This is a genomic window from Pseudoalteromonas sp. MMG005 (assembly GCF_018101015.1).
GTDB classification, from domain to species: Bacteria; Pseudomonadota; Gammaproteobacteria; order Enterobacterales; family Alteromonadaceae; genus Pseudoalteromonas; species Pseudoalteromonas aurantia.
Genome location: NZ_JAGJEK010000008.1, coordinates 57672 through 115342 on the forward strand (window position 1 = coordinate 57672; position 57671 = coordinate 115342).

The 57671-nt window shown below is 39.5% G+C and carries 45 protein-coding genes and 1 pseudogene (2 of these 46 cut by a window edge); 22 read left to right on the top strand and 24 right to left on the bottom strand.

What is annotated here, in order from left to right; genetic code table 11:
* The 9 genes from J8M01_RS07845 to J8M01_RS07885 all read left to right on the top strand — a co-directional run.
* Positions 1 to 170, top strand: partial view of a gamma-glutamylcyclotransferase family protein gene (locus J8M01_RS07845; RefSeq protein WP_192509816.1) — the end only. It extends 178 nt beyond the left edge of the window; only the last 170 of its 348 coding nucleotides appear in the window; the start codon falls outside the window, past its left edge; its stop codon occupies positions 168 to 170.
* The gene (locus J8M01_RS07850; RefSeq protein ID WP_211057625.1) at positions 163 to 432 is read left to right on the top strand and encodes a hypothetical protein; all 270 of its coding nucleotides are present in this window, start codon (positions 163 to 165) and stop codon (positions 430 to 432) included. The genes J8M01_RS07845 and J8M01_RS07850 overlap by 8 nt, the downstream gene beginning before the upstream one ends.
* A 298-nt stretch (positions 433 to 730) precedes the next feature.
* Positions 731 to 1483: a hypothetical protein gene (locus J8M01_RS07855; protein ID WP_210995251.1), complete on the top strand. Its 753-nt coding sequence runs from the start codon at positions 731 to 733 to the stop codon at positions 1481 to 1483.
* Positions 1484 to 1746: 263 nt separating this feature from the next.
* Positions 1747 to 5670 carry a TOMM system kinase/cyclase fusion protein gene (locus J8M01_RS07860; protein ID WP_211057626.1) on the top strand — a complete coding sequence of 1308 codons (3924 nt, stop codon included), beginning with the start codon at positions 1747 to 1749 and terminating at the stop codon, positions 5668 to 5670.
* Positions 5663 to 6418 (top strand): hypothetical protein, encoded by a 756-nt coding sequence (locus J8M01_RS07865; protein ID WP_192509812.1) that lies wholly within the window; start codon positions 5663 to 5665, stop codon positions 6416 to 6418. The genes J8M01_RS07860 and J8M01_RS07865 overlap by 8 nt, the downstream gene beginning before the upstream one ends.
* A 115-nt stretch (positions 6419 to 6533) precedes the next feature.
* Positions 6534 to 7094 carry a hypothetical protein gene (locus J8M01_RS07870; RefSeq protein WP_192509811.1) on the top strand — a complete coding sequence of 187 codons (561 nt, stop codon included), beginning with the start codon at positions 6534 to 6536 and terminating at the stop codon, positions 7092 to 7094.
* On the top strand, positions 7091 to 8932 hold the full coding sequence (locus J8M01_RS07875; protein WP_211057627.1) for a YcaO-like family protein: 1842 nt from the start codon (positions 7091 to 7093) through the stop codon (positions 8930 to 8932). Before J8M01_RS07870 ends, J8M01_RS07875 begins: the two co-directional genes overlap by 4 nt.
* A 140-nt stretch (positions 8933 to 9072) precedes the next feature.
* Entirely contained in the window at positions 9073 to 10887 is a 1815-nt protein-coding gene (gene asnB / locus J8M01_RS07880) for an asparagine synthase (glutamine-hydrolyzing) (protein WP_211057628.1), read from the top strand.
* A gap of 7 nt (positions 10888 to 10894) precedes the next feature.
* A complete protein-coding gene (locus J8M01_RS07885; protein ID WP_211057629.1) occupies positions 10895 to 12907 on the top strand; it encodes a YcaO-like family protein in 2013 nt (670 codons plus the stop codon).
* Positions 12908 to 13172: 265 nt separating this feature from the next.
* Here J8M01_RS07885 and J8M01_RS07890 read toward each other — a convergent pair whose 3' ends face one another.
* Both J8M01_RS07890 and J8M01_RS07895 read right to left on the bottom strand, forming a co-directional pair.
* Entirely contained in the window at positions 13173 to 14615 is a 1443-nt protein-coding gene (locus J8M01_RS07890; RefSeq protein ID WP_211057630.1) for a hypothetical protein, read from the bottom strand.
* Positions 14599 to 15273 carry a hypothetical protein gene (locus J8M01_RS07895; protein WP_211057631.1) on the bottom strand — a complete coding sequence of 225 codons (675 nt, stop codon included), beginning with the start codon at positions 15271 to 15273 and terminating at the stop codon, positions 14599 to 14601. Before J8M01_RS07895 ends, J8M01_RS07890 begins: the two co-directional genes overlap by 17 nt.
* A gap of 254 nt (positions 15274 to 15527) precedes the next feature.
* Between J8M01_RS07895 and J8M01_RS07900 the strand changes: the two genes are divergently transcribed.
* Entirely contained in the window at positions 15528 to 16121 is a 594-nt protein-coding gene (locus tag J8M01_RS07900; RefSeq protein WP_211057632.1) for a hypothetical protein, read from the top strand.
* A gap of 62 nt (positions 16122 to 16183) precedes the next feature.
* On the opposite strand, the gene J8M01_RS07905 is transcribed toward J8M01_RS07900, so the two are convergent.
* Genes J8M01_RS07905 through J8M01_RS07920 form a run of 4 tightly spaced genes read right to left on the bottom strand, consistent with a single transcriptional unit; the run spans position 16184 to position 17206 of the window.
* A complete protein-coding gene (locus J8M01_RS07905; RefSeq protein WP_211057633.1) occupies positions 16184 to 16390 on the bottom strand; it encodes an EF-hand domain-containing protein in 207 nt (68 codons plus the stop codon).
* 44 nt (positions 16391 to 16434) lie between these two features.
* Complete coding sequence (locus J8M01_RS07910) at positions 16435 to 16641, bottom strand: EF-hand domain-containing protein (RefSeq protein WP_210995243.1); 207 nt, start codon at positions 16639 to 16641, stop codon at positions 16435 to 16437.
* An 8-nt stretch (positions 16642 to 16649) separates the two neighbouring features.
* Positions 16650 to 16871 (bottom strand): EF-hand domain-containing protein, encoded by a 222-nt coding sequence (locus J8M01_RS07915; protein WP_211057634.1) that lies wholly within the window; start codon positions 16869 to 16871, stop codon positions 16650 to 16652.
* 53 nt (positions 16872 to 16924) lie between these two features.
* Entirely contained in the window at positions 16925 to 17206 is a 282-nt protein-coding gene (locus J8M01_RS07920) for an EF-hand domain-containing protein (RefSeq protein WP_247671059.1), read from the bottom strand.
* 201 nt (positions 17207 to 17407) lie between these two features.
* Here J8M01_RS07920 and J8M01_RS07925 point away from each other — a divergent pair, with 201 nt between their 5' ends.
* From J8M01_RS07925 to J8M01_RS07950, 6 genes are all read left to right on the top strand, one after another.
* Entirely contained in the window at positions 17408 to 18841 is a 1434-nt protein-coding gene (locus tag J8M01_RS07925; RefSeq protein WP_211057635.1) for a HAMP domain-containing sensor histidine kinase, read from the top strand.
* Positions 18842 to 18963: 122 nt separating this feature from the next.
* Complete coding sequence (locus J8M01_RS07930; protein ID WP_211057636.1) at positions 18964 to 19350, top strand: hypothetical protein; 387 nt, start codon at positions 18964 to 18966, stop codon at positions 19348 to 19350.
* 4 nt (positions 19351 to 19354) lie between these two features.
* The gene (locus J8M01_RS07935) at positions 19355 to 20665 is read left to right on the top strand and encodes a sigma-54 dependent transcriptional regulator (protein WP_211057637.1); all 1311 of its coding nucleotides are present in this window, start codon (positions 19355 to 19357) and stop codon (positions 20663 to 20665) included.
* A gap of 156 nt (positions 20666 to 20821) precedes the next feature.
* Entirely contained in the window at positions 20822 to 22774 is a 1953-nt protein-coding gene (locus J8M01_RS07940) for a methyl-accepting chemotaxis protein (protein ID WP_211057638.1), read from the top strand.
* A gap of 101 nt (positions 22775 to 22875) precedes the next feature.
* Positions 22876 to 23718, top strand: a complete 843-nt coding sequence (locus J8M01_RS07945) for a transporter substrate-binding domain-containing protein (RefSeq protein ID WP_211057639.1) — start codon at positions 22876 to 22878, stop codon at positions 23716 to 23718.
* Positions 23719 to 23816: 98 nt separating this feature from the next.
* Positions 23817 to 25571: a DUF4153 domain-containing protein gene (locus J8M01_RS07950; RefSeq protein WP_211057640.1), complete on the top strand. Its 1755-nt coding sequence runs from the start codon at positions 23817 to 23819 to the stop codon at positions 25569 to 25571.
* A gap of 70 nt (positions 25572 to 25641) precedes the next feature.
* Here the strand turns inward: J8M01_RS07950 and J8M01_RS24205 are convergent, their stop codons facing one another.
* Positions 25642 to 25773 (bottom strand): hypothetical protein, encoded by a 132-nt coding sequence (locus J8M01_RS24205; RefSeq protein ID WP_282100519.1) that lies wholly within the window; start codon positions 25771 to 25773, stop codon positions 25642 to 25644.
* Between J8M01_RS24205 and J8M01_RS07955 the strand changes: the two genes are divergently transcribed.
* On the top strand, positions 25772 to 26257 hold the full coding sequence (locus tag J8M01_RS07955; RefSeq protein ID WP_210995236.1) for a hypothetical protein: 486 nt from the start codon (positions 25772 to 25774) through the stop codon (positions 26255 to 26257). The two genes, J8M01_RS24205 and J8M01_RS07955, sit on opposite strands and share 2 nt — an antisense overlap.
* Here the strand turns inward: J8M01_RS07955 and J8M01_RS07960 are convergent.
* The 3 genes from J8M01_RS07960 to J8M01_RS07970 are packed head-to-tail and all read right to left on the bottom strand — an operon-like array spanning position 26254 to position 29903.
* A complete protein-coding gene (locus J8M01_RS07960) occupies positions 26254 to 27453 on the bottom strand; it encodes an anhydro-N-acetylmuramic acid kinase (RefSeq protein ID WP_211057641.1) in 1200 nt (399 codons plus the stop codon). The two genes, J8M01_RS07955 and J8M01_RS07960, sit on opposite strands and share 4 nt — an antisense overlap.
* A 7-nt stretch (positions 27454 to 27460) precedes the next feature.
* Positions 27461 to 27931: a hypothetical protein gene (locus J8M01_RS07965; protein ID WP_211057642.1), complete on the bottom strand. Its 471-nt coding sequence runs from the start codon at positions 27929 to 27931 to the stop codon at positions 27461 to 27463.
* 22 nt (positions 27932 to 27953) lie between these two features.
* On the bottom strand, positions 27954 to 29903 hold the full coding sequence (locus tag J8M01_RS07970) for an ATP-dependent DNA helicase RecQ (RefSeq protein WP_247671068.1): 1950 nt from the start codon (positions 29901 to 29903) through the stop codon (positions 27954 to 27956).
* 158 nt (positions 29904 to 30061) lie between these two features.
* On the opposite strand from J8M01_RS07970, the gene J8M01_RS07975 reads away from it, so the two are divergent.
* Positions 30062 to 31579, top strand: a complete 1518-nt coding sequence (locus tag J8M01_RS07975) for a DUF2235 domain-containing protein (RefSeq protein WP_211057643.1) — start codon at positions 30062 to 30064, stop codon at positions 31577 to 31579.
* A 44-nt stretch (positions 31580 to 31623) separates the two neighbouring features.
* On the opposite strand, the gene J8M01_RS07980 is transcribed toward J8M01_RS07975, so the two are convergent.
* From J8M01_RS07980 to J8M01_RS08010, 7 genes and pseudogenes are all read right to left on the bottom strand, one after another.
* Positions 31624 to 32307: a transporter substrate-binding domain-containing protein gene (locus J8M01_RS07980; RefSeq protein WP_348772729.1), complete on the bottom strand. Its 684-nt coding sequence runs from the start codon at positions 32305 to 32307 to the stop codon at positions 31624 to 31626.
* Between the two features lie 252 nt (positions 32308 to 32559).
* Positions 32560 to 35022 carry a glycosyl hydrolase family 18 protein gene (locus tag J8M01_RS07985; protein WP_211057645.1) on the bottom strand — a complete coding sequence of 821 codons (2463 nt, stop codon included), beginning with the start codon at positions 35020 to 35022 and terminating at the stop codon, positions 32560 to 32562.
* 123 nt (positions 35023 to 35145) lie between these two features.
* The gene (locus tag J8M01_RS07990) at positions 35146 to 36582 is read right to left on the bottom strand and encodes a lytic polysaccharide monooxygenase (RefSeq protein WP_211057646.1); all 1437 of its coding nucleotides are present in this window, start codon (positions 36580 to 36582) and stop codon (positions 35146 to 35148) included.
* A 46-nt stretch (positions 36583 to 36628) separates the two neighbouring features.
* Complete coding sequence (locus tag J8M01_RS07995; RefSeq protein WP_211057647.1) at positions 36629 to 39772, bottom strand: glycosyl hydrolase family 18 protein; 3144 nt, start codon at positions 39770 to 39772, stop codon at positions 36629 to 36631.
* Positions 39773 to 40465: 693 nt separating this feature from the next.
* On the bottom strand, positions 40466 to 41437 hold the full coding sequence (locus J8M01_RS08000) for an ATP-binding protein (protein ID WP_211057648.1): 972 nt from the start codon (positions 41435 to 41437) through the stop codon (positions 40466 to 40468).
* Positions 41434 to 41986: pseudogene (locus J8M01_RS08005) on the bottom strand (heme NO-binding domain-containing protein). The gene J8M01_RS08000 and the pseudogene J8M01_RS08005 overlap by 4 nt, the downstream one beginning before the upstream one ends.
* Complete coding sequence (locus J8M01_RS08010; protein ID WP_211057649.1) at positions 41983 to 43119, bottom strand: HDOD domain-containing protein; 1137 nt, start codon at positions 43117 to 43119, stop codon at positions 41983 to 41985. The pseudogene J8M01_RS08005 and the gene J8M01_RS08010 overlap by 4 nt, the downstream one beginning before the upstream one ends.
* A 92-nt stretch (positions 43120 to 43211) precedes the next feature.
* Between J8M01_RS08010 and J8M01_RS08015 the strand changes: the two genes are divergently transcribed.
* Positions 43212 to 44534, top strand: a complete 1323-nt coding sequence (locus J8M01_RS08015) for an HD domain-containing phosphohydrolase (RefSeq protein WP_211057650.1) — start codon at positions 43212 to 43214, stop codon at positions 44532 to 44534.
* Here the strand turns inward: J8M01_RS08015 and J8M01_RS08020 are convergent.
* Positions 44531 to 46081: a PAS domain-containing methyl-accepting chemotaxis protein gene (locus J8M01_RS08020; protein ID WP_211057651.1), complete on the bottom strand. Its 1551-nt coding sequence runs from the start codon at positions 46079 to 46081 to the stop codon at positions 44531 to 44533. The genes J8M01_RS08015 and J8M01_RS08020 overlap by 4 nt on opposite strands.
* Before the next feature lie 334 nt (positions 46082 to 46415).
* Between J8M01_RS08020 and hemH the strand changes: the two genes are divergently transcribed.
* Positions 46416 to 47435 (top strand): ferrochelatase, encoded by a 1020-nt coding sequence (hemH, locus tag J8M01_RS08025; protein WP_210995223.1) that lies wholly within the window; start codon positions 46416 to 46418, stop codon positions 47433 to 47435.
* Between the two features lie 48 nt (positions 47436 to 47483).
* Here hemH and J8M01_RS08030 read toward each other — a convergent pair whose 3' ends face one another.
* Together J8M01_RS08030 and J8M01_RS08035 are read right to left on the bottom strand one after the other, a co-directional pair.
* Positions 47484 to 50033 (bottom strand): GGDEF domain-containing phosphodiesterase, encoded by a 2550-nt coding sequence (locus tag J8M01_RS08030; protein WP_247671061.1) that lies wholly within the window; start codon positions 50031 to 50033, stop codon positions 47484 to 47486.
* Positions 50034 to 50207: 174 nt separating this feature from the next.
* Positions 50208 to 51617, bottom strand: a complete 1410-nt coding sequence (locus J8M01_RS08035) for a TIGR00366 family protein (RefSeq protein WP_211057652.1) — start codon at positions 51615 to 51617, stop codon at positions 50208 to 50210.
* A 230-nt stretch (positions 51618 to 51847) separates the two neighbouring features.
* Here J8M01_RS08035 and J8M01_RS08040 point away from each other — a divergent pair, with 230 nt between their 5' ends.
* Complete coding sequence (locus J8M01_RS08040) at positions 51848 to 52261, top strand: hypothetical protein (RefSeq protein ID WP_192509778.1); 414 nt, start codon at positions 51848 to 51850, stop codon at positions 52259 to 52261.
* Positions 52262 to 52284: 23 nt separating this feature from the next.
* On the opposite strand, the gene J8M01_RS08045 is transcribed toward J8M01_RS08040, so the two are convergent.
* Positions 52285 to 53886: a sensor domain-containing diguanylate cyclase gene (locus tag J8M01_RS08045; protein ID WP_211057653.1), complete on the bottom strand. Its 1602-nt coding sequence runs from the start codon at positions 53884 to 53886 to the stop codon at positions 52285 to 52287.
* Positions 53887 to 54133: 247 nt separating this feature from the next.
* Here J8M01_RS08045 and J8M01_RS08050 point away from each other — a divergent pair, with 247 nt between their 5' ends.
* Positions 54134 to 54316 (top strand): hypothetical protein, encoded by a 183-nt coding sequence (locus tag J8M01_RS08050; RefSeq protein WP_192509776.1) that lies wholly within the window; start codon positions 54134 to 54136, stop codon positions 54314 to 54316.
* 1 nt (position 54317) lies between these two features.
* Here J8M01_RS08050 and J8M01_RS08055 read toward each other — a convergent pair whose 3' ends face one another.
* The 3 genes from J8M01_RS08055 to J8M01_RS08065 form a co-directional block, all read right to left on the bottom strand.
* On the bottom strand, positions 54318 to 55478 hold the full coding sequence (locus J8M01_RS08055) for an ectonucleotide pyrophosphatase/phosphodiesterase (RefSeq protein ID WP_247671062.1): 1161 nt from the start codon (positions 55476 to 55478) through the stop codon (positions 54318 to 54320).
* Positions 55479 to 55616: 138 nt separating this feature from the next.
* A complete protein-coding gene (locus tag J8M01_RS08060; protein WP_192509774.1) occupies positions 55617 to 56132 on the bottom strand; it encodes a hypothetical protein in 516 nt (171 codons plus the stop codon).
* 340 nt (positions 56133 to 56472) lie between these two features.
* Positions 56473 to 57671: the 3' portion of a S9 family peptidase gene (locus tag J8M01_RS08065; RefSeq protein WP_211057655.1), read on the bottom strand. The gene runs 973 nt beyond the window's last position; only the last 1199 of its 2172 coding nucleotides appear in the window; the start codon falls outside the window, past its right edge — the gene reads right to left on this strand; the stop codon is at positions 56473 to 56475.

Consider the following 57671-nt stretch of genomic DNA (forward strand, 5'->3'; position numbering starts at 1 on the left):
ATACAGGGGATCACGATGACATAGTGCGTGGTACTGTATTTTCAATAACAGATGCTGAATTAGCGCAAGCCGATGAATACGAGGTAGATGCGTATCAGCGAGTTAGTGCCCCTCTTCAATCAGGAAACACCTGCTGGATTTATGCTGCCGCTGAGAGCTCTCATGACTAAAACGCAAAAGAAGCTTGAGCAACAACTCATTCAATTACTCACCAATGCCTGCGAAGAACTAAAAGCTCAGCTTCCGGAGTTTGAATACCTCACTCATTATGGGCAAATGAGTAAACTCAAGCACACGTTAAAAGTTGAGCTTTTCTGTACCAATACACTCAGTGGCAAGCAGCTATCCCAATCATTGGGCGTTATTAATGATGAGATAAAACCTATGGGATTGACATTAAAAGCCCATGATTTACTTATGACCGTTCAATAAAGTATTGCTCCAATATGGTAGAGCAAGCTATAAAACGCCCACTTTTATAGCTTGCTTGGCGGGTGAATGACCATATACCAGCCTTACAACATCAATCGCCTTTAATATCGAGTCAATTTTACAGGTTAAAACGCTGCCTCATCGTGTCTGTTAGTATTCTCGTTACAAAGCTCACAGCACAACTTGTGAATAATTATATTAAATTGTATTTTTGTGTAAAAACACTTTAATTAACATTCTATTCGGTTGTAATATAAGGTACGAATAATCTATAAACCTGCCTTTTACAAGGACGACCATGCATCACTTAAAATATTCATCACTGGCTATTGCAATCGCGCTACTGAGTGCCTGCTCTTCAGAAACAACAGAGTCAAATAATGTTAAAACCGAGGCTATTTGGTCTGACATCTACGTGACTTCGAATGGCCAAGATAGCCGCGTTATCGCAGAGTTAAATGTCTCAAGTCGAAATGGAAATAACTTAAAATTAACCAATGGCGATAAATTACAAGCGACTGTCGGCACAACAGTCAAAACATTAGAAGAAGACGATGGCTTTTTCGATATAGATTACCGCGCTGTTTTTGACGTGGCGGTAGGCGACACTAAATTTGTGGTGCAGCTTAACCGCGCATCAGAAAATAAAACTCTGACCAACACGATAACACTACCACCGCAATATCAGATCCTCGCTCCACAAACAGGTCAATTGTATGATAAAGACGATTCAATCGAGATTGAATGGACAAAAAGCGGCGCAGGTGATCAATTTAGCATTGTTTTCAATACAGAGTGCACTAAAAAAGACGGTGATAAATTAACCGGCTCTGAAGTATATAATAATGTGTCAGACGATGGTGATTTCACTATTAACTTGTCTAATGTTGAATTTTTCAACGACGCACTGATTAACACTCAGCACGATTGCACTGGGTCATTAACATTCGAACGCAGACGCCATGGGCAAATTGACCCTGCTTATGTGAGTGGCAGTCGTACGTATGCAGCACAGCAACGCTCACTAGACAATATTATTATATCACTTTAATAACCCCCGTCTTTATAATGGGTGCGTGTAATATATTTGACATACTTACCGTACCCAATTATGAATTCATAAAAAATTCCTCTATTTTTCATGAATTAAAGTTTCCTAACCTCCTACCGATAAGCTAATCTATACAAGTAATTTTATGTAACAACAGCAAGGATGAGCGAAATAGCTTTGTTACTACAAATAAAAACTAATAACGTAACCGGGACGTTGTACAAAGGATATGGTTACAATAATACTATTGGAAAATATAGCTTATGTCGCTCACACAGTTTTCAGATCAGTTTATAACTGATAGCTTTGATAGTGCTCACTATGAACTTATTCATAAAATTGGTGAAGGCGGGTTTGGTAAGGTATTTAAAGCCAGGCATAAAAATACCAATCAATTCGTTGCCATCAAATTTCTCGCTTTAGAACCTCATTTAGAAGAACAAAAAAAGCGCCGTTATATAGAACGGTTTAAGCGTGAAACACAATTAAGTAGCCAGCTACAGCACCCTCATATTGTCCGGTTATTAGATAAAGGACAAGTCGACGATCATCTCCTTTACGGAGTATTTGAATACGTTGACGGCATTTCACTGCGTCAGCACCTCACACAAGAAGGTGCACTGAATGCGGTTGATGCAACAGATGTGATGTTACAAGTATTAGATGCACTGATACATGCCCATAGCCGAGGCATAATACACCGAGACATAAAGCCCGCTAACATTATGTTGGCGAAATCAGGGGCAAAAACTTACGCAAAAATACTCGACTTTGGTATTGGCACCTTGGTTTCAGAACACCGTCAGCCAGACTTTAATACCCTTACGCTCACGCAAGAAACCCTAGGTACCCCCTCATACAGTGCCCCCGAGCAGTTACGTGGCGAACCTGCCACAACAAAAACCGACTTGTATGTTTGGGGCCTTGTGTATCTAGAGTGTTTAACAGGCTTGCCCGCGGTAACTGGTTCAAGCATCGCCTCGATTTATCATAAGCAATTGAGCGATATAAACGTCCCGCTGCCAGCCCCTTTATTGGGTCACCCTTTGGCATCATTACTAAGAAGAGTGCTTAAGAAGAACGCCATAGATCGCGTGATCACCTCACAAGAAAGCTTCAATGAGCTCAATAGCATCAATGTTGCAAATCTGGTTGGCATTCTAACCAAGGGTGAAGCCCAGCATGGTTTTGATGACGACACCGTTATCTTACGTAAAGATGCTGAAGGCGACCAAGGAAATCACCACACCCTACTCACTGAGCGCAAACAAATTACAGTTTTAGCACTCAAAATTAGTATTTCTGAAATTAGCGATAACACGAAAGACTTAGACGTTATAGATGCATTAACCAAGGCACAATTAAACCAATGTATTGATATTGCGACGCGTTTTAATGCTTACCATGTCGGTACGCTTGGGGATATGCTGCTATTTTATTTCGGCTTTCCCATTGCCAGCGATAATGATACTCGCCTATCTGCGCGCACCGCACTTGAGATCATGAGCGAAATGTCAAAAAGAGATGCCTTAATGCAAGATGTGCATGGCATTTCTTTTAATATACATATAGGTTTACACACGGGTGTATTCGTCACCTATGCCAATGCTATCCCTGAGGGACATATTACCAATACAGCGATGGAGCTCGCACGCTGCGCTAAACCAAAACAAATACTCTGTAGTGGCGATTCTCGTGCTATTTTAGAACCTTACAGTGAGTTTGAAGGCACTGAGTTACCAAATTTACAACAACCCGGTTCACCAGCAACGGTCTATAGCTTAAAAGGCGAAAGGCAAGTTGAAGCGTTTGGCTTCATGCGAGGCACACGTAATAATCATGAATTAATTGGCCGAGAAAAAGAGCTAGATAAAACCCTTTCTGTTATTAAGGGCAAAAATACCCAAAGCCATTTAACCCACATTCATGGTGAGGCAGGCATTGGTAAATCTCGTTTACTACAAGAAATACGCAGTCACGCAGGTCAATACCAGCATTTAGTGGCACAATGCTTACCCGAACACCAAAACAATGCGCTTTATCCTGTGCTAACACTTATTCGATATTTGTTTAATACTGCACACCTCGATGTGCAAAGTGCTATAACCTTATTCAGTGACATAATACAAAAGCAAGATCAAAGCGTTACCGCCACGCAGGCGATGCCAATATTGCTGATTTGGTTAAACATCGAATTACCTGAAGACATGCAAGCGTCTACCTTAGCACCAGACCAGCAAAAAATAATACTGTTCAATAGCTTAACTGCCCTCTTACTGAATCAGCAATACAGTTTAAGCGAAAATAAGCTGTATATTATCGAAGACATACACTGGGCTGACACCACCACGATTGAGTTTCTTCAGCACTTCGCGGGTCAACTAGATACAGGTAATGTGTTGATCAGCACGTCTCGACAGCAAGTTCCCACATCGCTAAAAGATCTCACGTTATTGGAAATCAATCTCAATAAATTAACGGCACAAGCCACAGAAGACTTTATCATTAAGCTATTTGATAACCAGCCAGTTTCACGTAATGTACTCGATATATTAGTCAGTAGAACTGATGGTATTCCATTATTTATCGAAGAACTTGTTGGTATGTTAAAGCAAAAAACCTTGGTCGGTCTCGTTGAAGGTGAAATTAATTTTGTAAGCCCAGACAAACTAGATCAAGTTCCCAGCAGTTTACGTGAATCACTCCAGCAAAAACTCGATAGCCTCATTCATGCCAAAGAAACCGCCCAGCTTGCGGCGACAATCGGACGTGAGTTCGAATATGAGTTGCTTATTAGTGCGTCATCATTAAGTGAAAATCAAATTCAGAATGATCTGAATGAGCTGATAGCCAATGATTTAATTATACAAAAGCGAAGTATAAATAACGAAACCTACATATTTAAACATGCTTTAGTGAGAGATGCAGCGTATGACAGCATGTCATTTGACTCTATATCTGAACAACATAACCTGATAGCGAACACCATGCTCCACTCTAAAGTATGGTATTCAGGTGAAAAGCTAATCCTTATTGCACAACATTTTTTAAAAGCAAAAAATATCCCTAAATTCATAGAAATATCAATAAAATCAATAAAATACAACTATCGAATAAATAACTATGTAACCGCAATTTCTGTTTATAATAATTGTAAAGCTGGATTAATGAAAAACCCGGCTTCTCTAATCAGTAGCCGAGTAGAACTGTTAGAGTCTATATTTCCATGTATTGTGTCGCATGAGGGAATGGGTTCAGAACAAGTTTATAACATTGGTTTAGAGCTATCAAAGTTAGAGAGTGAGCTTCCTGAAGGAAAAACACTAAGTGATAAGTCTAAATTTATTATCATGTGGATAAATTACCAAGATCTACATTTTCGCTCGCTCATTCAAGAGGCAGATATCCAAGGTAGAAAGCTATTAAAAGTACTTTCAAAATCAAATGAACGTCAATTCTATATTACAGTGCTAGCACAATTCGTTCAAACTCAAGCCTGTATCGGAGAGCCCGAGAAAGGTAAGGAATATGCTACTGAAGTTATTCGCTCTTACAATGATGATAAAGACAAAAATCTATATAGAACTTTTGGTTGGGATCCTAAGTGTGTAGCCTACAATCAGCTTTCATTAATTCAATCTTCTCTAGGAGAGTTTGACAACGCAAAGATTAGTATAAAACTTGCTTATGAGCATGCAAATAAAATAGAGAGTGAAATCGACCACGATATAACATGGGCATTTGAAATACTTTATATTTATTTAAAACGTGATCGTGAGGAAATGAAGAATAGAACAAATTGCTTAAGTGATGAGCGCGATTGGACTGCTGACAACTGGTTCAGGTTATTTGTCCAACTAGGGAAAGATTGGGCGAATACTAATACAAGTATCTCGAAAGAGTTTTGTTCTAACATTCTAGAGCAAAAAAGAGGAGGACCATTTTTTTACTGGTTACCTATGTATTTAGAGTCAGCTTTAAAAAACAATGATGAAATTTCAACATTGCAAGAAATAATAGAAACCTGCTTTAACAATAAAATTATAGGCCCTAGCCTTATACTCATTAAATTAGCAGAAAAACACAACATAACTCTAAATAAAAATACGAGTTATTTAAAAAAATATTTTGATAACCCGCAGTTAAAAACAACCCTACAATTATTAAAGGACGAAAGTAATGTCTAATTCAAATTCTACACGATTTGGTAGCTCCGCATTTGGCTCGTTTTCTCATACTTTACAAGTACTATTTGACGAAGCCCTTTTGGATGGAACTGCTGCTCACGAATCATGGAGCCATGCTTGGGGAAGAGCTGTCGCTTATGCATGGGAATCTCAGGAAAACAAATCCCTATTACTAGAGAAACCACTGGACGTACTTGCTAAATTTAATTATGTTCCACCAGCAGGCGTCGATATAAGAGTTATCGATGCAAATCGAGACGATGATATTTCATTTACTATTGAAAAAAATGAGAAAAAGGTTTCTTATAGTAAAAGTAATCTTGCTTCTGGACGTTTTAAAGCATACTTAGTAGATGCTAAAACAGTTATCGCAGACACCGAGAATGATGGTTTTGTATCTTTTAGTCTGGTATCCGAGTGTAATGACTTATATAAAAATGAGACTAAAGTCTGGAATGATATTCCAGTAAATGGTTGGGTATCTGTCCCCAGTACTGGGTTAGTCGTAAAACACCCATCAGGAAATTTATGGTTTGTCACTACCGAAGAAATAGCAACACCAAAATCTATTGATGAAGCAAAGTCAATCGTTTCTCAAACAATGGATGAATATATTAGTTCTAACCCGGCTTATCTAAATTTATCTTCAACTATCATAATGAAATTACCACCAGCTCCAGAAAAAAGCTCAAATATGGCACTAATGGATTATGATGCGCTTGGAAAAATTTATCCGTTTACGACCTGAATAGGAGGGGGAGTTCTGCTCCCCAACTAAAATGAATTATACGATATGTAAAAACTTTATTAATTTGAAATGGATAGATAACAACATTGCAGATTATTACTTAAATAAGCAATTTATGGAATATGGGACTCCATTAAGACTATGGTGGTTTGATAGTATTAAAGATAGGGTTGCAAAAGCGGATCAAATACACCATACATGCCCTATTTCTTATAAAATAATAAAAAGTATAAAAAAGCCTGATATACCAAAAATATTTCAATGTAATACACTACAAATTTGGGCTTCTTCTATAATAACTATCCCCTCTTCAAAAAAAGAAATGTCTGAAATAACTTTATATAAAGATAGCGACCATGTGAATTTTATTAATGGATCTCATTATTCCGTTTTTATTGCAATTACAGATATCATTATTAACATTAACGTCAAAAAAAAACCTCACCCAGTATTAGATGATGAATATAATAATGAATTTTTAGAAGTATTTTTAGCAGCTGGTGACGCGGTATTCATGGACCCTGAAGTACTCAGAGGTACCAAAGAAAATAACACTGGCTCACATCAAATTCTACTAAATGTATTTATTAGAAAAGAGAATAGCAGCCTAAATAACGAGCCTGACTACGGGTTAACAAAAGAAATTTCTAACTTCCAGAAATCCCCAATCATATGAAATACTACGTTAAAAAAGATTCATTTGCATTTAAAATAAAAAACAAACTAATAATAATTAAAAAAAACAAGGAGTTTATAATCCCATTCCATGATGGGAATTTAGACATAAAAAAAGAAACCAATGAATTAACCTGTGACAACATAGAAATAACAAACCTATTAATGGAAGGTGGGGTTTTATCAAAAACCCCACCTTCCCAAAGTTCTACAATAGACATCCAAAAAGAAGTTATAATTACTAAAGACTTTTTATCTCCTGAAGTCATGAAAGAGTTAATTAAGTCACCAAATTCGATTATACTCTACCCAACTAAGTTAAACCCTCAATTTATTTATCCAACAAAGAATGAAAGCTCTTTAGATATATATAAAAGAGCTCATTTAAAGACTTTAAAAAACAACCCCGTCAGAAAATACTTACACGATAAAGGAGTATTAATAAGTATTGAGAATGAAATTTGTAACTTATCTTTATCACTCCTAAAAAGAAGAGGGAATTATGGGTGGGGTTACATTAACACCCTAAAAGAAGAAAAAAATGAAAAAAAACAAATAAGAAAAACTTTACCAAGTGATAAGATAATAAACTTCAACTCCGGTTCTAGAATAAGGACTATAGATGAGACTCTAGATCAAATAAACAGCATATTAGACCCCATTTTTGGCTTCGTTAAATTCCATGATAAATATAAGAATGAGACAGGTAATAACAAAACCTACTTTACTACATTCTCGGAAAACCCTATAGAGCCATCAAGTTTTGCGTTAGAAAACTTCTATTATACTGCTATGGGAAAAGGCATTAGTGATAAACAGTCAAAGCTAAGCTCTCTATGTGAAGCTATCGAACGGTATTCATCTTTATTTGTTGAAGGAGATTTTTACACCTTTAAAAAAGGTACAGAACTAGACGGTAAAGTGATACTACCTTCTAAGTTAACTCCGTATAGTATAAAGCAGTATATAAAGTTCAAAAGTAGGATGTCTAACTACAATCAATCAATATATGAAACTTTAGAATATGATAACCAAAAGATCGCCTGGACTAAATGTAAAGATATAAATCACAATGAGTATTGGATACCTTTGGAGTTCATCTATAAAAATACACCTTTTGATTCAAAATATGTTAAATACTTTCATAACGGGGGTGCCTGTGGCAACAGTCTAGATGAAGCCCTTCTTCAAGCCTTATTAGAGTTAATTGAGAGAGATGCTGTGGCTATATGGTGGTATAATAAGTTAAATATGCCAAAATCTTCCACTTCTGATGTTTGTAAAAAACTGCTGTCTCAAGTTAACACTCAAATATCTGGGTCTTTCGACTATTGGCTCATCGATATAACAAATGATATAAATATCCCAGTTATCGCCGCCGTTGCAATGAGTAAAATAAAAAAAGAAGTAGTTCTTTCATTTGGTTGTCATTTAAATATATCAACTGCCAAGGAAAGGGCTTTAACAGAGCTAATTCAAGTAATCGAGATTAAAGACATTAATACATCACCATTTTCTTTCAGCAATATACCGATTGAAAGCTTTTTATTTGGTTCAAAACCAAGCTATAAAACAACAGAGATACATAATTACATTTATTTATCTAAAGCATTAAATATAGTACACGACAAATTAAAAACATGTGAAATAAACTTTTATTATGTTGATCAAACTAGAGAGGAGCTTCCTTTACATGCTGTCAAAGCTGTCGCACCTGGACTTTGTCATTTATTCCCATACTTTTCAGCTGAAAGGTTATATAAAGTCCCAGTAAAAATTGGATTTTTGAATAAAGAAAAAGAAGAAAATGACTTTAATAAAGTGGAACTCCTTATTTAAATTCAGTGTAAAAAGAAAAAACCACCCAGAGCGCATTAATTAAAAATATATTTAATAAATAAAATCAACACGATATTAAAGCCCTATGAACTAACTTAATATTCATATGGCTCTGAATAACAAAAGGCTAATTCATAGTTATGTGTGGAATATTAGTATCCCAGCTAAGTAAAGTTGACTCATTCGACCTTATTAATGGTTTATCTTCAATAAAACATAGAGGCCCAGATCAATCTAACACATATATTGATACTGATAGTCAAACCTATATTGGGCACAATCGACTCGCTATAAATGGTGGATTAGATGCTGTTCAGCCCATGCTGTCAGAGTGTACACCATGGGTGATTGGAGTTAATGGCGAGATTTACAACGATAAAAGTGAATTGGATGTCGTAAAAACAAAATTTAGAACAAAATCGGATACTGAGTTTGCACTTCGTGGAATAGAGCAATTTGGAGTAAACTTTATATCTGAACTAGACGGCGAGTTTTCCCTTTGTCTTTATAATAGAAAAACTAAAAGCCTTTATCTTGCGAGGGATCGTAACGGTAGCAAACCACTTTACTACTACCAAAGTAATGAAAAATTCATCGCTGCATCTGAAATAAAAGCCCTTTTAGCTACAGGTGTGCCTGCTGTTTGGAACAAAAACTATTTAATGGCAAAAGAAAGGTTTCTAGTTGGAGCAGAGCAAACCTTCGTCAAAAATATCTATAGTCTTCCCCCTGGGCACATATTAGAATGCAAAAATAATGAAGTTCAAATCTACTCTTATTGCAAAGTCCTACCTTCTTATCCTGATACATTTGAAAAATTAAACATCAATTACGAGTCCGCGATTAACCAATTTGATACTTTACTTAAAAGCGCCGTGAGTAAAAGGCTCCCTAATGAAAATTTTGCGTGTTACTTGAGCTCAGGAATTGACTCGTCTTATATCTGTGCAATGGCAAGTAAGCTAACTAAAAATACATCATCAATAAGTATTGGCTTTACAAACAGCCCCCTAGATGAAAGCACCAAAGCAGAAAAGTTCGCCAAACAGTTAGGCATACAACATCATACCTTATCTTTGAGTCAATCAGATCTTATCAACACTTTTGAAAGTGCTGTATATCATGCTGAATCTATTGTCCCAAATATGAACGTCGCGGCAAAGTTTTTACTCAGTAACCAGACAAAAAAGTTGGGTTTCAGAATTGCCTTAACTGGTGAAGGTGCGGATGAATCGCTATTGGGATATAATTTTTTTCAACATGATATTGCTACTCCACAAAAGTATCAGCACAATCAAGTTGAACTTTTCAAAGGGCAAGCTAAGTTAGAAAAGAGGCTAAACTTTACGCCAAGCGCAGCTTCTAGTACTTTCTCCATTTCAAGTACTCTAAACTCCCTAAGATTAGATGAATATTACTATACAAACTATCAATCACACCTAATTGCACCTGATGATGAACTAATAACATCACCTCTAGGTTACAGCCAATGGCTTCATTATAATACTGTATTTCAAGATTATAATTTGCAGGCTCTCGGGGACAAAACAGAATTAGCACATTCAATTGAAGGACGACAACCATTCTTAGACAACAAGGTAGTTGGGTTTCTTCATTCCCTACCTACAAACTTCAAATATCACAACGGTATTAATAAGCGAATCCTCCGAGATGTATATTCTAAAAACTTTCCTGATTTTCAAGTTGAGAAACAAAAAATACCATTTCTAGCGCCTCCTAATTTAGCGCAAGACGCAATGTATCGCCTACTCAATGAACTTCATGCCGTAGCCAGTAATAACGTAACGCTTGGCGTATATGATATTAATAAAGTCATTAACTACGTCACGTTTTTGATAAAAAATAAAACAACTCTCGCCTTTTCAGAAGATATCATTGTTTGCCACATACTCAGTATTTTATATCTTCAAAAACACTTTCATTTAAAAATATAGGTTTATTATGAAATTACGGTTTAACCCATGTTTTCAATTTTATTCTGATAGCCAACATAATGTATTGCTTAATAGCCAATCAAATGAAGTTGTTCTTGATGTAAAAAGTTACCCTTTATTCTCATACCTTTGTGATGTCACCAGCCTTACAGACCTAAACGATGTTATTAAATACGCATCACCTAACGAGCTTGCACTATTTTATTATCAAGTCGAAAATTTAAAAAAGTGTGAGTGGCTTAGTACAGCAGAGTCTAATGACGATGATTATCAATATATCGGCAACATGATCGGTTCCCCCTCATTTAACAAACATTACAGCACACCTTGGCACTCAACCATATCTAGCCTCGAAACTCCGTGTACATTAGTAGAGAGGGTAAACGCATTAAAAAATAATATCCTCACACTTCCAACCAGAGTTATAGAAATTTATAAACAGTGCGTTTATGTATCGCCTTTGATTGCCTCCAATGAGGAATTACTTTTATATCAGAATTTACTTAACAGAAATCGTCCTGTCGATGTCTTTATGAACGACTATGGAATTGGTAAAAGTCGACTACTTACTTACCCGAGTTTGCCTTCAAAGTTAGCGAAGTCTATTAATAAACTATCAGAAGTAGAAGCTTTAGTTATTGAATTACACTCGAAGAAAAGCTCAACCTGTTCACTTTCCGCTCTACTCCTCCTCCCTGAAGAAGTAAATAATAAGCCTTCAAAAATAGCACTGAGGAACATAAAAATTACTTATAGCAATGACGGTGGCTCAAGAACATGCCTTGCTCAGCAAACCATAAATAAACTGAAGCCTTTTATTCACCAACAGTTTGGTTACGTGCTGCCATTAAAAGAAATATCTGAGCCTTACTCTAATGTTAAAATATTCAGTTCTGGTTATCATAAATCTCCAAAAAAAGTACCAACTAAAATATCAGGGTCTGACTTCATACAAAAATCACTCGGTAAAGGTGTTACTGAAGAGCAATCTAAAGCCAGTGCCCTATGTGAAGCGATTGAACGCAAGAATGCGCAGTATTGTGGCAATGAACAATACGTTACTAAACAGGCGAAAGACTTACCTCATCGATATATCAGCTTTGACGATATCAGCCCGTATAGCGACACGCAATATCAGCACTTCTCGAATGAGTCTCATAGTGAATCGCGAAGAAAACAAGCATCAATACCGTATTCCCATAACGAAGCAATAAATTGGCAACTCGTTTGGTCGTTGACATCTGATGAAGCGGTCTATGTACCTTCTGTTTTATGCTTTGCCAATACGCCTTTTCACGATGATATATACGGTAAATGGAACTCCAATGGCTGCGCTGCCGGAAATAACCTTGAGGAAGCAATTCTACAAGCACTGTTTGAGCTAATCGAACGTGATGCCACTGCAATTTGGTGGTACAACCGGCTTATAAAACCCAGTTTCGACCTCTCGCGTTTAAATCCAGATTACTTAGCCCCTCTTGATCAAACACTCCGTGAACATCATGACTATTGGGTATTAGACTTAACTATAGACACTGGGGTCGCTGTAATGGCTGCCATTGGAAAGCACAAAACAACCCAAGGTTGGATCTTCGGTTTTGGCTGTCATTTAAAACCAGAAATGGCAGCGCAACGTGCGCTCACGGAGCTGTGCCAATTAATACCTATTAGAGACCAAAACGGTGCGCCGTTTGACTTCGATGCCATCTCTGATGACGACTTTTTGAATCCCCACGATGCTGCTGCTCATGGAGCATATACGTTAACTCAGTCTGGCGATCTTAAAGACGATATCATTGCCATAACAGAGCAATTAGGACTATTAGGACTAGAAACATTGGTTCTGGATTACACTAGACAGCCTCTGCCCATACATACTGCTAAGGTATTCGTTCCCGGCTTATGTCATATCTGGCCACAACTAGGTAACACGCGCCTTTACCAAACACCTGTTAAATTAGGCTGGCTGGAGGAACCTCTCAATGAGCAAACCATCAATCAACAAGGGTTATACATATAACCCTCTATTTATTGTATTTTCGAATGTTATCAGAGCAGTGTACATTCGCTGCTCTGATTTAACCATTAGAATACAATTCTATTACTACGATAACCCTCTCACTTATGAACCTAAGTGATAATTTTATAATGCTATTAATATTATAATCACCATAGAATAGTTTATGTACCCTTTTATATACATAGCTCTTTCAGCTGGCTTTTTCCTTTAAGATCTAATCTCTTGTTTAGGTTATGGAAACACCTATATTGACGTAACTAACTACTTACCCTTTTACAAAAGCAAACATAAAATCACCTTTTTGAGCTCTAACATGGCATGCTACGCAGTTTGACTTAAGCGAATATGGTTCTAAGGCTGTATTTCTTAACAATGACTCTTTTTTATTACTAACAATAGGCCTTATTACACCTCTTGAATCAACCCATTGTACATCTCCTAAGACATAATTACTTAAAATATTTAAATGACGAAAGTTGTCTTTTCTAGCATCTAAAACTGGCTTACAAGCTGTATTATCAAGATAATCACAAGAATCTACATACTTACCATTCTCTAACTTAGTGCATTTTTCACATGCTTGTAATGACACATTTTCTATATTTAAAACTCGGTTTTCTTGATTCAGCCGTATAATTGCTGTCTTATTTCTCAGAGGTTTATTCAAAAGGCATGCCGTTTGTGTCAATTTCATTAAATCAACTTTATTATTTTCACCAAAGCATTCTTTTTTAATCATGTTAATATTTAGCTTATTAACATCAAAAAGAGACCAATATTGCTTTTGACTCGCTTGTATATCTAAGAAAGATGTTATCGTTGGGGCGTTGTATCGATGCTCGTAGGTTGCCCAGGACCATGAAGATGCATCTAAAAATTTACGTTTCATTTGGTCCGCATAGGTATAAAATTCCTTTATATAAGTCAATGGTGTCATTTTACTTGCGACATGAAGACTTATTAAAGCAAGTTCAACCACATTACACGGCTTACTCAATTTGTCTTCTTCAAGTATTAATGCTTGAACTGTTACATAAGTATTAGGGTCGTCTGGATCAACCTCTTTCCATGCTGACTTAAGTACGACAGCACCACGCTCCCCCGATATACTGTGGTCTTTTCCTGTAGGAAAGTTGAGCTTCGTACCTTTTGCAGTATTAATATATGCGTTAAACGCAGTAGGGTTAATATGCGTTTTGTAAAATATTTCCTTTCCTTTCCTATCAAAGAGCATTTCTCCTTGGGGCGATTTTGATGACGATACGATCAAAAACTCTCCCGAAACTATTCGGTGTTTTGTTTCCTTATTCAATTCCAGATCAGAACAGTGTTTATCTATTACTCTATATGTTTCCAAATAGTCAGATGACTTATAGAAACGTCTCGAACTGGTATCTCGAACATACCAAGTTAACCAGTAAGGAAAGTAACGAATAGATGAATTTTTTGAACCACTTTCAATTATCTTGCCATCATTTGAAGGCCAATTAATAGCGTAAAATTGCTTTAGGGAATAAGTTAAAAAACCTTGATCATTTCCAATTTGGCCACGACTTATTCCACCAGGAAAACAAGGACTAGGCCTTTTCTCTATGGATGAATACTCTTTACAGTCTAGTATCGGAAGTTGGCGATTACCTATTGAATCAGCAGAAAAACTGCTGATCAATAGCAAAGTTAATAGTAGAAACTTACCAAGTTGCGGCATAAAGGTTGTAACCCAGAAAATTTTCTAACTGACCTTTAGATTGAGACTTTAATTGATGAGCAATCCATCTCGATGTTCTCCGATCTAACGAATAACCATTAACTTCAATTGCTGATAGTAATAATGTTTTACCTTCCACATCTTTTGTCGTTAACAGTTGCTGCCTAAGATCATCATTAAACGATAGCTTCCATAATGCAAACACAAGTGCCTTCCTTTGATCGTTACTTAAATCTGGACCATAATCAGTAACTTCCATATTAAAAGTGTTAGCAACGGCACTAGATGAAGATAATGCTTTAGAGAATGCAACTTTACCTAAGTGCTCCCCTACGTTCTGCTCAGCATTCATCTCTCCACTAATACTTACTAAGAACTTGCCATAATCTTCATCGATTCTAGCACCTCTTATTTCTGCACTTTCTGAGTATGGAATGTAATAATCAACTAATAAATGATTTGCTACTTTAGGATCTGAACTTAACCTACTATACAGTTCATTAGTTGACTTTCTCAATGCTGGTATAGCAGTCTGATTATACAAGAGTTGCATTAGACCAAGTTTATTACTTTCAGTAAGTTGGCTATTTTCAGATGCGAATGTGCTCTGCCCAATAAATAATATGAACAGAAAAAAAATTTTTGTCTTAATAGTCATATTTGTTCCTTTGAAGGTGTTAAAACATATTTAATTTTACTATAGTTAACGGATTGTAGATAATAAGTTTTCCATAACATCCGCAAAAGCGTACCGAGTCTATCACTAAAGTGCTTATCAATATATTGACAGTTTTTGTGCTATCACCCCGCGCCTTTACATAATCTTACCTTTATTCAATGGCATCTAAGCGATTATCTCGTATACTAGGCGCAAAATTTCATACACCATGACATTCTTAAAAAGGATATTTCATGAAAAAACTTATACTTGCTAGCATTGTTGGCTTATTACTTACGTCTCACGCAAGCCACGCAGAGGTGGGAATTACCGCTTATGCTGGTCAAACGTATAGTCAAACTTTAACCACCTCTAAATTTCAGCAACATGAATTGTCTGACGACAGTCATTACGGTTTCAGTGTTGATTGGCATGAGGCCGATACCAAATATGGTTTATTTTATAGTGAATATGAAGGTGAATTAGAAGGCAGTACGCAACATAAAGTGAAAATGGAATACTTGTTGTTTCAAAGTGCGGTATACCGCCCAATTTACAATAATCTAGACGCATATTTAGGTTTACAATTAGGGGTTAACCGTCTTGATACCAACTTCGCTGACGCTGACTCGTTCTTCGCATCCGGGTTGTTTGGCGGTTTAGAATATCAAGTGTTAGACAGCTTAAGCGTGGGAACTGAAGTACGTTGGTTAGCGACTATCGTAAAGAATAAATCTAAAGTCACCTGTGACTCAGATCCGGCAACAACCGACATGTGTAGCTGGCATTTCGATGGTGATACACTCAATCAATTTCAAGTGAGTGCCAATATCACATATCGCTTCTGATAAAAGCGAAAAAAGCCTAGGTCATACCTAGGCTTTGTGCGTCAAGTAGTACGGGAGGCTACTTATTGATGAAACTCTTTTTTCGACAACTTGCCATCTTTATCGCTGTCTAATAAATCAAATACTTTTAACAGTGACTCCGAATGTGCCGCTTCACTTTTACTAATAAAACCATCTTTGTCACTATCAAGTGATGAGAAATCACTCGCTATCGCTCCATGAGATACACCTAGTAAGATTGTGGTAAATAATGCTGTAAATATCTTCATTGAACTCTCCGTCTGTTGTCATAAATCAATGCGTAATCAAGTATCTAATGTGCGAACTCGCTTTTAGATAACTTGCCATCTTTATTGGTATCTAAACGCATAAATTGAGACGTTAACGTATCAGATATGGCCGCCTCACTTTGGCTAATAAAGCCATCTTGGTTTAAATCAAAGTCACTGAAATCGTCAGCTAGCGCGTTCATACTCATAACTGTTAACACGCCAACAACCATCACATTAAGCATTTTCATATCATCACCTATAATTTAAAATTTGAAAATTCACGACTAGTAAGTCGCTTATCTTTGTCTAAATCAAGCGCCGAAAACTGTGCACTTAATTGCATGTTTACCGAGGCTTCTTCTTGGCTTATTAGGGCGTCGTCGTTTGAATCTAAATCAGCAAATGTCAGTCCAGATGCAAAGCTTAATGCACTGACAAACATCAATGTTGTTGCCGTAAAGGCGTGGACTAATTTCATGTTGTATCCTCTTTTATATTTGAGCATGTTGTTCTGTCGACCTAACCACCACGTTATTTTTTAACAAAGTGGCTGTATTCACTTTTTGATAATCGACCATTATTGTCGGTATCCAAATCTTTAAATTGCGCCATGACACTTGGGTTAGCCTTTGACTCGCTCAAGCTAATAGCGCCGTCATTATTCGTATCTAATTGCGTGAACTCAGAGTTAGCAATGACACCTGTTGATATAGATACCGTCAGTATCAGTAGTGCTGCTTTCATCATCGTATTACTCCAAAGTTGAGTATCTAACTGCACATTACAAACACAGTTCATTGAATTCACAGTCATTATTTCAACTTTGGTGCCATATATTAAAAATCTATTTAAGTCAGTGAGTTATGAATTAGCACCGTGCTTAATTCAGGAAGGATTAAGTGTGACTGTTGCTAAATAGCAACATACAAATGCGCAAAATTCGCGTTATTTATAAAAATCAATAGGTTATGTAGTTGCTATTTGGCGACTGCGTGTCTCGGAACAGTATTTCATATGACGATTGATAAGTTAAAAAAACAGGTTGCTCCGCCATTTATAAAGCTTAAAAAATCGCAGGAAAATTTTTTTTCTCGCTCTTTGGGGTTTCAGGCTAAATTGGCACTGGCTGTGGCACTCATTCCCATTATTGCACTGACGATTTGGTATGCAAACCATGTGTCTTCTGAACAACAAAGAATGCATCAGGCTTACGTTAATAATCATCAACTTATATTAGAGTTTTCCTCGTTAAAGGAAGACATTTCTGCATTAGAAAAAGCACAAAAAAATAATCATTTACTCAATAGCCCTGCACTACAAAATAGTATCGAAAATAAGTGGAAAATGACCCATAAACGCATTATTTTACTTAAAAATGCCATTGTAGAAACAGCACTTGTTGCCAATTGGCAACAAGTACTTTCGCTGGTGCCCATTTATGATTCTCACCTTGTTAGTTATAAAGACTTACATTACCAACTCAGCACGACCGAAAAGCTCTTTCACCAAGCACTGGCAATCCGTCTAGCCGCCAAGCGCGCCAATATTTCATATGCGAATCATTGGTTTGTAGCTTTATTGCTCATTTTACTCCCTGTATTTATTATGATCAGCCTCGCGCTCATTCATCGCGTTACTCAACAACTGTACAAAGTTGAGCACACACTCTCTCGCTTGGGTGATGGCAAGTATTCGGGTGAAATTGAGTTACATGGCAGCAATGAGTTAAGTAAACTTGGCCAGAAGCTCAGCTGGCTCAATGATGAACTACACCGTAGTCATGCCCAAAAAGACTCTTTCCTACGTCATGTCAGTCACGAGTTAAAAACCCCGTTATCGTCGTTAAGCGAAGGGAATAGCCTGTTACAAAGTGATGACATAGGGATTCTCAACCCGCAACAACAAAGAATCGTAACAATAATGGATACGTCGTTAACGCGGCTGAATATACTGATTGATGACTTACTTAATTACAGTGCGGCGAGTCACCCTTTACATCAACAAAAGAGAAAGGCCTTGAACTCGCTGGCGCTAGACTTACAAACCCAGTTTGGCACGCACTCACTGTCTCACACTAAACATATCGACTGGCAAATAAGTGATTCAACAGAGGGGCTCCCGTATATGCCTTGTAAACTCATTTTAATCCAGCTTATCAACAATGCGCTTCAATATGCCAAGCATAAAGTGCAAGTTAGCCTCTCGGTACAAAACCACATCGCGACATTCTCTATTGTGGATGATGGTATTGGCATTGAATCTTCAGAGCTTGCGCAACTCATGCAGCCATTTTTCAGAGGCCAACACAGTCATAGCCACTCAGGCAGTGGCCTTGGACTTGCCATTGTTGAAGAATCCGTCAAGCAACTCAAGGGCAACATTCAATTTAATAACGTAGAAAGTGGCACCCATATCTGCGTACAATTTCCAGTGGAAGGCAGTCAATAATGCGTATTATCATACTCTTCATCCTCACTTTTTTGTTAAGTGCCTGCCAATCAAGCCCTGTGCTAGCACCCACACAGCCCCTCGAGGTGTCTTCTCCTACTTATGCGCCGTTGGCAACACTGATGAGCACACAAAAAAATGCATGTTCTCACAACAGTGAACTTCCCGCGCATTTTGAGCAATACCAACAAATTAATACGTTCTTCACTGATTGGTGTAACACACGCTCGACGACAACACAGCTGCGCCTGTTAAAACAGTTTAAACGTTCACATAACTGGCCAGATGAATACCGAGTTTATTTCGATTCACTTAAGTTCAATACACAACGGTTACGAAAGCAAAGGTTAGCAAATATTAAATTACGCAAAGCACTGGAGAAAGAAAAGCAGCAGTTATCTGTTACGCAAAATGCGCTCGCTGAATTAAAACGTCAACTTGCGCTCATCGAGCTTAGGCACCTCAATGCAACACAAACCGATAATAACGCGAATTCAATAGAGGAATAACAGCTTGAGTTTAGCCACCATCTTACTTGTTGACGACGACCACGCCCTTGCGGAGCTATTAGCTATGCGCTTGCTCGCTAATGGCTATCACACCCTATGTGCTCACCGAGGCACACAGGCGTTAAAAATTCTGCGCCAAGAAGTCATTGATATTGTGATCACCGATTTAAAAATGGCCCATATGGATGGATTTGAGTTATTTGACAACATTAAAAAGCACCATATTGGCCTTCCGGTGATTATGATGACCGCACATGGCTCAATTCCTGACGCGGTAGATGCCATACAGCAAGGTTTTTTGAGCTTTTTAAGCAAACCAATTGATAGCCAAGCTTTGTTGTCAACCATAGAAAATGCATTAGAGCACACCCAAACGCGCAGTGTCATCACTGATCAGCAGCGTTATTTTGGCATTACCTATCAAAGTTCAGCAATGCAACAAGTGGTAAAGCATATTCAGGCACTCGCGCCAAGTAATGTAAATATTCTCATCCAAGGTGAAAGTGGTACAGGTAAAGAAGTTACAGCTAAAGCCATTCATCAAGCAAGTGAGCACGCCAATGGACCATTTGTCGCCATTAACTGTGCTGCGGTACCCGCTCACCTGTTAGAATCCGAGTTATTCGGCCACAAAAAAGGCGCGTTTACAGGTGCCATTAGCGATAAAACGGGGTTACTACAAAGCGCCGATGGCGGAACCATCTTATTAGATGAAATTGGTGATATGCCGTTAGACCTACAAGTAAAGGTTTTACGTGTATTACAAGAACGTACTGTTAGGCCTCTGGGGTCGCATATTGAACATAAAATCAACGTCCGTTTTTTATCTGCCAGTCACAAAGATTTACAGCAAGCTGTGGCTAACAAAGAGTTTCGTGAAGATCTCTATTACCGACTGAATGTGGTCTCCATTACGTTACCTGCATTACGCCAGCGGCCCGAAGACATTATCCTACTTGCTGAACAGTTTGTAGAAACACTCAGTGCACACGAAAAACACCTAAGCCCACAAGCTATGACACATTTAATAAACTACCATTGGCCTGGTAATATTCGTCAACTTCACAATGTTTGTGAACACGCTGTGGTGCTCAGTAGCAATAAACTCATCACCGAGGATATCATGACAAACGCGCTACCTTTGCAATCAGAGCATCACTTTCAAGGGCTAAACAATGCAAAAAAACAATTTGAACAGGAGTATATACAAAAAGTGTTGTCCCTGTGTTCGGGGAATGTTGCCGAAGCTGCAAAGCTAGCGCAAAGAAACCGCTCAGACTTTTATAAACTAATGAAAAAGCACGATATAAACTGAGTGCCTGTATAGATAAAGCGACGCCTTCCCGTCAACTATTTATTGTGTATTTTTGTACAAAACCAGCAAAATCTGCGATTGTATGTATAATTTAATGGGTTACACATAATCACATAACAAATGTAACCAATATTCAAACAATCTCGGGAGTATCAGATGAGAATGCGTCAAAAGCTCATAGTGAGTTTTCTATTAACGGTGATAGTGCCCATTTTAGCCATTTCATTGGTGAGTATTTCTCAAACTAAGCAGGAATCTTTGGAGCAATTTTTAGACTCCTCCAGTAATGAAATTCGCCAGGTCGAAAATACGTTTGTGCTGTTCTTCGATCAAATGAAAAATAACGCACGTTTTTTAGCGCAAAGTAAGCTGGTCAGTAATATTCCTGATGATATAAGCACCTACATTGGGCCTGAAAGAATGATGGCACCACTTGAGAATGGCGTGCAAGAAGCTGAAATATTTGAACTATTCACAGCGTTTGGCGTAACCCATGAAGAGCTTTTATTTGTTTATTTAGGCTCTGAGAAGGGCGGGTTTATTCAATATCCTGCTGAACCTTTGGGTGGTTATGATCCTAGGAAACGCCCTTGGTATCAAAATGCGAAAAAGTCCCCTCGCGACGTTATTATTACTGAACCCTACCAAGGTGTCACAGGCCAGGCTATGGTGTCAGTAGCAACGGGCATATACAAAAATGGCAGCTTTGCCGGTGTGCAATCTTTAGACGTTACCTTATCAACACTCACTGACATAGTCAGCAACATTCGTTTAGGTGAAACGGGCTATTTAATTTTAATGGATGGCAATGGTGTGATCCTTGCCGATCCTAAAAACCCAGATAACAACTTTAAAAATATGAAAGAGTTGAATTCGCCGCTATATAAAGCACTGGGAGCTGCCGGTAACCAGCCGTTTTTATCTATTGAAACAGAGCAAAAAACGGTCACTGCAAAACGTTATCACTCAGATAAACTCAATTGGCGATTTGTTGCAATCATTGATGAGGAGGAGATCCTTTCTTCGGCCTATAGTATGTCAATGCTCATCAGCATGATTGCTCTGGTTATGCTGGTTATTTTTGGCATTATCGCCGTGGTACTGGCGAATAAAATTGTTTACCCTATCGAGCGAGTATCTGAAGGCTTAAGAGACATAGCCCAAGGGGAAGGTAATTTATCAAAACGACTGCAAGTCATTGGTAATGATGAGATCAGTGAGTTGGCCACATGGTTTAATCAATTTTTAAATTCAATCAATGGCCTGGTTAAAGATATTCAACAAAATGCGCATACCTTAAACAGTGCAGCCCATCATTTCGAAACCCAAATTACAGATATTCGCACGCAGTGCCATAGTCAATCCGACACTGCAAACCAAGCAGCCACAAATACTGAATCAGTCAACAATATGGCACATATCGTCAGCCAAAATTGCCAAGACTCTTTGACTGAAATTGCGCAAACTGATGAGTGCGCACATAATGGTAATACGTTAATTGGTAACACCGTAACACAAGTTGCGCAGCTGAATGACTCATTAAGTGGTTCAGCAGCGGCTATGAGTCAACTCGAAAGTGAAAGTAACAATATCACGAATATCCTGGGTGTTATTCGGGCAATTGCTGAACAAACCAATTTACTTGCCCTTAATGCAGCCATTGAAGCTGCTCGAGCAGGAGAGCAAGGCAGAGGATTCGCCGTGGTTGCCGATGAAGTAAGAACCCTCGCGCAACGTTCTCACGATGCGACCCAAGAGATAGAGCAGGTGCTAACCAAACTCATTGACCAAACTCGCTCCGTATCAGAAAAAATGACACAAAGCGTGTCAGCATCGAATGATGCGATTACCCAATCTGAACAAGCACATCAAGCATTCGACGACATCGCCAGCAGTGTAACCAAGGTAAAAGAGCTCATTAGCACCATTGCCCATGAAGCAAGTCAACAGGGCATATCGGCCAATGAAACCCATAGCCAGATTCAAAAAGTGACCGAATCGGTGCAGCAAGTGAGTCACTCCACCGACAGCCTGTCCGACGGTGCGACAAAACTGGTGAGTTTAGCTGATGGACTAGACAAACTCGTGGGTAGATTCAACATAGATTAACCTGAGTAATGCGTTTCTTAGTAAGAAACGCATTTACATTGATTCAAGCTACTCGATAGCTATACTACTGATATTAACTGTTCTCAGTGCTAAGGCGCTTAATGTTTCGGTATATAATACAAACCTGTTTGCCAATAAAGCGGGTCACGCCCCTCTTTAAACTTCTTATACCGCTTTTTGCATTAGGCTTAGTGCCGTTGAGTTACGCGTGCGAGCAAAAAATACGCATCAGTGCAGCAAAAGACTGGCCCCCCTATTCTTATATAAATAACGGTGGCTTTTCAGGCTTAGATATCGACATTATTGAAATGATTCTATCAGATATCAATTTGTGTTGGGAATATGTCTCCTTCCCTTCTTCAAGCCGTGCGTTTCAAGAATTTAAAAAAGACAACATTGACCTTATATTTGCAGCCAGCTATACCTCGCCGCGCAGGGGGTTTTCCGAATTTAGCATCGCTTATCGAACAGAGTTCATGCAGCTGTTCTCACACCAAGACTTTATCCTCGCAGACACAATGGAGAAAGGTAAAACCAAAGTTATTCCTAAATTTTTAGAAAAATCAATAACGGCAATCAATAGAGGCAGTGTGTACGGTGCGCCTTTTAGCAAATTTAAAGCGCAATGTCCTGACTGCGTTGTTGAAATGAACGCTTCAATCGCACGGTTTCGATTATTAAAATACAAACGCGTTAATTTCGTTATTGAAGATTTACTCACGGGTGCTTACCTGATTAAAAATAGCAAAGAAATTGAAGGTCACGTGAAAGCGACAAGATTCAATGTGCGCAAAGATCCTGTCCATTACATGCTCAGGCCTGGCATGTTTAGTGAATCCAAATTACAAGCATTTAATTTGGCCATTATAAAAAATAAACAAAATATAAAAAAGATCACCGATAAATACTATCAAGCTTTAGATGTGGCAAAACCGGCTATTTAAGAAAAACCTTCTCAGCAAAGCTGAATGCAATACGAAATACCTAATCTTCACAATACATAGTATAGTAGGCTTAAAGCCCTCAAAAACAAGGATTGTTCATGCTTTCAAAGCATACTGAAATAACCCCATTTCAATCAAAATTGTTACTTTTAATTGCCTTGTTGCAAGGGCTTACATTACTCTTATTACACCAAGCAATTGACTTTAATTGGCCTATCGCACGCTCCCCTGCTGTCATGTTTGCCTGCTACACCTTCTCGATTTCTATGCCGACTCTTCTTATATATGGTGTTAATAACAGCACGCCCTCCAAACACTTTTGGTACGCGACTTTCTTTTCTCTCATGTGTAGCGGCTTAGGTGCATATGTGGGTAGTCAAGTCTCTGATATATCGGGTTTATCCCTCGGATCTCATAGTTTTAATTATGCTGTGATCATGACCCTCATCAGTTTCAAAGTACTGTTGTTTACAAAGTCCATTGTGACGCATTCACAAGGCTGGCGTATTAACTATGCAGCCGTGATAGACCACGCATCAAAACTGGCCATTACCCTGATTTTTGCAGGTTTTTTTACACTTATGGTCTGGTTGATTTTTGTTCTTTGGGCCGAATTATTTGCCGTTATTAATATTACTGTTTTTGAAACCATATTCTACGAGCCATGGTTTATCTATCCTATGATATCAATCAGTCACGCATTGGCTGTCATTAAAGTAAAAAACAATGTCACTGTGGTGAAAACAGCCAATAGGCTCATTCAAGCACTGTCATTATCGTTGTTGCCTCTTTTAATTGCGCTAAGTAGCTTATTTTTAATGACACTGATGGTTCAAGGCTTACAACCGCTTTGGGATAATGGTGGCAGTGCGTTAATTTTTATTTTACTCACGCTCATTCTTCTAACCCTCAATACAGCGTTACAAAACGATAAAGACAAACTCAGTGCTCCCAACTCACTATATATTGCACTCACGCTCGGTGTTTTGATTTTACCTACCTATGTTGGGATAAGTGGATATGGGCTGTACAACCGAGTCACCCAATATGGGTTATCTGTTGATAGGCTATGGGGAATATTTATATGCCTATTCTTGATGGCCTATTATGCCTGTTACAGTATCGTGATAGTCAAATATAAAGCACTTTGGTACCAACATCTTGGTAATATAAATACACGGATTGGGGTGTTATTGGTGATAGCACTGCTTGCAAGTCAATCTCCACTACTCGACTTTAAAAAAATCTCAGCATCGAGCCAAATGGCTTATATTAACTCTGGACGTATAGCCGTTGAAGATATTGATCTTAATTACTTTGCATTTTCGTTAGGCATGCCTGGTAAAGAGGCACTAATATCGCTAAAAAATACCTACGCTCAAAACGATACAGTACTGCAAAAAAGAATTGATCGAGTACTTTCGGGTGAAACTGAATACGCACAGCAACAAAGCCACAAAAATGTAAATATTATTGATAAGCTAGACAGCAGTATTGGCTTACCCATGGTAGAACTCCCAAAACAGCTTTTGGTGGCCTTACAAAGCCACGTCCAAAATGCACATCGAAGTTTATTTGATAGTACCAAGCTTAATTTTATTGCTGTTGATTTATATGGAGACTCTCAAAAAGAATACCTATTAATCGCACATTTTGATCATCACTTTGAGCTCATACTATTTTATAAACCACAACTTAACTGGGAAACCGCCAATATGCATTTTGCTATGGGCCAAAATCCATTTACGGAAGCACAGCTAATTGACGCGCTTCTCAAGCAAAAGTTTACCTCCCAGCCCCCCACTTTTAAAGAGATTACAGTGGGTGAGCAAATACTTCGCGTAACGCAATAGATTGGCATGCTAAGAAAAAACTATGCTTAAAAAGTAAATTTATAACATTAGCAATGCAGAATTAATCTGGTTAATACCTAAACACACCTGCATATACTGAGTTAATAGTCACAAACCGCTTTATTGCATTTAAAGTCATAAAACTGTCATGGTATTGATCAATAATACCGCCATCAAATAACCAGAACACGTTAACTATCATGAACCACCAGCCTGTACGGCTTAGTTTTGCAGCACGCACCTTAGACGAACATACCACTAATGTATGCGCAGAAGCGATGCAGTACGACACTCTTTTGCTTGATTATCAACCAGCTGGGGTAATGATTAATTGCATTTTACCTTATGATGCAAAAATTGGAGATAGTATTTCACTGTCTGCCACATCTGTAACAGGCAGAGGCGCTAGTTTTGCAGCTGATAGTCACCTGACCAAACAACACCTAGATAATGGTCACGTTGAGTTATGCCTTAAAGGGCGTGGTAATGATGGTGAGTATGTGATCCAATTAAACTTGCTTGGGATCTATAACACCGTAAAAAACTCAGCCGAGTTTAGTGCACAAATACAAAATCAATTCAAAGTAAAACAACGTGCTTCAAAACCATTTTTAAGCATGCCATGGAGCAAAACAGCAAAAAGATATGCCGCCAGTGTGCTCACATCATTCCTCTCGATATTTTAATCTGGAAAACTGACTTTTCCCATCGTAACCATTGGTTTTCCTTGCGCAGCAGCTTGTACTTGGTCACTTTCTCCTGAGAGTGCTTCATTGGCTAAGATGGCAAATAAAACCGCCTCTTTTGCATCTGGGTCTATTCCCAATTCAGTGCTACTCACAAATACAAAATTCTCGTTGAGTGCTTCTTTTATTTGTTTCACGAGCAAAGGGTTATGATACCCACCACCACTTGCATAAATCGTTACCGGTTCATCTTCAACCAAATTATTGATGTATTTTGCTATTACACAGGCACTAAAGGCATTTAAAGTCGCCATTACATCCATGTGTGATAAAGAGCAAGTACCACTACGTGTTTGAGCTTTTGCCAGCATTGCCAAATTAAACACTTCAGGCCCTGTGGTTTTTGGCCCCAGACGGTTAATAAAAGGTTCACTCATTAACTGCGCTAACAATCCGGGATGAATACGGCCTTGAAGTGCAAATTGTGCATTTTTATCATATTCCTGAGCACAATAGCGATGCATATATGCATCCATAATCGTATTGCCCGCACCAATATCAGAACAAACAACCTCATTAAATTTCGCGCCTTTCGGTAACCAGGTTAGGTTTGCTATACCACCCATATTTAACAATATGCGGTGCTCGCTATCACTACTGAAATAGTAATAGTCTCCATAATGTGCCAAAGGCGCCCCTTCTCCACCCGCCGCGATATGCTTTTGCCTGAAATCAGACAATGTTGTGATCCCGGTGGTTACTGCGATATGATCAGCATCTGCAATTTGTAAGGTACCATCGCCAAACTCACTATATTGATGTTGGTGGGCTGGACAATGATAAATCGTTTGACCATGGCTTGCGATAACGTCTATGTCTTTCGAATCAACTTGCCACTGCGTAAGCGCTTGAATGACTAACTGACCATGATAACGCCCTAACCAACCATTCAATAACGTTAAATACGCCAGATCTACATGAGGTTTAGCAAAAACCGTTCTTATTTTATCTTTCACTTCTTTTGGATAATCACAGGTCGTAAATTGTAAGACCTTTATTTTTGTTGCACGACCATGGCCTGATATTTTGCATAAAGCAATATCGAGTCCATCCAGTGAGGTGCCACTCATTAGGCCAATTATATACTTGCTTTGACGGGCTGCACTGTCTGCCAGTTTTGTTATATGTACATGCATTGGTATTTTACGACTCACTCTCTGAGGTATATAAACTCACTATTGGGTAATCAAATTTACCAAATTCCAACTTCACTGTTGTTTGCTCATTGCCGGAGAGCTTCACTTTTAAATCCTCCGATTGAGCATAGACACGCGTGCCGTCAGCGATAATGGCCACAACCTGTTTGATATCAAAAATACGCTGACCTGATGCTTGGTTTTTTATCACAACTAACGCTGCGCGTTCTCCTGACTCTGTACTCATTGGGATCGCACGCACAATACTAAAATCACTTTGCTTTGGGTACACGCGTTCATTGTTTTCAAAAGCGCTTGCAGGCATTAATGTTTGAATAGTATCAAAGTTATATATGCCGCTTTGTGCAAACACTTGCGTGCTGCTAAGTAGTAAAATACCGAAAAAAGTATACATCTGTAATTTCATCACAACCATTAGCCCTTTATTTATCATCATCAGCATAATATTACTCAACACAATCTGAATAACACCTGATAAGCTAGTCTCTAACTAGCCCAAGTTGTTTAATTTTATCCGTTACCACTGCGTATCTATGGCCTTCACAACAGGCAAACCCCGGTAACTGCTTGAGTTTATATTTGCTAAATAATGGCGTGGTTACGCCAGTTAAAAACCGTAGGACCGTATCTGCACTGGCACTTTCAGATGCATTATGTAGGTGCTTTTGTAAACCAAATACATTTGTTCGCAACTGTTCATCACTTGGCAAAACACGTTGTTGGCTTGCTATTAGCTGCGCCACTCTCCCCTTACATACGCTACAGTGTCCGCACATTTCTGGAGCGTTTGTATCATCAAAGTAATGTGCCAAATTAGCACTTAAACAACGGTCTAGTTCAAAAAAGCGGATCATCGCAGCAATACGCTTCAACTCACTTTGCTCTTTTGATTTAAAATACGTATAGAGTTGCTCAGCCAAATTGGCTTGCTCTAACCGTTCAATATTGACATCATACACCTGCATGACACGTTTACTTTCTAGTTCGACTAAGCCTTGTTCACTGAGGTAATCAAGTGCTGAAACAACCCGCTCTCTATCAACTCCCTGAGATACTAACGAGGCTATATCAACCGTTCCCCACACTTTCTTAAATTGCGTTGCCGAAAACACCTGTTGTAAAAACTGCTGTCGCTGTTGATCAAACTTAGCCAGAATTTTTTGTTCTGTATATAACAATTTAACTCTAAAATCAGCGTAATACGCGTACTGTGAGGTGAGGACACCACGGATCTCTAATTGCACTAATAGCGTCTTCAAAGCCAACACCCGTATATTACTTGCCTTTGATAATGCCAGCTCTTGCATATCCCAGCGACCACTTTGATGCTCAGATTGAATGGTTTTTATAACCGTTTCAACACCTGAAAGTTCGGGAGTGTCGCCATACACAAAGTTTTCGACCGTTGCAATGCCATCCAAGTTTGCCAAAACAGTGCACTGCGATGGTTGCCCATCTCGGCCCGCTCGGCCTATTTCTTGACTGTAATTTTCAATGGATTTCGGTAAATCAAAATGGATCACGAATCGAATATCAGATTTATCCACCCCCATACCAAATGCAATAGTTGCAACAACGACTTGAAGTTTATTTTGCATAAACGCTTGCTGTACCTGCTGCCGTACATCGTCACCTAAACCTGCGTGGTACGCTGCAGCTTTTATACCTGAGGCCTGCAATTGTTTAGCGACCTGCTCAGCTTGCTGTTGCAACGTAACATATACGATCCCCGCTCCAATTTGAGCATTTACCGAATGTACCAGATGAGTGAGCTTTTCATCATTTGATAACGCAAGTACATTAATATCTAAGTTCGCGCGGTAAAAGCCGGTTTGAACAATATGCTGTGCTTCAATATGAAACTTTTCAGCCATATCCTTTTTTACTTTCTTTGTCGCCGTTGCAGTGAGTAACAGCACCAATGGAATGTTTAATGCTTTTCGATATTCAGGTAATTTTAAATAGTCAGGCCGAAAGTTGTGGCCCCACTCAGAAATACAATGCGCTTCATCAACAACCATCATCGAAACAGGAATTTGCTTAATAAACTCACGGAACCGCTCGTTTTTAAAGCGTTCAACAGACACCATTAATATCTTGATGTCGCCACTGCGAATTCCCTGCATAATGGCCTGACTCTGTGCTTTTGATTGCGTTGAATCTAAACTCGCAGCTGCAATGCCTTTTTTTTGCAAGAAATCTATTTGATCCTGCATTAACGCTAACAAAGGAGAAACAACCAAAGTCAAGTTAGGCAAATGCAAAGCTGTCAATTGATAACACAAGGATTTACCTGATCCTGTGGGAAATATCGCTAAAGACGACTGCCCAGCTAATAATTGTGTGATTGTTTGTGCTTGCCCCGTGCGAAAGGTGGCAAATCCAAAATGTTGCGATAAGCTTTGAAGCAGTTGCTGCTCATGCACCATAAAGATGGTCTCAGTATATTCAATAAAGTGACCTAAAAATATCATATTTTTATACTCTAATGTGCAGTATCTGATCATGTTGTAGAAGTTTTTATTACGTTCTCGGCTCATAGTCAGCTGGGTTTCACTTCACTTGAAAACCAACATAGAGGTTCTTGATGCCTAACCCTACCGCTTACAAAACTCTCATTTTCAACTTTGATGGAACATCCAGTGAACCAAGAGACACGCATCAATACAGTAGTGAGCATTTTAAAGAAGATACCGGGATCAGTAATGTCCTTAAATTGCATCTCATGCTGGGAGGCAAACTCCACTCTCATGCTCAAGCAGCCTTGCCACAACAGCAGTGCTTTTATTATTCAGGCATTGGGAATCAAGGCAGTGAGGTAAAAAAACTGCTCAATCAAATACTGGCACCTAACGACACCGAAGTCGGATCTATTCTTTCAACCGCAATGAATGACTTTAACCATCACTACCAAGATGGCGACAAAGTGCTATTGATTGGCTTTAGTCGTGGTGCGGCACTGGCTAGACGATTTGCAAAGTGCTTAGAGCGCTATATAAGTAGTGGCGTTTATTTATGTGTATTTGATACTATCGCGTCAATCGGTTTTTCCAAAATAACAAAAGCGACCTGCGGTGCTGAGCATGTTATTTTTGAAGATCACAGTGTCGCTAGTAATGTGGAACAAGCACTGCATTGTGTGAGCTTAGATGATAAGCGGCGCTCATTTGAGCCCACATTATTTAATTACGCGCCTCACGTCACAGAAATTTGGTTTGCTGGCTGCCATTCAGATGTTGGTGGTGGATATTACCGCAGTGGCTTATCTGACATTACCCTACGTTATGCACTAAACTGGCTTATTACACTTAACATACCTCTGACGCTTTTGAATCAAGAACACATTAATTTTCAAGCACTCTTACCACACGATGGTACGCTACTCATTGATAAAGATGACCTTACATTAAGCCCTGATCCTCTGGCTATAAGTCATCAACATGACTATTTTTGGATGCACAGTAGTTTTAAATCTGTTACCCGTTTATGCACTGTGCTCGAACAAAACCAAGTAAGTGAACGATTACCAATCATTCATCACAGCGTTGCAACGCGGATCAATAAAATCAGTAGCTATCGACCTGAATCACTTAAATCGCTTCCTCACAATATTGAAAACAGCCACGCAGAGCATCTTATGTGTTCAGGGTTAAGCCCCCATATCACACTTGAAAATCAACATATCACCATATTAAAAGCAGGAGAAAGTATCACTATAAGGGCGTACGCCTCTGAATACTATAACCTAACCGGTATCATGCTTGAAAAAGGCGCCACATATAAATTCAATATAGAGAAAAACAGTATTTGGTATGATAAAGGGCAAGAAGTTGGCATTAAAGGTTGGCAACGCACAGGCCAAACAATTGGCGTAAAACAGCAACCGGTCGAATTGTTTACGCCGTTTAAGCGTGCAATGAACACGCCTTGGTTTGCGCTTATTGGCTGTATTAGCTGTCTTGATGATTATGCGTTTGTAATTACCGATGCGTGTGAAATGAGGATAAACCGTTCAGGTGAATTTACGCCATTTGCCAATGATATTGCACAAGACTACGGTCAAAATTTTGGTTATATCAGTATTTGCATTACACGGCTAGGGTAAATACCCCCATAGAAAAACTGTCAGCGCCCTTAATATAGTGGGCGCTAAGGCGACTTGATCCATTTGGTATACTTATCTTCAATTGCCTTCAAGCTTACTTTTAACTCGCTAATCGCGTTATTTACCTTCTTGACCTTTTCATTATCAAAATTTTTTCGGTTGAGCATAAAGTGAATGGCGTTATCATTAACAACATAGCTATGTAATTGAATATCTTTATAGCCTAATAACCGTTTAAAATACAAACCACTGATTTCATCTTCAATTAAGAAGTCCACCCTCCCGCGCTTAACTAACTCCATCCGTTGTGTCACGCTTGCAACCTCAAACAATCTTTGTTTATACCATTTTATGGTCAATATTTGTGCTAACTCCTCACCATAATACGCACCAGGGTTTGCGGTAAAGGTGTATTCCGCAGAAAAAAGCTCGGTCAGACTATTAATGGGTTGGTTTATGTGGCGGGTAAATAGGCGCATCCTTTCTCTACGATACCCTTTACTAAAATGGGCTATTTTGGCTCTACTTTTGTTATAACTGGCAGAGGGTAACACGTCGATTTCACCTTTTTGTAACTCGACAATTCCTCGTGCTGAGGAAGGTAGTTTAACAAACTCTACACAAAACCCTGCGCGAAGAAACACTTGTTCTGTAATTTCAACATCTAAACCTGTGTACCTAACATCATCATACATTACATAAGGGGGCCACGAGGTACCAACTCCCACTTTAAAAGTATCAGTGCAAGCGCTTGTAACAAAGCTCAACCAACTAAAAATAAAAAGAAAAAAAGAAGAGAATTTCAGAATAATACGCCAAAGATAATAAAGTAGGTCACTACATTATGGAACATGATACCATAAAAACAAAGGCGCCAAAGGCGCCTTTAATCATTCAATATATAACATTTTTTTTAGGGCTTGGCCCATCCTTGAGTCAACCAACTAAACACCATCGATATCAAGCCCATAACAACTTACTTATAACGCTTTCCATACTTGTGCTTTACCCGGTTCTTCACCAAGTGTCCACCACTTAGCTTGGTAATTTACACCACCATAAACAACCTTGTCTCCACCAACATACACTTTATCCGCTTGCCAAGTGTCACCACCGCCGACTTTATTTGTGACGGTCACACTAAACGTTTGCGATGCGTCAGCTTGACCATCAGACACAGTCAGCGTTACTTGATAACTTGTATCAACAGCAACTTCACCAGCTGTCAAAGACACGTTCGCACCGGTTCCTGATAAAGTTAAACCTGCAGGTACTGTCCAGTTGTACGTTAATGCATCATTATCTGCATCAGAGGCCGACGCAGTAACAGAGACACTCGCCAACTCTTCTACGGTCACATCTGCTATAGGAGAAAGTACCGGCGCAGTATTTGAGCCAGCCGCTTTCGCTGTTACCACGACACTACGAGTCACTTGACCTTTGCCATCAGATACAGTCACTGACAATGCGTATTGTGTATCCACTGTTACCGCTGGTACTGCAACCGTTACAGATGCTGAATTACCATTAGTTAACATCAGTGCTGCATCACCTGACCAACTATATGTCAGAGCATCACGGTCTGCATCCGTTGCACTGGCGGTCACAACAGCACTCGTACCTGATGCGATTGTCACTTGAGAATCAACCGTCACGACAGGCAATCTATTTGCTGGTACTCCACCTGCTAAGCCATCGTGCATTGCATTAAGGATATCACCATTATCGGCGTCGATTTCCCAAGAGAATAAGCCTCCAAGGTTATGTGTATTCACATAAGCCCCTTTCGCTTTCACTGAGCGAGGTGTATCAAAAGTCAATAATTTACCATTACTGCGATTCCATGCATATGCACCTTCGGCTTGATCGTCATAACCTATCTCAAAACCATTAATACCAGTGCCGTTTGGTCCAATTAAGTTAGCGGCAACACTCTTATAATCCATAATACCCGCCTCCCACACACCTTCAGAGGTTGAACCTTTGTACTTACCATTACCTGGTGCAGTCATTGGGTTACCAGGGATTGTTGCATTTTGTTCTTGCACACCTTCCCAACCGCGACCATACATTGCCGCACCAACAACGATTTTTTTCGAGTTCACACCTTGTTGTAACAATAATTGTACCGCGTGATCCGTTGTATATGCTGGGCCTTTACGGGGCTCGCCGTTATCGTCTAGACCTGTACCATTACACTCGTCAGTACTTAAATGTGAACCACAATACAGTGCCGTTTGATGACCTGTTACATTGTTCCAACCACCAAAAAAGTCATACGTCATGGCAAAAATATAATCCATGTACTGTGATGCAGCTTGATAATCTACGTCTTCAATCTTATCGTAACCAGAACCAATTGCTGATGTTAATTCGTATGTACGTCCCGTTTCAGCTTCTAAACCGTCAAGCATTACTCGTAGCTCTTGCATTAACGCAACATATGCAGGTCCATCTTTGACTGGGTCGCCTAAGTTAGCATTTGGACCACCACCACCTGGAAATTCCCAATCGATATCAACACCATCATAGAACTTCCATGTTTTCAGGAATTTCTTCATTGATGCAACAAAGGTATCTCGGTTGGCTTTTTCAGTAAAACCGTGGAATGGGTCTGATAACGTCCAACCACCTACCGATGGTAAAATTTTCAAATCAGGATAACGTTGTTTTAGTGCCATTAATTGCGAATAAGTACCACGAATTGGATCTTTTGAGTCTACTCCTGGTAGTGCTTTTTGTACTGCTGCCCAAGGATCGTGTATAACAACTTCATAGTCGGCTGTACCACCACATGCTTTTTCAAGTGCACGCCAGCTATTACCATTTTCAATTTCTTTAAGCGACTCATTTGCACCACAAATTGGAATAAAGCCATACAATAAATGCGATAAATTCTGTGCTGGAATTTGCGTAACGTCAAAATTACGACCATAAATGCCCCACTCAACAAAGTAAGTACCCGTTACCATACCTGGCTTAGTACCATAGTCTTTATTGTTAGGATCAACATTCATTGGCAGTGGCGCTAAGTGACCGCCATCAGTATCCGCGATTACAATGGGTTTACCTGCGCTTCGTGCACACGTAGTACCCTCACATAGTTCAAGATAAACTGTGTGACGCCCAGATTTTGTGTATGGAAAAGAGACCGTACCCGCTTTTGTTCCCGCAGTGAGTGCACCTTCATTGACTAACATATCATCAAAATAAACTTTGTAGCCATCACCACCGCTACCACTCCACGCATTCCATTTGAGACTAATCGTCACAACGTCTTTGGCGGTAACGATATCCTTATATGATCCATTCCCATCAAGATTAACTTCAACGAATGAATACTGCTGTGGTTTCCAATCTAGGCTTGGTGTAGATGGCGCTGCCATTACTGCACCTGAAGCCAACGCTAAGCCTACAAGAGCCGTTAGTTGCTTTAGTTTCATTACTTTCTCAACCTTCTTTACATGTTGTATCCAACCAATATGGTGGATGATTATTGTTGTACTGCTTATTGTTGTACTGCTAAATTTGTACTGTGAACTATGCGTCCATTATAGAAATTGGCGCTATAGCTTCTTCCATACTTGTGCTGAACCGGGTTCTTCGCCTAACGTCCACCACTTAGCTTCATAATTATTTCCGTTATGACTGACCTTATCTCCGCCAACATACGTGCCATCAACCCGCCATTTAGGAAATTGTGGTGCAGTTGTGTTTTTGACAGTGACAGGAACGGTTGCTGAAGTGCTCAGTTCACCATCTGATACCGTAACGAGTATTGAAAAATCGGTGTCTACATCTACCTGTGAAGCTGTAACATCAATCGTTGCGCCACTACCTGTGAACGTTAAAGGACTCGGCACCTGCCATTGATACGTCAGTGCCTGCTGCTCATCATCAAACGCATGAACATGAAGTTGCGCTGTGGCACTTTCATCTAAGATAAAAGGTTCCGGCTTATGAATTTTAGGTGCTGTATTCGGGGCTTGTACTTGTACTGTTAAGTTATAGGTATGTTCACTATGACTTACAAATATTTCATTCGACAATAAATTCTGAGCATCAAAGGTAATGTCACCACTCGCTTGGCGCACACCAACTTGCACTATATTGGCGTGGTCCAAATTAAGCATATCTGCCAATTTTTGCTGCCAATTCAATTCATTATCCGCGGTCACTTTTAGAGACTTACTAACAATTTCTTTACCTGTGCCGTCAAAAATACGTGTCCATACCGTATCTGTTACTTTTGCAGACTGACCTTGTTTTAAATAATAACCAGCGCTAGTCCAGTTAACTGGGCCGGTGTCTCGAACAATCGTTATATCACTACAGTTATAAAAACCCTCACCAACAACATCAATACGTTGCCAACGGGTATATAAAATTGCATCTCCAACTCGATCTTGAGGAATGGCAACTTTCATTTCATAAAAGCGCTTGCCATCTGGGTCTTTAACAAAATCCACATTTCCAACTTCAGTCACCAACTCGAGATCCTGCCAACCTAAGGTATCAACTGACGGATCAAAAGTTGGCTTGCTGATGTAAAACTTCCAAAAGCTTGGGTTATGTGGCGTTGTCGCACGAAACCGAACTGCCAACTCATTTTGCGCATTCGGGGTAACCTCGGTCTTTTGCCAATGTGACGAAGGTAAATTCATCCCGCGTTTTTCATTCGACCCAGCTGCACACAATGTGCCATTAGGAATATTTTGCTCTACTGCAGCTTGATTATTATAATCGGGTGTATTGACTGCGAACTCATGTTCCTGAATGAACTGAACATACCCAGACTCTAAAAAAGCAGCGCGACACGCTAAGTTAGGAATACTGGAACCATCATCTGGCCACCAATAACCACCTTGCGCCTGACAGATCGCTTGACGTGCTTTAGGGATCTCCATAAAGCCATGTGCCATTACCGTTTGACTTACTATTGTTAAGGCAATGGCGCCAATACTAGAGCCCAGACGTGATATATTCTTATCTAATGTTTTCATAATCATTCCCTTTATTAGGGCAGCATAGCTGCCCTAAAGTTGACGCTTATAAATTACAGACTTTGTCATAATCACTGCTTGTCTGTGGTGCTTTATTCGACCACCATTTCGCTTTGTATACCTTGTTCCCTTGAATAATCAAATCACCTGCCGCTGCATGCGTTGAACGTGGGAATGCTGGATAAACCGAAATATCTGCAATCGGCACTCCTTCACAACTGGTGATTGGACCGCCATCCCCATTACCTGGTTTCGCAGCTGGTAGTTTCGGATACTCAAATTTAAATGCGTAACGTTTACCGTCTTTCTCTGCGACAAAGTTAGCAGGGCCTGTAATGGGGTTGTAATACATCACTTGTGCATTAACCGTTTCACCTGGCGCAAGTGATTTAGGTACACTTCCCCACTCATTGACAAGGGTGATTGAGAAGCGATGATATTCATTCTCGAAACCACCAATGTTATTACCCGCGGCATTTGAACCATTTACGTCAACTGCCATAGTCAACTTCTCTTGCGCAGCCCAATTTGATTTAAATATCGCTGATGTCGATACCGGCACATCAAATGAAATTTTTGCCCCGCTTAAGTCAATGGCAGAGTTATTGGTAAAAGCAAATGTCGGTGCAATAGGGTAGTTGTCATCCCCCGTTGGGAAATCCTTCGCTATAAAAGAAACATCAACGGACTCAGTTGGCACAACGAATGTCGGGTCACCATTATGAACATCATATGCAACACCACTTTGGTTGAACTTGTTATAAGCAAGCGATGTCATGCTTGAACCCATAAAGTACTCACCTTTAGCAGCATCGTAATCATAATCACCGGCCAGTTCCCAGAACATGATCCCGCCCAAGCCATTATTAATTACATAATCAACTTTGGTGCCCATGGACTGTTCATCTTCAATTGAAATGAATACTTTTTTGTCTGCATTCCATAGCCAAGGTGCTACAGCAACAGAATCATAGTGGCGAGTATAAGTCCCTGTTAATACATCAGTTGGATCTGTGTCCGGCGTGAGACCATATACCCCTAGGTAACTTGGTGTAACACCTTTTTCAAGGTTTTTAGCATGCCAAAGTGGATTTGACCCCGCTGGTACTTCATATCCGTTATCATTCTTATCATGCCAAAGGTTATCAATACCTACAGCACCATCACCACATTTATTCTTCTCACCAACCCCAGTACCCGGCGCACATGCACTTTGGTTTGCAAGTGCTGCTTGTCCCCAAAGGCCATTTGTTCCACCCTGCACATTTTGAAATCCACGCGTGTAATAAGGAATACCGATGTTAATACGTCCAGCAGAAATTGCGCCTCTAAAATAACGCACGGCCCAATCTGTATTTAAATATCCAATCCCTTCAAATTCTTTTGTTCCATACACATCCCACTGCTTTAATTCAGAATCTAACCCGGTATCGAACAGTGCCGCATTGTGTCCAACATGCGAATTCCATGCGCCATGTAGGTCATACGACATGATGTTGACGTAGTCTAAATACTTAGTCACTTGGAAAGTTTCCATACCACGTAGCAAATAACCAGATGAAGGTGACGCTATTGTCAGCATGTAGTGCTTACCATCCACTTCACCCGCTTTATCAAGTACCTCGCGTAATCGTTTCATCAGAACTTGGTATGACGCATTTAATCCTGCACGACGCGCATTAGAGATAGGGAAGTCATCAGGGTGACCTGAATCCTTCATTGATGACGGATATTCGTAGTCTATATCAACCCCATCAAAACCATACTTTTTAATAAAATCAACAGAGCTTTGTGCGAAAGCCTCGATGCCAGCGTGATTGACTGAACCATCTGCATTGGTTGTCATTGTGTAGAAACCACCGCTTTTAACACGCTTTCCATCCCCACCAAAGAACCCACCAGTTTCAGCCCAACCACCAACTGAGATAAGTGTTTTAACATCAGGGTGTTGCTTTTTATACTTGTTCAACAAGTTAAAATGTCCTTTGTAAGGCAAGCTTGGATCTAACTCTGCACCGGCGACACCAGGCCATTCCATATTGGTGGCTGGATTGCCAACTGCATTCGGATCACCGATTGACACTTTATTCGCTGCATCAACATGTGCAAAGGCATAGTTAATATGCGTGATTTTGTCCCAAGGAATGTCATTGACTAAATAACTAGGTTGACCGTTTGCGCCGTTACGCCAGCTTGTAAAATAGCCAATTACACGTCGAGGGTGATCTGCCCCCATTACTTCACGACCATTTTGGTCGTAAATAGTACAATATGGGGTGTTGACACCTGGAGTTTGATATAAACCTGCTGGCTGACAAGCATCTCGGTTATCGACTTGCCCTGGTTCTACAACCGTTAGGGTCTTACTTACTTGACCTGTGGCACCTTCATTATCAGTTACCGTTAACGTAAATGTAACCGAACCTAACTGAGAAGCCTGCCAAGTGTGCATCGTTGCTGAACCATTAGAAGCTGCAACTTCAACACCGTCGACTGCAAAGCTTAGCGCCGTTACTTGACCATCACTATCACTGCCAGAAAGATTAAATTCAACGCTTGAACCTATCACCAATTCCGTCGGTAGGCTCACCAGTTCTAATGCCGCGACTGGCGCTTTATTCACCGGATCTACTACAGCTTTAACAATTACTTGGTTACTCAATTTCGTTGACACAGCACCTTTATCATCGGTCGCTTTCACCGAAATTGTATGCGTACCTTCTGTTGCCGCCCACGCGCTGTCAAATACCTGACCTGCACCCTGTGTATCAGTTGCCACAAGTACATCATCAACATAAAACTCAACTTTGGCTACAGTGCCATCAGAATCTGTTGCGTTTACGCTAATGGCAACGCTGTCATTTACGTTAAATTCAGTACCTGACGCGGGCGTTAACCCCGATACTGTTGGAGGTGTGTTATTGACAACGCTGTCACAAACACCCAACTTAATCCACTCTTGCCACGGGTTAGAATGCGTAACAGGATCAACTTTATTCCACCACTGTGACTCATAAGCCGCATCCGCTTTTTGAACAACATCGCCTTTTACATACGCTGTATTTTCTTGCCAAACAGGTACGCCTGTACAGTCATATGGTAAATCTGATGCATAGCCTATGCTTGAAAATAAACCGAGGGATATAGCACTATATTTTAATGCCGACTTGAACATTTTTTGTGTTCTCATGATTTCTCCAACCTTTACATGTAACTTTTGTTTAACAAATTAACATTAAAAGTAACACATAGTTTCGGCTCGTCAATCGCCCCCTGAACACTTTTCAACCAGTACCGGCCATTAAAATAGTAATAATGTCGTATTTTCACTAAAACTAAATGAGTAATATTCAGCCTCAACAATTCAATTTTGATATGAATTTGACTCATCTTAACGTTTCCTAATATGAAGCCATTAAGTTATTAAAAACAGTACATTGGAGGGACGTATATTGAATTCATTACTAATCAATTGGCTTTCGGATAAATAAAACTAATGAATATAAAATACCCACGATAATAACCTAAAGTCATAACATATATTTTTTGATTATAAAAAAACAAAGTGAATTAACCTAACTTTCATCAAATGACCCGCTAAAGAGTAATACCACTGTAAACTTTAGAGTTGTAACTCAATGTTTTGTAAATAATTTATTCTCATTTTTAACAAAAACAAGTTCCAATCGAGTCTTCTATATACATTCAGGTACAAAAAAGTAGACTTCCGAGGTAGGAAATAGGCCATTTATATTTCAACAAACTGAGCTGGATAGAAATAAAGCGATACATTAAGGAGTTTGATACACAACTTCTGAGAAATAGTTATGCTGAAAAGCGTGATTTAAAAATGAAACCTGTGAACACCACAATGTGAATGGCATTACGCCAATACGTCTTGTGGATCTTCTGCGATAGGAAAGCGGCACAAAACACGAGTGCCTTCATTAAGTTTACTCTGTACTTGGATCTCACCTCGGTGTTCTTTTACGATGCCATACACTATCGCCATCCCCATCCCTGTACCTTCACCAACTGGTTTGGTGGTAAAAAAGGGTTCAAAAATACGGTTTACCGTATTTTCATCCATACCACAGCCGTTGTCAGAAACCTCCACAGTAATATTTTCGGTGTCAGATGAAACCTCCACGTTAATTTGTGCATATTGCCCCTCAACAAGATCACATGCGTACTTAGCGTTCAACAGCAAATTGACAAATATTTGATTCGTTGCCGCCAAGTTAAAATAGCTAAGGGGTAAAGGATCTGTATTACATGTCACTTTACAGTTCTTCAGTTGATTCGTTAATAACTTCAGTGCACCATCTAAAGATTCGGTGAGATCAGCCATCGCCATGAGGTTATTCTTTGGCCTAGCGAAACTTAATAAATTGTTCACTATGGCGCTTATCCGCTGCAATCCTTCATGTGTGTCATCTAACAGTTCATCTAAGTCTTCTAATACAAAGTTAAAGCTTTGCTCTTGATCCAATTGAATCAATACTTCCTTTACCTGCTGCTCAGAAACTGTTTGAGCCATAATTTGTTGCGCCAGTTTAATTAACGACACCAAAGTGGGTGTTAAGTATCGAATACTCTCTAAGTTACTGGTTGCATACGCCAAAGGGTTATTTATCTCATGAGCTACACCGGCAGACAAAGTCCCTAGTGTTGCCATTTTCTCAGTTTGCATAAGGATGGCTTGTTGATTCTGTAATTGATCTATTTTTTCTTCAAGCGCTTGATTAGTGTTAAACAACGCACGTGTTTTATCTTCCAATAAGCTTTCTAATTCATCACGGGCCGCCTTTTCCCTTAAATATGCTTTTTTATAATTATGCGTATCATCACTCATATATTTGTACTCTCATACCTAACTTCAATCACGCATGCATCAGCCCCTTGATGCATACACTCAACGTGATCTAATGTAACATCAATACTGTAGTGCGCAGCCGCACCATAAATAAGGCCCTCGGCACATAAGCATAATTTTCGTTTCGAATAATATTGCATCAAGATAAAACCTTCATGCACCAATTCGCATTCTATTTTTGGTAAATTTGGCTCTTGATATAGTTTTGCCACTTCAACATGAATCACTGAGTCAATCCCCATGATCAAAGAACTGAAGCCATCAAATGTATCTACAATTGTAGGATGCTTTTGTAACAAATAACCAAATAAATACTCGCCAAACGCTTTTAATACATCCTGTAATGGCAATGACAAAACCACAGCCACATCTTGCGCTAGCCCGACAAGCTCTTCATCCGGGTAACTTTTTGCAGAAATATACACCCTGTCATCAGGCGCGTTTTTTTTCGAGTAAACTTTCCCACGCAGCCATGCCACACTTTTCTATCACTAACGACTCTAACCCTCTAAAAATAACGCCTTTCACAAAGCCTCCTTATGAGTTTTTTGCCACTCAAAAAACCAGTTCTGAGTCGTTTGTAATAACCCAAGTCCATCCAGTAAATCATATTCAGTTTTATTTAAATCAAATGCCTGCTTACTATATACTTGCTCAACCACTCTATGTATTAAAGTTAATGATACCTCTTGCTCTGCAGGGAGTTCATCAATTAGTTGCGCCCTCACTATGGCTTCTTCAAATCCCCATAATGCTAACAAATAAGCGGCTAATGTGTATTTAGACACTCTGCTTTTATCTTTTGAATATTGAACTACGCAAAAATAGGTCAATTCACCGACACCACTTAAAAGCGCCACAGCAAATGACAATAGCTGTGTTTGTGTATCTTGGTGCAACATTTTTGCAAGTAATTGTGCCATATTCGCTTTTTGAAAAGCCTTGTTAACCAACTGATTTAATGCTTCTTGCCCTGTACTATTCAATAATTGCTGTGATAACTCACAACATACAACTATTGCTTTCAACCCATTTAAACCAATGCGAATAATGGCTTGCCTAAAGTCAGTGGTATGATTATTAAAGCCTATAAAAGCCGAGTTAGCGACTTGTAGCACTTTACCAGACATAATAGGGTCATGACTGATGTGTTTAGCTAACACCTCAAAATTAGGCTCGTTATTTTGCAGCTCTTTCAACATACTATGAGCCACCGTACTCAAATATGGTAAATCAGACAATTGCCCTAGTATTGCCCGTGTCGAGGATGTCATAGGGAGCCCCTGTAATATTACGGCGCTGTCTAACACCTCCGTTAAGTGAGTTTGTGTGAACGGTTTAACCAAATGAAAATGTATCGTATTGTTTATTTGCCATTTGTAATTGTCATTCAAATCACCACTCAGTAAACACCTAATGGCGGCTGGACAAACTTCTTTTGCACGCTCTAATACCTGCGCTCCACACAGAATAGGCATCATTGAATCACAGAATATGACATCTGGTGTGCCATTACTTTCGATACAATTAATAAACTCTTCTGGAAACTGCAAGCAACTGACCGTTGCCTCCTTATACAGGCGTCGTAGCGTCCGAGACAACGCCCTTAACAGAAGTTCATCATCATCAATTAGCAGTATATTCAGCGAATTATCAGCCATTCATTTCATCCACAGCGATAAAGTATTTGTTTATACCTACAGCTTAGTCTAAATTTATCAACATACATACTCATCTAATGCGCTGTTTTTAAATGGAAGATTTTGAAAAAATAACTAAGTTCCCTGTACAAATAATGTGCCTTGACGATGAGCCTAGTGTTTTGCGTGCACTCGTTCGCCTACTTCGCCATCACAAATTACAAGCCGTGCCTTTTACCGAAGGTGCTGAGGCACTGGCTGCCCTCGAAAAACAAGATTTCGCACTGATCATTAGCGATATGCGTATGCCAAATATGAATGGGGCTGAATTTTTAGAAAAAGCAAAAGTCATCGCCCCCGATACCCAGCGTATTCTATTAACTGGGTACTCAGATCTCATATCAACAGTCAACGCCGTTAATCAGGGAGAAATACATGCTTACGTGAAAAAGCCCTGGCAAAACCAAAGGTTGATCTATCTTATCGAACAAGCGATTGAGAAATACAGACTCAAAAAACACAACCTAACGTTACAAAAACAGATTGTTGAACAAAACAGTAAGCTTAAAGAGTTAAATGACTCTCTTGAGCTGTTGGTAGATAAAAGAACAAAACAAATTCGGCAGGTGTTAAAACAACTCGAAGTAGCCAATGAACATGAACGAACCGACCATAAAGCCACCGTTGAGCTCTTGTACAATTTCATCAACGCAAACCCAAATTTAGATGCACAACTTGCCAAAAACATTGCCACAACATGCTTACATATCGCTCAATTTCTCAAATTAAGTGATAAATTAATAGAAATGGCCAATATGGCGGGTTACCTAGCACAGGTTGGGCTACTCGCAATGGATCCTGCTTTATATAAGGTGCCCCCGACCGAGCTCAATGAAAAACAGAGAAAGTTGTTTTATACTCACCCGGCCACAGCACAGCTCATGCTAATGCCAGCCCAACATTTAAGTGAGGTTGCGGAAGCAATATACCACCAGTTTGAAAAATACAATGGTAACGGTATCCCCAAAGGTCTTAAAGGCAGCGACATTCCTATATGTGCTCATATTTTATCCGTTGCTCGTGATTATTGGCAAAATATCAGTCTCAGTCAAAAGCCACAGGAACAACGATATACCGACGCACTAGAGTTAATCAAAATGTATAGTGGTAATTTTTATCATCCAAAAGTGGTTTCGGCACTAGAAGCCACACTAAAAGATAAAAAGAATACCCAATCTGACACCGTCAAATCTATGGATATTCTTACCTCAAAACAATTAAAACCAGGTATGATCCTCGGACTTGCCATTCATAGCCACAAGGGCATCATGTTGTTACCTAAAGGCCATCAATTTACTGAAAAATCAATAAATAAGCTACAGCAACTGGAAACGCAAAAGCCCACACCTTTTAGAATCATGATAAAAGATGATTAACGTTTAAAGCGTACAACAAGCTCATACATATCGTTTGCGACTACCGTTAGATTTTTACTCACGGCTTTCACATGTTCTGCGCTGTCTAAGCTTACATTCGCGAGTGACGCAATGTTGACAACCTGTTGGTTTATGTCATCTGATACCGCGGCTTGCTCTTCAACTGACGTTGCTATTTGCATAGACATATCATTTATTTTCTCAATGGCACCATTGATCCTTTCCAGCATTAACGTACTTTCTTCTAATTGCTCGATACCAAATTGGGACTCCTTCTGACCTCGCTCCGCAATATCTACGGAATTTTGCGTACTATCAGTTAACTGTTGAATTATTGTATGAATTTCCTGAGTTGACTGCTGTGTGCGTTGAGCTAAATGTCTCACTTCATCTGCCACTACTGCAAATCCGCGACCTTGCTCACCAGCACGCGCTGCTTCTATCGCAGCATTTAATGCCAGAAGGTTAGTCTGCTCTGCGATCTGGTCAATGATTTGCGCAACATCTGCAATACGTGCAGTTTGTTTTGACACACCCAGCACGGAATCACGAATCAAACATACGGTATTTCCCAGCTCAATAATTGCTTGTTTGGTAGCCACACTCAGCTTTGCACTATCATTGGCCAATAATAAAGAGTGTTGCGCTTCATGGGCCGTAGATTGAACATGGCTAGAAACGTCATTAATTGTCGTACTCATCTCATTCATTGCTGTAGCAACTTGTTCAGTTTCCAACTGCTGCTGCTGCAATTTCTCATATGACTCAGTGGCACCGTACAATGCACTATTTGCTCCATTTGATACATCCTTTGCCGAATACTCTATCCGCGTAATGACTGTATTCAAGTGTGCTTTCTCGCTCAACAAACGGACCTGGATCTTTGCCATTTGACCTTCCCAGGTAGAATATATTCGTGTAGCGACGTCATCACAGAAACTATGTGCAAGCGTTTGCTCCAATCTAGATAGCTGCTCATTATCACGCCATAAGTTGTAAAAACTCAACCCTAGCGCATTAACAATAAGCCATGTAAACGCCACTGTTTCAGATAAAAAGAACCAGATCAATACTGCTGATATGACCATAAATAGGGGCCAAATAGCCCTTAGTTTAGGCAACTTTAATGACCTATTATTCCCATTATTAATTGTCCGATATAACTGCTCAGCACGCTGGATCATCGCTCTGTCAGGCAAGGTCCTGACCGACTCATAGCCAACAACTTGACCATTTTCGGTTACCGGAGTTACATAAGCATCAACCCAATAAAAATCCCCATTTTTGCACCTGTTTTTAACCACTCCCATCCAGGGCTTGCCTGATTTCAACTGCTGCCACATCGTTTGAAATGCAAGTTCAGGCATATCTGGGTGCCTCACTAAATTATGGGGCTGCCCAATTAATTCCTGCCGAGTAAAACCACTGACAGAAACAAACTCATCATTACAGTCAACGATATTCCCTTGTAAGTCTGTAACGGAAATAAGCTTGGTATTGTTTGCAAATGTTTTCTCATTATTTGTGACAGGTTGATTCAGACGCATAAATCCCCTTTAGGCTAAAATTTCAACAGTGCATTTGATGCTTAGCTGATCCCTCCTCACATAGGGAAAGTAATCATTATCAAATACAAAAAAGTGTCGAGAAATTACGTGTATCAAGGCAGGCTTGCAAGCGAGAAAAGCTGAATTGTTTTGAAAATAAGACAAAAGAATGAATAATATATTATCGCTTTTTATTTTGTATTAGAATAGATCGAGTTTTCAGTTACGTACGTATCAAATATCTTGTAAAATTATAACCAGATAAGTTTTTAACTTAAGTACCTATCTATTACACTCTCAAATCTGCATTAATAATATGCTCAAGGAGCTCTATGTGTCCCGTTTCTCAGCCGTTACTGACAATCCACACGATCAAAGATTTAATCAAAAAACAGGGATCTTAGTTACGAACTTGGGTAGCCCTGATGCCCCTACAGCGAAAGCTCTACGGGTCTATTTAGCTGAGTTTTTATCAGACCCCCGTATTGTAGAAATACCTCGCTTAATCTGGCTGATGATTCTGCATGGTATTATTTTGCGTGTTCGCCCGAAAAAATCAGCAAAAGCTTATGAGTCTATTTGGACGGAAAATGGCTCTCCCCTTATTCATATTTCAGCCCAACAAACTGAAAAATTGTCACTTTTGATAAAACAACAGGGCTACGAAAACACTGAAGTAGTGATGGCGATGCGTTATGGCAACCCTTCCATTGAGTCAGGCCTTGAACTATTGCGAGATAAGGGGTTAACACGGATCATTGTTTTACCGCTATACCCGCAATACTCTAGCCCCACGACTGGATCAACGTTTGACGCCGTGGCCGCGGTATTAAAAAAGTGGCGCTGGGTACCAGAATTACATTTTATTAATGGGTATCATAAAACACCAAAATATATTTCCGCATTGGCCGCATCGATAGCGGAAGATCTCGAAAAACACGGTACGCCGCAAAAGCTCGTATTTTCTTATCATGGAATGCCTAAGCAATTTCTTAACAATGGCGACCCATATCATTGCCTATGTCACCAAACGACCAGTCTGGTTGTAAAAGCGTTAGGGCTAGATAAAGATCTCGTTATGACCACCTTTCAAAGTCGTTTTGGTAAAGCTGAGTGGCTAAAGCCCTATACTGATGAGACGCTCACCAACTTCCCTGCGCAAGGCATACACGATATTGCCATTGTCAGCCCTGCATTTAGTGCTGATTGTTTGGAAACATTGGAAGAGTTAGAAGAAGAAAACCGAGAGATTTTTGAGCATGCTGGTGGGAAAAGCTATCGATACATTCCTGCTTTAAACGACCGAGATGATCATATCGATGCACTCTTTGATGTGATAAAGCCGATGCTTTAAATGTTTTTGCGCGTCAATCATTGACGCGCAAAAACGCCCTAAGACCGATTAAAATATACTGACTTTTTCTGCGTAAATAGCCGTGTCTGCGGGTGTTTCTAACATCTCTAAACACTCATTCATTGGTTTTGCAGGACTATAGTAAAAGCCTTGAATATTATGACACCCAAACTGCTGTAACATTTTAAGCTGTACCGCTTGCTCCACACCTTCTGCAATCACTCGGATATCTAACTGCGTGCTCAATTCGATAAGGCACTTAATCATTGCTTGTTTTGAAGTATCTGCAACTAAGCTATCAACGAAAGACTTATCAATTTTGACATAATCAACTTGGTTTTCGATTAAGTTACTTAACGAAGAATAGCCTGTACAAAAATCATCTAACGCAACTTTTACCCCCTTTGCTCTGAGTTCACTCAGTACATGCCAAGTATATTTATTCGTTGCCATAGATTCTGTTACTTCAATTGTAATGGCATGATAGGGTAACTTGGCTTTTTCTATCGCCTCACTAATTAACGCCACTTGATTATTCGTGCTTTTAAATTCATTCACTGAACGGTTAATTGAAATTGATACATCTGTAAAACCCGCTTGATGCATTAAAGATAAATCATGGCAACTTTGTTCCAAAACAAATTGGCCAATGTTATGGATCATACCAAACTCTTCCGCAATCGGAATAAAACGCCCTGGAGAGACAATGCCATACTCATCATCAAACCAACGAATAAGTGCTTCAAATTTTCGGATGTTTCCCGTTCTCGCATCAACAATAGGCTGATAATGCACGGTCAACAATTTATGCTTCAACGCATCTTTAAGTTTATCTCTTAACTTAATTTTATTTAGGTAGGCATTTTGAATAGCCACATTATGCAGCGCAATACTTCCTACTCGGTGTTTTTTGGCACTACCTAATGCATGTGCTGCGTTTCGAAGTAAATTTGCCGCCGTAATTTGCTTATCGTTAGGTAATATTGCTACACCGGTACTTGCTGTAATTTCTATAGTTAAATCATTAAATACATAGGGCAAACTCAATTTTTTACTCAGCTTTTCGGCTATCAGCATGGTGCTGTCATCGTCACCGCTGTCTAATAAAATCGCAAATTCATCTCCACCATATCGACTGATTGTGTCTTGACTACGCAGCGCATTCTTCAACCTTTTAGCGACAGAAAGCAGCACTTTATCGCCTGTTTCAGGACCAAACACGTCATTAACCTCTTTGAAACGATCTAATCCTATAAACAATAAAGCACAGCTTGTTTGTTGTGCCCGAGAGTCCGAAATCTTAGCTTCGAGCGTCCCCATAAAACTGCGTCTATTTTGCAAACCCGTTAAGGGCTCATGATTGGCATAAAAAGTAAGCTGAGCTTCGTTACGTTTCCATTGTGTGATATCTCTAAAAATTGCAACATAGTTGCATACAAACCCTTCTTCATCTTTCACAGCACTTAACGTGAGCTCTTCGGGGAAAATTTGACCGTTTTTCCTACGGTTATAGATCTCCCCTTTCCACATACCTTCCTTACTCAGTTGGTTCCACATCAATTGATAAAACCGCTTATCTTGTTGTCCTGATGATAAAACAACCGGATCTCTCCCTAACAACTCATGTCCGGTATAACCCGTTAAGCGTTCAAATGCTCGATTCACCATAATGATTTTGTTGTTTTTATCAGTGATCATAATGGCTTCCGTCGCATGCTCAAATACCACATTTGTTAACTCAAGCTGACGGTTTAATGCTGAAATATACGACACATCTTGTACCGTTGCGCTAAATACGCGCTCTTGGCTGTCTTCATCCCATTCAACACGGCCAATAATTCTCAATAACCCTTTCAATTCTGAACGCTTTTTGTGGGAGACATTGATATCAAACGTATCTAATTTATTATCACCAATTTTAACCAACAAATGACGTAACTTTTGCTCATCGAGTATTTCCAAGTGAGATAAAAAGACATTCAAGGTGATATTCGGATTATGGTGCTTGAGCAAACGCGCCATCTCTGCGCTAAACCAATGTTTGTTTTGATGAATACGCCATGTCCAAGAACTCAACTTAGCAATTCGCTCGCCTTTCGCTAATTGCTTCAAAAGTAAGTCTCGTGAAGATAATGCTAAGTTGTGATTAAGTTCGGCCCCGACGATATGGCTAAGCTCTTTAAACCATGCTTGCTCAGCATGACTAACTTGCGTCGGCGAATTAAACATACACACCATTATGCCTATAGGAGTATGGTCTAAAGCACGCAACGTAATGCCCAAATAACTATCAATATTCAGTACTTTTAGTATGTCATCATGACGATAAAGGCTTTGTAAATTACAGTTAATCGCACAAATAGAATCACTACCTTTAGCGTCTTTACACGGCGTGCCTTCTAAGTCGTAAACAATATTTTCTGCTTGGCATCCATCAATGGTATAAAACACCGTTTTAACCTGTGTATCACTGCTCACAAACTTGCCAATGAAACAATGTGCGGCCCCAAACCGTTGATAAAGCATACTCAAAGCAAGTTCATATCTTGCTCCGCTGCTCGCTAAATTATAAAACTGACTAAAAGACACATTCACCATTTCATCACAACTTTATTGTTTTTAAGCAAATACAAAAAATTATTGGCATAGTAATTCAATAAACTACCTCTAACATCAATGTAGATCAATAAAATATGCAATGGATTGACCTAACAGACACAAAAAAGCCACATAGGGACACATGGCCCATATGTGGCTTTTTGCTATTTACTTTTAAGGTTCCATCATTGGCTGTACATCTAACCCATAGCCAAAATAAACCGCAAGTACCAATACCACAGAAGCGGCAACCATCAGCTTAAGCAATAATGGCAAACAGAATCTGAACCAATGTGCATATGGTACACCGGCCATACCGATGATCCCCATTAATACTGCATTAGTCGGAATAATCATATTTGAGAAACCATCACCAAACTGATAGGCCAAAACAGCAACTTGGCGTGGAACTCCCACTAAATCACCCAATGGAACCATCAGTGGCATAGTCACATACGCCTGACCTGAACCTGATGGTATGAAAGTATTCAATATTGTTTGAATAACCAGCATACCCACTGCGGAAATTTCTGCGCTTACATAGGACAGCGGTAGTGACATACTATGCACTAATGTATGAAGGATTTGCCCATCTTCTAAAATAAGTGCAATACCTCGAGCCACGCCGATTAAAATGGCGGTAGTAACTAAATCTGATACCCCTTCAATAAAGCGTTCTGCAGTTTCATCTGCTGATAGCTTGCCTAATATTGCTATCACCGCCCCCCAAGCAATAAAAACACCCCCGAGCTCATACAAATACCAACCTTTGGTAGCAATACCCCAGACTGCAACTGTCAGAGTAATTAAAAAACTTCCTAAAATGACTTGGTGCCTAGTCTCTAATTTAGGGTAACTTGGTTGTACTTGCCCATCTAATGGGCATGCAACCCCTATCATCATTGAAGTACTTGGGTCCTGCTTCACTTTTTGCGCATATTGCCACACATGATGAAAACCAATTAATACAAAAGGAATAAAAATAGCGAGCCTAAGCCAAATCCCCGAGTAGACTGGGATCTCTGCAATCTGTTGCGCAATAAGTACAGTAAACGGATTAAATGCGGAAACGCCATAGCCAATACCATACCCAGCAACAATCATACCTACAGCCGTCATGGCATCTAATCTCATTGCTTTACACAGGGCAACCAGTATCAGCACAAAAGGAATATATTCTCCCGCGGTTCCGATACTACTGGAGGCCATCGCAAAACAAAACACCACCATAAAAATCAGCTTTTGGGGGCGTGAACCATACTTTTCTAAGAGTCGACCGATCAGTGCATCTACCGTACCAGTCGCTCTAGCAATCGCTAAAACGCCTCCCACTATCAAAACGAAAAAAATAACATCTTGCGCAGCAGCAAATGCTCGAGGAATTGCAGTCAACAAATCCCATGGCGTTAAGTAGGTTTTATTCTCAATTACCTGGTAAGTCCCAGCGACAACCATTTGTCGTCCAGATTCTGACAAACTCGTTTCAAAGAAACCTTGCGGCACTATCCACGTAGCCATTAAAGCAATCACCATCATACCTAACAACAGGATCAAGGTATGAGGGACTTTAAGCGTTCGACCCATATGTACTCCTAAATGTTTGACACCGCACTATGCGACCCCTTAATAGCAACATAATACCCACTTTAAAAACTGTTTTCACTTACTCTCGTTAAACATACGTATATTTGCGCCACACAGAGTCTATATTGTTAGACTCTACTCAATGTTCTTCGCAGTTTTTAACAGTTTCTTACTGGTGTAGATGCAGGATAAGCACAATAATGACATCATAAATTCAAGGGGAATAAACAATGAAAAACCTATTAGTAGCTGTTGGCCTAACATCTTTATTATCAGCGTGTGCACATCATGATGACGTTCGTCCTAGTTCTGATAATCAGCACTACGTCATTATTAAATCATCTGAGCGAGGTCAAGGTGTAAAAGAAGCGCTTGACCAAGCAACGCATTTTTGTAAACAAGATAAACAATCGATGTTTGTCCTCAATGAATCAGTAACATATCAAGGTGAGAAAACAGAGCATGAGTTTTTGAGTGATAAATCTACGGCTGAAATAATCACCAATGCTGGAACTTGGTTATGGGTATTAGGGGATGGTTATGTTGATGATGCTGGTGCCATTGCGTCTATTGCCGGTGCCAGTGCAGAGCATTCATTAGGGAAGCCTTACCTCATCAACCTCAGTTTTCGTTGTGGGAGCTAACTCCTTTCTCTAGACGCCCAATATTAACTCGCTTTGGGCGTTCTGCTAAAACCGTCAATATCATCAACTTCAGTTTTATTTCTGCCAGTGTGTTTTGCTTTATACAACGCTTTATCCGCTTGCTTTATGACTTGAGACAGCTCACTTGCTGAACTTGGCCAATGCGCTACGCCAAGTGAAATGTTAACCTGCTCTACAGGCATAAATGTATGGTGATGAACCTGTAACCTTAACCTTTCAGCAATAGAGTAAGCTTGATTAAGATTGACATCAGGTAAAAAAATCGAAAATTCTTCACCTCCTGTTCTACAAATAATGTCTTCTTCTCTCGCACCTATCAGCATAAGTTCTGCAATACTACGTATTACATGATCGCCTACATCATGACCAAAATGGTCATTAATGCGCTTAAAATGATCGATATCTAACGCAATCATTGAAAAAGGCACTCCTGAGTCTTTACAATGCTCAATTTTTGCTAGCATACCACGGCGATTTAAAAGTTGCGTTAACGGATCTTTTTGTCTATCCAAATCAAATTCTTGAATTGTTTTTCCAACTAACTCCGTACCTGAAACAATCGCTTGCTTTAAGTGCTCTGCCTCAAAGTACCACGCATTAATTGCTTGAACATCAGATTTCGCATATCTATCCATAGCCTTCACACCCACCGCCAATTGCCACAACGGCTTTGCTATTTTTGAACCCAGTAACAAGATTAGCATTAACATAATAACCGTGATTGGCAAGGTGCTTTTTACCACATTCAGCAATGTACTATTTAGTTGAGAAAGCGTCGCGTCCGTTGATCTTTGCGCCACAATACCCCACCCCGATACAGGCACAGATGCATAACCACTCAACACCTCTCTATTCTCACTATTACGCAATGCCATAACGCCTGAATATCCAGACATCACATGTTCTATGACCGCATTACTCGCTATCGTATTACCCACTTGACTTGAATCTACATGATAAATTAACTGCCTATTTTGAGCGACAACATATAAATATGACCCATCGTTATAGTGGTGTTCGCCGAGCAATCGATTAAGAATATTGTCACCCTGCAAATAAATGCTTGCTGCAATGAATCCTAAATAACCCCCGTCGCTCGCTGTTATAGGATAAGACACACTAATGATTAAATTACCCGCAGGAGAAATAAACGGCTTAGAAATATAAACTTCTTGTGTCGTTAATGGCATAGCACCTTGCCCCTCCTTTACCACAAAGCCTCTTACATTAAGAGTGCTAGGCTCTGAAGATAATACTTTTCCTGTGCTATCGACCACCACAACAGAATTAAAACTTGATGTTTGCCGGTGCAATCGATACAACTCATTTTGCCGCAGCGATGCGCTAGAAAAATTAGTCCCTATTTGTTGAGCACTGAACTGTAGTTGCGTAATGACCGATTGTAAAAATAGCTCTGTGATTTCGGCTAACTTCGCCGCATAGACACGGTTTGATTCCAAAGTATCATTAATAAGTAATGACTTTTGTACTTTGAATGTGGCGTATAGAGAGTTACCTAACGAAACCACCATACTAAAGAAAGCCAATAAAAAAATTAACCTTTTTAAATCAATTTGTTTTGTTAAATTGAAACTGCCCAACATATCCTTTCCTTGTTAATAACAGCAATTAATACCACTTGTCACCGGCACTTTATCTAACTTTTTCGTCTATCATTTTATTCCGTATCAAAACAACGGTGCAATACCCCCATACTAAAGGATTAATTTCTTACTAAAGGCAAGGATTAATCTCACGATGCTCATGGAAACACATGGGAATAGTCGCTTAATATAGTCGTCCAATGTATAATCTCGGTAAAAGAGTTTATGTAAAGGAGTGCTTATTTAAATGAAAGATAAAAAGGTTAACCCCCTAGTTTCACACTTTACCATCGCCTTTATTTTACTCGCCGCATTGTGGATTTTTGTAGACGAAAAAGACTTACTAGTTTTAGGAAACTCACTGATCCTTGTTTACGTCGTTTATGCACTCGGCTCGCGAGTAATGCCCCGAAAGCCTAAGAAAAAATAACTCACTTCACTGCTTTACGAAGTACATCTCCATTACTGTCTATTTTATTCATTAACTTTAAACCCAATATTTCAGCTATGATTGGGTAGACTTCCAAATTTTCCATTTCACTAATTTTCATTCCGGATTTAAAAGCAGGCCCTTGTGCAATAAAAATAGCTGCCATGTCATCAGTATTAACATATCCATGCGTACCTTTATAAGTTACATTGTTATGTTCACTAAACACCTTTGGTGGCGATGTTTCTAAAATAATATCAGGTATCCTTGGTGAGCCCACATAATGGCGTTTCATGAGTGTGTGTTTATCCAATATAGAAAAGCGCCCTTTAGATTCTGTCGTGAGCAACTTTTTAATATTTTGCACATCTTTTGCGGACGCTTGTTTTGCATAGATTAACGCTCTAGGTCCCGTATTTTTAACCACCCATTCTTTAGGGATACTAAGATGTGCTAAATCTATTTGTTGGCTAACATCAACCTCCGTCATACCATGATCAGATACTATGACTAGATTTACGGGGTGAGCGAGCTGAGAAAGACGTAACTGTAAATCTGTGATTAACTTATCAACTTGTTGAACGGCATCATAGACTTGCGTACTATTTGGGCCAAAGTCATGACCGATAGAATCTACCAACGAAAAATAACCTGCCACAAAGTGTGGTCGTATACCTTCTTCTAGAGAAAGCCATTGAATGATTTGATCAATGCGTGCCTGATAGTCGCTTTGTTGTGAATAGTGATAGTAGTAGTTTGGCACCATGCCATTAAATCTAGCGTCCGATTCAGGCCAAAAGTAAGTGGCTGATTTTAGCCCCTGCATGCGCGCTAAATTCCAAAGTGGGATGCCATTAAACCAGGTACTGTCGTCCTTTCCAGATCCCATTTTATAACACTCGTTACGATTTTTATCGCAAAACTTGTTGTCGATAATGCCATGATTGACCGGCCGCAACCCTGTAATAATCGAAATATGATTAGGAAATGTTTTACTTGGATACACAGGCCACATTTTGTTTACCTGGACACCTTGTTGCGCTATCTTTTTCAGCCCTTTGGCATCGTGCTGTTCAATATAATCCCAACGAAACCCGTCTAAAGATATAAGAACAACAGATTGCTGCTGTGCTGATAATATAAATGACAAAAACAAACTCATACATAGTATGAATCTAGTCAAGTACCACATGTAAGGCTCTCACACTTTAAACATTAATTATGATATGAGGTTTTACGCTAAATCTATGACAATACAAATAAATTGCGACAAAGCACATATGGATGGAACTCAATGATATCATTGGTTACTTATCTTTGCTGCAACTAAAGAATAGCCATTTGTACTAACTGCCAGATCTTCATCGTTAAGCAAATACAATTCAAATAACCTTTTTTGTTTGCCTTTATTGTTACTACACCAAACAAAGTCATCCAAACTCGAGTTCTTCACTTTGCACCGACTGGGTATTGAATAAAACTTTTGCCACTGGCGTTGTTTTTTATCGTTTGAAAACATTTTCCCCGCATAGGTCATTCCATCAATTGGTGAAGCGAGTAATTCATCATCTGGCAAAGCCAGACGCAATTCACTATTGGCATTACTATGACTACAATGACGCTGTAGAAGCACAAAAATACGTTGCTCTTGCACTGAGAATTGCTTACTTTGCGGGCTACTTTTGTCGATTTGTGTGATTAAAATCGCTCTTTTATAGGCGAGCTTTTCACACGTTGATGGTGTGAAACGCGCATTCGAAGCAAGGGCCTGATGCGCAGTTATCACACTCAGTATAAAAAACACTATCCATTTCATATTAAATCCAGATATCCATATCTATTAAAAAATTTAAGGTAACCCACTCATAATAACATACTGTAGTTGACTCGATAGGTCTGTAAGACTTGACCGAAAAAAGTGTAGACCTGTTAATCGCTCAACCTGAGTGTTTTCTTTACTAGATAAAGTACAAATGTATTAAATATAGAACTTAAATATTCATCATTTATTATTGGTTATAGTGTCTCAAAACATGAATTTGTTCATATCACTAAGGTACATGTAATAGATATCGCACATATTTTTAATCTATCGGCTGATATGAATTGTTTAATGAAGAGCTTAGGCACACAACGCTAAGCTCTTCATACCCAAGTTATAACCGACCGTTTGCCAACTCTACAAAGAAGGCATAATGCAATGCTCGGTCCTTAATGCTTTTATAACGACCTGACGCCCCACCATGGCCTGCTTGCATATCAACTTTAAACAGTAATTTATTGCTATCTGTTTTCTTCTCTCGTAATTTCGCAACCCATTTAGCCGGCTCGAAGTATTGTACCTGTGAGTCGTGTAGACCCGTAGTAACGAGCATATTTGGATAGTCTTGAGTTTTCACTTGATCATATGGAGAATAACTCCGCATATAATCAAAGTATACTTTCTCATTTGGATTTCCCCATTCATCATACTCATTCGTCGTTAGCGGTAAGGTTTCGTCTAACATTGTATTAATGACATCTACAAATGGTACCGCAGCATGTACCCCATGATAAAGCTCTGGTGCTTGGTTCACCACCGCCCCCATGAGTAACCCTCCAGCGCTTCCACCTTGGGCATATACTCTATCTTTATCTGCATAACCTTGCTTAACTAACGCACGAGTTACATCAATAAAATCGTTAAAGGTATTCTTTTTATTTAACTTTTTGCCATCCTCATACCACTGTCTACCGAGCATTTGCGACCCTCTGATATGGGCAATGGCATAGACAAAACCACGGTCGAGCAAACTCAGTTTAGAGTTAGAAAAACTTGCGTCACGCGTATAGCCATATGATCCATAAGCGTACTGTAATATCGGATTGGTACCATCTTTTTTAAACAACTCTTTCCTATACACCAGAGAAACAGGTACTTTTTTACCATCGCGAGCGGTAACAAATATTCGCTCCGATGCATAATTATCGGCATTAAAGTCACCTAAAATTTTTGCTTCTTTGAGTATCGCTTTAGTATAAGTATTCAGGTCTATTTCAAATGTCGTTTTGGGGGTAGTCATACTAGAGTAACTGATCCGCACAGCACCGTTACCCAGTTCTTTGTTACCCGTTAAATTAACTAAATAGGCAGGATCATTAAATTCTAACGGATGTTCTTTGCCTGACGCCAAATCCCGAATAGTAATATAGGCTTGGCCCATTTTTCGGGTTTTATATACTAAGTGGGAATCGAAAAGCGCAAAGTCTTCAAATTTTTCTTTGCTATCATGTTGAATAACAGTTTGCCAATTCGCTTTATTTGAATACTGACTCTCATGTACCTTCATCAACTTAAAATTGACTGCATTTAAGT

What these genes read in the sequence shown, in the direction of transcription:
- J8M01_RS08010 (WP_211057649.1), bottom strand. Translation starts at nt 43,119, where the DNA reads ATGGCTGATAATTCGCTGAATATACTGCTAATTGATGATGATGAACTT.
- J8M01_RS07940 (WP_211057638.1), top strand. Translation starts at nt 20,822, where the DNA reads ATGAGAATGCGTCAAAAGCTCATAGTGAGTTTTCTATTAACGGTGATA.
- J8M01_RS07995 (WP_211057647.1), bottom strand. Translation starts at nt 39,772, where the DNA reads ATGAGAACACAAAAAATGTTCAAGTCGGCATTAAAATATAGTGCTATA.
- J8M01_RS08030 (WP_247671061.1), bottom strand. Translation starts at nt 50,033, where the DNA reads ATGGTGAATGTGTCTTTTAGTCAGTTTTATAATTTAGCGAGCAGCGGA.
- J8M01_RS24205 (WP_282100519.1), bottom strand. Translation starts at nt 25,773, where the DNA reads ATGATAGTTAACGTGTTCTGGTTATTTGATGGCGGTATTATTGATCAA.
- J8M01_RS07900 (WP_211057632.1), top strand. Translation starts at nt 15,528, where the DNA reads ATGAAAAAACTTATACTTGCTAGCATTGTTGGCTTATTACTTACGTCT.
- J8M01_RS07915 (WP_211057634.1), bottom strand. Translation starts at nt 16,871, where the DNA reads ATGAAATTAGTCCACGCCTTTACGGCAACAACATTGATGTTTGTCAGT.
- J8M01_RS07905 (WP_211057633.1), bottom strand. Translation starts at nt 16,390, where the DNA reads ATGAAGATATTTACAGCATTATTTACCACAATCTTACTAGGTGTATCT.
- J8M01_RS07970 (WP_247671068.1), bottom strand. Translation starts at nt 29,903, where the DNA reads ATGGTGCATGAGCAGCAACTGCTTCAAAGCTTATCGCAACATTTTGGA.
- J8M01_RS07955 (WP_210995236.1), top strand. Translation starts at nt 25,772, where the DNA reads ATGAACCACCAGCCTGTACGGCTTAGTTTTGCAGCACGCACCTTAGAC.
- J8M01_RS08015 (WP_211057650.1), top strand. Translation starts at nt 43,212, where the DNA reads ATGGAAGATTTTGAAAAAATAACTAAGTTCCCTGTACAAATAATGTGC.
- J8M01_RS07945 (WP_211057639.1), top strand. Translation starts at nt 22,876, where the DNA reads ATGTTTCGGTATATAATACAAACCTGTTTGCCAATAAAGCGGGTCACG.
- J8M01_RS08035 (WP_211057652.1), bottom strand. Translation starts at nt 51,617, where the DNA reads ATGGGTCGAACGCTTAAAGTCCCTCATACCTTGATCCTGTTGTTAGGT.
- J8M01_RS08040 (WP_192509778.1), top strand. Translation starts at nt 51,848, where the DNA reads ATGAAAAACCTATTAGTAGCTGTTGGCCTAACATCTTTATTATCAGCG.
- J8M01_RS07850 (WP_211057625.1), top strand. Translation starts at nt 163, where the DNA reads ATGACTAAAACGCAAAAGAAGCTTGAGCAACAACTCATTCAATTACTC.
- J8M01_RS07990 (WP_211057646.1), bottom strand. Translation starts at nt 36,582, where the DNA reads ATGAAAACATTAGATAAGAATATATCACGTCTGGGCTCTAGTATTGGC.
- J8M01_RS07960 (WP_211057641.1), bottom strand. Translation starts at nt 27,453, where the DNA reads ATGCATGTACATATAACAAAACTGGCAGACAGTGCAGCCCGTCAAAGC.
- J8M01_RS07895 (WP_211057631.1), bottom strand. Translation starts at nt 15,273, where the DNA reads ATGACTATTAAGACAAAAATTTTTTTTCTGTTCATATTATTTATTGGG.
- J8M01_RS07975 (WP_211057643.1), top strand. Translation starts at nt 30,062, where the DNA reads ATGCCTAACCCTACCGCTTACAAAACTCTCATTTTCAACTTTGATGGA.
- J8M01_RS08060 (WP_192509774.1), bottom strand. Translation starts at nt 56,132, where the DNA reads ATGAAATGGATAGTGTTTTTTATACTGAGTGTGATAACTGCGCATCAG.
- J8M01_RS07930 (WP_211057636.1), top strand. Translation starts at nt 18,964, where the DNA reads ATGAGCACACAAAAAAATGCATGTTCTCACAACAGTGAACTTCCCGCG.
- J8M01_RS08055 (WP_247671062.1), bottom strand. Translation starts at nt 55,478, where the DNA reads ATGAGTTTGTTTTTGTCATTTATATTATCAGCACAGCAGCAATCTGTT.
- J8M01_RS07910 (WP_210995243.1), bottom strand. Translation starts at nt 16,641, where the DNA reads ATGAAAATGCTTAATGTGATGGTTGTTGGCGTGTTAACAGTTATGAGT.
- J8M01_RS08050 (WP_192509776.1), top strand. Translation starts at nt 54,134, where the DNA reads ATGAAAGATAAAAAGGTTAACCCCCTAGTTTCACACTTTACCATCGCC.
- J8M01_RS07885 (WP_211057629.1), top strand. Translation starts at nt 10,895, where the DNA reads ATGAAATTACGGTTTAACCCATGTTTTCAATTTTATTCTGATAGCCAA.
- asnB (WP_211057628.1), top strand. Translation starts at nt 9,073, where the DNA reads ATGTGTGGAATATTAGTATCCCAGCTAAGTAAAGTTGACTCATTCGAC.
- J8M01_RS07920 (WP_247671059.1), bottom strand. Translation starts at nt 17,206, where the DNA reads ATGACTGTGAATTCAATGAACTGTGTTTGTAATGTGCAGTTAGATACT.
- J8M01_RS07855 (WP_210995251.1), top strand. Translation starts at nt 731, where the DNA reads ATGCATCACTTAAAATATTCATCACTGGCTATTGCAATCGCGCTACTG.
- J8M01_RS08020 (WP_211057651.1), bottom strand. Translation starts at nt 46,081, where the DNA reads ATGCGTCTGAATCAACCTGTCACAAATAATGAGAAAACATTTGCAAAC.
- J8M01_RS07860 (WP_211057626.1), top strand. Translation starts at nt 1,747, where the DNA reads ATGTCGCTCACACAGTTTTCAGATCAGTTTATAACTGATAGCTTTGAT.
- J8M01_RS08000 (WP_211057648.1), bottom strand. Translation starts at nt 41,437, where the DNA reads ATGAGTGATGATACGCATAATTATAAAAAAGCATATTTAAGGGAAAAG.
- J8M01_RS07925 (WP_211057635.1), top strand. Translation starts at nt 17,408, where the DNA reads ATGACGATTGATAAGTTAAAAAAACAGGTTGCTCCGCCATTTATAAAG.
- J8M01_RS07865 (WP_192509812.1), top strand. Translation starts at nt 5,663, where the DNA reads ATGTCTAATTCAAATTCTACACGATTTGGTAGCTCCGCATTTGGCTCG.
- J8M01_RS07950 (WP_211057640.1), top strand. Translation starts at nt 23,817, where the DNA reads ATGCTTTCAAAGCATACTGAAATAACCCCATTTCAATCAAAATTGTTA.
- J8M01_RS07890 (WP_211057630.1), bottom strand. Translation starts at nt 14,615, where the DNA reads ATGCCGCAACTTGGTAAGTTTCTACTATTAACTTTGCTATTGATCAGC.
- J8M01_RS08045 (WP_211057653.1), bottom strand. Translation starts at nt 53,886, where the DNA reads ATGTTGGGCAGTTTCAATTTAACAAAACAAATTGATTTAAAAAGGTTA.
- J8M01_RS07985 (WP_211057645.1), bottom strand. Translation starts at nt 35,022, where the DNA reads ATGAAACTAAAGCAACTAACGGCTCTTGTAGGCTTAGCGTTGGCTTCA.
- J8M01_RS07875 (WP_211057627.1), top strand. Translation starts at nt 7,091, where the DNA reads ATGAAATACTACGTTAAAAAAGATTCATTTGCATTTAAAATAAAAAAC.
- J8M01_RS07870 (WP_192509811.1), top strand. Translation starts at nt 6,534, where the DNA reads ATGGAATATGGGACTCCATTAAGACTATGGTGGTTTGATAGTATTAAA.